The sequence below is a fragment of the Streptomyces sp. NPDC033229 genome, assembly GCF_055576875.1.
Genome location: NZ_JBVIQR010000019.1, coordinates 37,525 through 95,195 on the forward strand (window position 1 = coordinate 37,525; position 57,671 = coordinate 95,195).

The window sequence follows — 57,671 nt, forward strand, 5'->3', positions numbered from 1 at the left end:
AAGCAGAAGATCTATAGCCGAGCCACACCTCCCCCCCCCCCCCCCCCCCCCCCCCCCCCCCCCCCCCCCCCCCCCCCCCCCCCCCCCCCCCCACCGCCGCGTCGACCCTCAGGAGGCCGTCCAGGCGCGCCAGATGCCCACGCAGCCGCGCACCGTCAGCTGGTAGCGGTCGAAGTGCGTCTCGAGCTGGTCGCGAAGGTCCTCGTACGTGTCCTGCTCGTTGTGGAAGACGCCCTGCTTGTTCAGCCAGTCCATCATCCGGCGGCCGGCGAAGGTCACCGGGACGCCGGCCGACAGCACGGTGGCGCCGAAGACGACGCCCCCGGGGCGGACCGCGGCCCCGGCGTGCGCGAGGGCGATCCCCTTCTCCTTCAGGCTCCCCGGAACGCAGTGCAGCAGATAGCTCATCCCGACCGAGTCGAAGGACTTCTCCGGTACGGGCAGCGGTTCCAGGACGTTCGCGCGGACCGTGCGGACGTCGTAGCGCCGGAGGCGGTGTGCCGTGTGGGCGAGGGAGTTGGGGTTCAGGTCGGCGAGCGTGATCCGCGGGTCCGGCACCGGGAACTGCGCGTGGTCGAGGAGGTAACCGGTGCCCACCCCTATCTCCAGGTGTTCGGCGCCGACGCAGGTGTCGTACATCTGCCGGGAGGTCGCCGGCGGGCAACGCCAGCACAGGGGCGCGGTGCCGCGGAACACCGCGAGGTCGTAGAGGTTGAGGAACGACTTCGTGTACCCGGACTGTCCCTCGATGACGTCCTGGTCGAGGAGCTCGCTGCTGCTTGCACTACTGGTGTTCATCACATTCCTGTCGTGTCGGGACGTCGTGTCATCGGTGGAGGCCGTTGAGCCAGTCGTGTACGGAACGCAGTGCGGACTCACTGTGCTCACGGATGATCGAGAAGTGGGTTCCGGCCGTGTCGGCGGTGGTGTGCGGCAGGTGCCACTGCGACCGCCAGTCGTCCGGCGCCTGCTCGAAGGGCGGTTCCGAGGCCCGGACCAGCAGCGTCGGCGCGCTGATCCCTTCCGGGCGCCAGGCCTGGAACAGCCGGGCGTAGTGCGCCATGGCGGTGATGTGCGCGTCGTCCGCGGTCTCCTCCTTCAACGGGGCACCGGGCGACCCGGCCGCCCGGGCCCGGTCGATCTGGGCGTGCAGATGCGGCAGCATCGCGCTGCCCGGCCAGTGGCTGTCGAGGAGGACGACGGCGGCCGGGCCGGCGCCGCGCTCTTCGAGTACGGCCGCGGTGGCATGGGCGATCCAGCCGCCCGCCGAGTATCCGAGCAGGACGACCGGGTTGCCCTCGGCGCACTGTTCGACCCCGTCCGCCTGCAGGCGTGCCAGGGCGTCGACGGACGCGGGGAGCGGCTCCTGCCACGTGAAGCCGGGCGCGGGCAGGGCCCAGACGTCACGCTCGCCCCGGGACGCGGCGGCCAGCCGTGCGTACTGGTGCGCCCCCGAACCGCCGGCGAAGGTCGGGAAGCAGACCAGCCTCGCGGTGGCGGTGCCGCGCGAGAGGCGGACGTGCGGAACACGGAACCCCTCCTCGGGTGCGTCGAAGGTGGTCCGGAAGTCCGCGACGCGCCGCACCAGCTCCTGGAATTCGTCGGCCCGGCCCTGTGCGCTCGCGCGGGCGAAGAGCGGAGCCAGGGTGGACCGCACTCCGCCGGTGTCGTCGGGTCCCGCGTCTGCTTCGTCCGAGGTCCCCGCCGTCGCCCACCGGTCGACCAGATGCCGGGTCAGGGCGGTGACGGTCGGGTGCTGGAAGACGAGGCCCGGGGCGAGCCGGAAGCCGATGTCCGCCCCGATCCGGTTCCGCAGGTCCACCGCGGTCAGCGAGTCGAATCCCAGCTCGGGAAGGGGCGTCTCGTCGTCGACGGAGTCCCCGTCACCGAGCCTGAGCACCGCGGCGACGTGTCCGCGGACGAGGGTGGCGACGAGGCCCTCCCGCTCCTCCTCGGCCGCCCCGGCCAGCCGCCGCCGGAATTCCCGGCCCCGTTCGGCGCGCGTCGGATCGCTCTCGCCCCGGGGGCCGGAGCCGGTCGAGACCCCGGACAGCTCGGGCCAGTACCGCTGGTGCTGGAAGGCGTACGTGGGCAGCTCCACCAGGTCTGCGCCGCAGTCGGTGAGCATCCTCTCCCAGTCCACCGCGACGCCTCTGACGTGCAGTCGGGCCAGCGCGCCGAGCAGCGCGCCCGCCTCGGACCCCTTGTCGTCGGGATCCGGTACCAGGACGACGACGTCGTCCTCGGTCCCTTCCTCGGCGAGGTCGTACCGGTCGCACTCCCCCGGCTCCCCCGGTGCGTTCTCCGGGCCGACGCGGAGGAAGTCGCGCACCCCTTCGGCCATGAGCAGACGCATGCCGTCCGTGGGCGCGGCGGCCTCGGAAGCCGACCGGAACCAGTACTCCGGGGAGCGCAGCTCCTCGGGTGACACGGGGCGGCCCGTGCGGCTGGAGAGGAGGGGGATCGTCGGCGGATGGAACGTCAGCTCCTTGACGATCCGGCGGACGGCCTCGCCGGTCCCACCGTCGGGGCCATCGGGACCGTCGGGGCCTTCCGCGCCGACGGCGGCTTCCCGGCCGAGGGCGACGACGAGGGCCGCCGCGTCGGCCAGGGACAGCACGCCCGCGCAGTGCGCGGCGGCCGGCTCGCCGGTGAAGTCGCCGAGGAGGTGGCCGGGGGTGACTCCCCACTGCTCCAGCAGCCGGAACTGCGCCACTTGCCCGGCGAAGAGCGCGACCCGGGCGAGGACCGGGTCCGCCGGTCCCTCGCCGTCCCCGGACCACAGCTCTCCCCACACCTCCGCCAACGGCCGGTCCAGATGCGCGGCGAACGCGGCCCCGGCCTCGTCCGCGGCGGACGCGAAGTCCGGCACCCGGGAATAGAGCTCCCGTCCCGGGCCACCCGGTGCGCCGGGCCGACCGGAGAACAGGAACGCCACCCGCCGTCGGGCGCGGGAACCACCGCTGACCAGGCCCGGGCCGGTTTCCTCCGTCGCCAGCAGCGACAGCGCCGCCAGCGCGTCGTCCCGGTCCTGACCGAGGACCACCGCACGGTGTTCCAGCCCGGTCCGGACCGCCAACGAGCGTGCCACGTCGACGGGCCGGAGGTCGGGACGTTCCTCGACGAACCGGCGCAGCCGGTCGGCCTGCTCCCGCAGGGCCTTCGTCGTCCGGCCCGACAGCACCCACGGGACCGTGGGAAGCGTGGCGGTGGGGCGCGGGGACCCGGGAGCCGGTGTGATCGTCCCGGTCTCGTCCGGTGCCTGTTCCAGGACGACGTGGGCATTGGTGCCGCTGATCCCGAACGCCGAGACACCGGCCCGCCGCGCCCGGCCGGTGTCCGGCCACTGCCTGGCCTCGGTCAGCAGCTCCACCGCGCCCGAGGACCAGTCCACATGCGGTGTCGGGTCGTCGACGTGCAGGGTGGGCGGCAGGACACCCCGGTCCATCGCCATGACCATCTTGATCACACCGGCCACCCCGGCCGCGGCGGCGGTGTGGCCGATGTTGGACTTCAGCGACCCCAGCCACAGCGGGCTGTGCGCCGACCGGCCTTGGCCGTACGTGTCCAGCAGGGCCTCGGCCTCGATGGGGTCACCGAGCGTGGTGCCCGTGCCGTGCGCCTCGACGGCGTCCACATCGCGGGCGGTGAGACCGGCGGTGGCCAGGGCCCGCCGGATCACCCGCCGCTGCGCGAGCCCGTTGGGCGCGGAGAGGCCGTTGCTCGCGCCGTCCTGGTTGGTCGCGGTGCCGCGGACCAGGGCCAGGACCGGGTGTCCGTGGCGGCGGGCCTCCGACAGCGGTTCCACCAGGATCGCCCCGACGCCCTCGCCCCAGCCGGTGCCGTCGGCCGCCCCGGCGAACGCCTTGCAGCGTCCGTCCGGTGCCAGCCCGCCCTGCTGGCTGAACTCCACGAACGCCCCCGGGGTGGACAGGATGGTGGCTCCCGCCACCAGGGCGGCCGTGCAGTCGCCCTGCCGCAGGGCCTGCACGGCCAGGTGCAGGGCGACCAGGGACGACGAGCACGCGGTGTCGACCGTCACGGCCGGACCTTCGAGGCCGAACGTGTAGGCCAGCCGACCCGAGGCGACACTCGTCGAGGTCCCCGTCATCAGGTGGCCGGCGCTGTCCTCCGGGGCGGCGGTCAGCAGCGGCAGGTAGTCCTGGCCGGCGATGCCCACGAACACACCGGTCCGGCTGCCCCGGACCGTCTCCGGCGACATCCGCGCCCGCTCGAACACCTCCCATGCCACCTCGAGGAGGAGGCGCTGCTGCGGGTCCATCGCCAGTGCCTCCCGCGGGCTGATCCCGAACAGGAGGGGATCGAACTGGTCGGCGTCGCGCAGGAAGGCACCCCGGCGGACGTACGTCCGCCCCGGCCGGCCCGGCTCCGGGTCGTACAGGCCCTCGACGTCCCAGCCGCGGTTGGCCGGGAAGGACGAGGTCGCGTCCCGCCCCGAGGCGACGAGGTCCCACAGCTCCTCGGGGGAGGCGACGTCACCCGCGTACCGGCAGCCCATCGCGACGATCGCGATCGGCTCGTCGGCGACGGGCACCGCCCGCACCGGCTCCACGACGTGGTCCTGAGCGCCCGTCAGCCGGGTCAGCAGGAGCGCGGAGAGCTTTTCGGCGGTCGGGTGGTCGAAGGCCGCCGCCGGGGAGAGACGGACACCGGTGGCGGTGGCGAGCCGGTTGCGCAGCTCCATCGCCGTCATCGAGACAAAACCGAGGTCGGTGAAGGCCCTGGTGGGGTCGATGTCCGCCGAAGAGGCCAGGTTCAGCACCGCGGCGGCGTGCTCGCACACCGTCTCCAGTACCACCCGCCGCTGTTCGGGCGCGGGGAGTTCCGTCAGGCGCCGGCGGAACGGGTTGGACGCGCTGTCGTCGTCCTCGCGCGCCGCGGCGTCGGGGGCCGCGTCCAGCCAGTACCGCCGCCGCTGGAACGCGTGGGTCGGGAGGTCCACCAGCCGGGGGTGCCGTCCGAGTCGGGACGACCAGTCCACCCGCACACCGCGCACGTGGGCTTCCGCGACGGAGGTCAGGAAGCGCTGGAGGTGCCCTTCGTCACGCCGTAGCGAGGTCAGCACCACGCCTTCGGTGGCGGCGTCGTCCAGGATCTGCTCCACCGAGACCGCGAGCACCGGGTGCGGGCTCATCTCCACGTACGTGCGGTGTCCGGACGCGAGGAGCGCGCGCACGGTGGGGTCGAAGCGGACCGTCTCCCGCAGGTTCCGGTACCAGTAGGCGGCGTCGAGCCCGGAGGTGTCGGCCACGGCACCGGTGACGGTGGAGAAGAAGGGGATCCGGGCCGCCCGGGGCGTGATCCGCGCGAGCAGCGCGGCCAGTTCGGTCTCCAGCGTCTCGACCTGGGCCGAGTGGGAGGCATAGTCCACCGCGACGCGCAGCGCCCGTACCCCTTCGCCCTCGGCGACGGCCAGCAGCTCGTCCAGTGCCTCGGGGTCGCCCGAGACGACGACGGACGAGGGGCCGTTGACCGCGGCGACGGCGAGGCGGGGCTCCCACGCCGCGAGCCAGTCCCGTGCCCGGTCCACGGGGAGGGCGAGGAAGGCCATGCCACCGCGACCGGAGAGGCGTTTGGCCACGAGGCGGGACCGCAGTGCCACGATCCGGGCCCCGTGCTCGATGGACAGCGCGCCCGCGACACACGCGGCGGCGATCTCGCCCTGGGAGTGGCCCACCACGGCGCCGGGTTCGACGCCGTAGGACCGCCACAGCGCGGCCAGCGAGACCATCATGGCCCACAGCGCGGGCTGCACCACGTCGACGCGGTCCAGCGAGGCGGCGTCCTCGGCGCCGCAGACGACGTCGACGAGCGAGAAGTCGACATGGGGGTCCACCGCCGCGGCGCACTCGTTCAACCGGTCGCGGAAGACGGCCGAGTCGCGGTACAGCTCCGCGGCCATTCCCACCCATTGGGCTCCCTGGCCGGGGAACACGAACACCGGCTTCCCCGGGTCCGTCGCGATGCCCTGCACCACCTCGGGGGTGACGCGCCCCTCGGCCAGGGCGTCGAGGCCGGTGACGTAGCCGTCCAGGTCCCCGGCCAGCACGACGGCGCGGTGGTCGAACAGGGTCCGCGACGTCAGCAGGGAATGGCCGACGTCGGGCGGTGAGAGTTCCGGATGGTCGCGCACGTGGTCGCGCAGCCGGGCCGCCTGCTCCCGCAGTCCCCGGTCGGTCCGCGCGGAGACCGTCCACGGCACCGGTCCCGGCGCCCGGCGCCCCTCGCCGGTGGCACCGCTGATCCGTACCGGCCGGGCCGGCTCGGTGCCGGGGGCGGCCTCGGGGGAAGCCGACGTGTCCTGTTCGGCCTGTTCCGGCTGCTCCGCCTGTTCCAGGATCAGGTGGGCGTTGGTGCCGCTGATCCCGAACGACGACACGCCGGCCCGCCGCGGGCGGCCGGTCTCCGGCCAGTCGCGGTTGCCGGTCAGCAGCTCCACCGCGCCCGAGGACCAGTCCACGTGCGGGGTGGGTTCGTCGATGTGCAGGGTGGACGGCAGGACGCCGTTGCGCAGCGCCATGACCATCTTGATCACACCGGCGACGCCCGCGGCGGCCTGGGTGTGTCCGATGTTCGACTTCAGCGACCCCAGCCACAGCGGTTGTCCGGCCGGCCGGTCCTGGCCGTAGGTGGCCAGCAGCGCCTGGGCCTCGATGGGATCGCCCAGGGTGGTGCCGGTCCCGTGGGCCTCGACGGCGTCCACGTCGGACAGCGCGAGGCCCGCGTTCGCCAGGGCGGCGCGGATCACGCGCTGCTGCGCCGGGCCGTTCGGTGCGGTCAGTCCGTTGGACGCGCCGTCCTGGTTCACCGCGGAACCACGGATGACGGCCAGCACCGGATGCCCGTTGCGCCGTGCGTCGGACAGCCGCTCCAGCAGCACCAGACCGACGCCCTCGCCCCACCCGGTGCCGTCCGCCGCGGCCGCGAACGCCTTGCACCGGCCGTCCGCCGCCATCCCGCGCTGCCGGCTGAACTCGACGAACATGCCGGGTGTCGCCATCACCGCCGCGCCGCCGGCCAGGGCGAGGCCGCACTCACCGGCGCGCAGGGACTGCACGGCCTGGTGCAGTGCCACCAGGGACGAGGAACAGGCGGTGTCCACGGTGACCGCCGGGCCTTCGAGCCCGAAGGTGTAGGCCAGCCGTCCGGACATCACGCTTGCGAGGTAACCCGTCGAGTAGCCCTCGAAGTTCTCCCGGGCGCCGCGGACCAGGAACGCGTACTCCTGACTGCTGGTACCGACGAAGACACCGGTCCGGCTGCCGCGCAGGGACGACGGGGTGATGCCGGCGCGCTCGAAGGTCTCCCAGGAGACCTCCAGCAGCAGACGTTGCTGGGGGTCCAGGGCCAGGGCCTCACGCGGCCCCACTCCGAACAGCCCCGCGTCGAAGGAGGCCACGTCGGCGAGGAAACCGCCCTCCCGCGCGTAGGTCTTCCCGAGCCGGTCCGGGTCCGGGTCGTAGAGGCCGTCCACGTCCCAGCCGCGGTCCTCGGGGAAGGGCGCTATCGCGTCCTGTCCGGAGACGACCAGGCGCCACAGGTCCTCCGGCGACCGGACGCCTCCCGGTAGCGAACAGCCCATCGCCACCAGCGCGATCGGTTCTCCGGCGGCGTCCTCCAGCTCCCGCAGGCGCCCCCGCGTCTCGTGCAGGTCGGCGGTCACCCGCTTGAGGAGGTAGCGAATCTTGTCGTCGGTCACCATCTGAAACCACCTTGCCGAGAATCGACCGATGTCCGGTCAGGAGATGCCAAGTTCCTTGCCGATGAAGTCGATGAGTTCGTCGTCGTCCGCCGAGTCGAGCTCATCCGCGACGGTGGTCCCGCCGGTTCCGCTTGCCTGTGCGCGGGCTCCGTCGCCCCACGTCGTGGCGAGCGCGCGCAGCCGGGCCGCGACCCGCTCCCGCTCGGTGTCGTCCAGCTCCGTCGCGGCGAGGCCCGCCGCCCAGTCGTCGAGGCGGGCGAGGAAGGGATCGGCCGGCGTGCCCAGTTCGGCAAGGAGCACCTCTTCGATGTGGTCCGTCATCACGACCGGTGTCGGGTAGTCGAAGACCAGGGTGGCCGACAGGGTCAGTCCGGTCACGGAGGTGAGACGGTTGCGCAGCTCCACCGCGGTGAGCGAGTCGAACCCCAGGTCCTTGAACGAGCGCTGGGGGTCCACGGCCTCCGGCGTGGCGTGTCCGAGGACGACGGCCACCTGCCCGCACACCGACTCGAGTACCGCCTGGCGCCGTTCCTCGGGCGTGAGGAGGCCCACGCGTCCCCGCAGCGTGTCCGCCGTCGCGGGCGGTCCCGCGTCCGGCACGGGGACGTGGACCAGATCGCGCAGCAGCGCGGGGAGCGACCCGTCCTCGGCGGCGGGCCGCAGGGCCCTCGCGTCGAGCCGCATCGGCACGGACACCGCGCGGTCGGCGGCGAGGGCCGCGTCGAGCAGTGCCAGGCCGTCCTCGGTGGACAGCCCGACGACGGAACGACTCATGCGGTCCCGATCGGCCTGTGCCAGTTCTGCCGCCATCCCGCCGGTGCCGGTCCACGGCCCCCAGGCCAGGGAGGTGCCGGGAAGGCCGGTGCTCCGGCGGTTCCCGGCCAGCGCGTCGAGGAAGGCGTTGGCAGCCGCGTAGTTGGCCTGGCCGGCGGTGCCGAGGGTGCCCGCCGCGGAGGAGAAGACGACGAAGGCGGACAGTTCACGGTCCCGCGTCAGTTCGTGGAGGTTCCAGGCACCGTCGACCTTGGGCCGGAACACCGTGTCGAGACGCTCCGGCGTCATCGACTCCAGGACCCCGTCGTCCACCACGCCCGCCGCGTGCACCACGGCGCTCAAGGGGTGCTCGTCCGGTATCGAGGCCAGCAGTTCCGCCACAGCGGTCCGGTCGGCCACGTCGCACGCCACGGCCTTGACCGTCGTCGCGCCGGACGCGGTCAGCTCGGCCGTCAGCTCGGCCGCGCCGTCGGCGTCCGGTCCGCGGCGGCCGGCCAGGACGAGATGCCGGACCCCGTGGGTGCGGACCAGGTGGCGGGCCACCTCCGCGCCGATCGCCCCGGTGGCTCCGGTCAGCAGGACGGTGCCCGTGGCGTCCCACGCGGGGGCATGGTGAGGACGATCTTGCCGATGTGCCGGGCCTGGGCCAGGAAGCGGAAGGCGTCGGGTGCCTGCCGGACGTCCCACGACGTCACCGGGACCGGTCGCAACGCACCCTGTTCGAACAGCGCGAGGAGGTCGGCCAGCATCCGGGCGATGCGCTCGGGCCCGGCGTCCATCAGGTCGAACGCGCTGTAGGCGACCCCGTCGTAACCGGCCGCGACCTCGTCGGGCTCCCGGATGTCGGTCTTGCCCATCTCGACGAACCGACCGCCCGGCCGTACCAGCCTCAGCGACGCGTCGACCAGGTCCTTCGTCAGGGAGTTCAGTACGACGTCGACGCCGCGGCCGCCGCTCGTCGCGCGGAAGCGCTCCTCGAACCCGCTGTCGCGCGAGGAGGCGAGGTGCTCGTCGTCGACTCCCGCCGCGCGCACGGTGTCCCACTTGGCGGGGCTCGCCGTCGCGAACACCTCCGCCCCCAGATGCCGCGCGAGCTGCACGGCGGCCATGCCGACGCCGCCGGCCGCCGCGTGGACGAGCACCGTCTCGCCCGGCCGCACGCCGGCCAGGTCCACCAGGCCGTAGTAGGCCGTGAGGAACACGACCGGGACGGCGGCGGCCTGGGTGAAGGACCAGCCCCGGGGAATCGGGGCGAGCATGCGGTGGTCGGCGACCGCGACCGGACCGAGGCAGGCGGCGGCCAGTCCGAACACCCGGTCGCCGGGGGCGAGACCGGTCACGTCCGGCCCCACCTCGGTGACCACGCCCGCGACCTCGCCGCCCAGCGCCCGCCGGTCGGGCACCATGCCCAGGGCCATGACGACGTCCCGGAAGTTCAGCCCGGCCGCGCGCACCGCGACCCGCACCTGCCCGGGCGCCAGCGGTGCGGCCGCCTCCGGGGACGGGGCGAGGACCAGGTCGTCCACCGTGCCCCCGCCGGCCAGGTCCACCCGCCACTCCCGGACCCCCGGCGGGGGCACGAGAGTCCCCCGCGCCGCCCCGCGGGCCAGCCTCGGCACGAGAGGCCGCCCCGAGCGGAGGGCGAGCTGGGGTTCGCTCCCGGACACCGCCGCCGCGAGGGCGGCCGTCGAGTCGGGGTGCCCGTCCACATCGGCCAGCACCAGGCGCCCCGGGTGCTCCGACTGTGCGGAGCGCACCAGCCCCCAGAGCGTGGCGGCGGCCAGGTCGGTGCTCTCCTCCCCGGCGGCGACGGGCATGGCGCCCCGGGTCACGACCACCAGCCGCGAGGCGAGCAGTCGGGTGTCCGCGAGCCAGGTCCGGAGCACCTCCAGGACCTGCCCGCACAGGGCGCGCGCGTCGCCGGGGCCGTCACCGCGGCACACCAGGAACACCAGGTCCGGCACGGGCTCGCCGGCGTCGATCGCCGCGAGGAGCGCACCGGGGTCCGCGAACGCCGGGGCCGCGAGCCGGGCGGCCAGGTCGTCGTCCCCGAGCACGGCGCAGCGTGCGGCGGTGGCCGATGCCGCGGGGCAGGCCGTGGGCTCCGCCCAGTCGATGTGGAACAGCGCGTCATGGGTGGGTGCGGGACGGAGCCGGTCGGCGGCGACGGGACGGGTGATCAGCTCCCCGACCGAGGCCACCGGGGCGCCGCGTTCGTCCCACAGGGCGAGGGACACGGAGTCCGTGCCGGACGGGGTCAGCCGGGCGCGCAGTACCGGTGCGCCACTGCCGTGGAAGGACACCTCGCGCCACGCGAAGGGAACCCGCAGCGGCGGCTGCCCGGCGTCCTCCCCGTCGAGGAGGGCGGTGTGCAGCGCGGCGTCGAGCAGCGCCGGGTGGACGCCGTAGCGGGCCGCTCCGGCCCGTGCGTCCTCGGGAAGGGCCACCTCCGCGAACACCTCGGCGCCGAGCCGCCAGGCCCGGCGGAGCCCGCGGAACACCGGACCGTAGGCGAGGCCGGTGGCGGCCTGACGCTCGTAGAACCCGTCGAGCGCGACCGGGCGCGCCCCCGGGGGCGGCCACGCCTCGCCGTGGCCGACCGGGACGCCGGCGGCCTCCGGGGCGAGCACGCCGCGGGCGTGGCACGTCCAGGGTTCGTCCCCGTCGGCGCCGTCGGGCCGGGAGTACACGCCCACCGGGCGGTGGCCCTGCTCCCCCGCGGGCCCCACCCGCACCTGGAGGTGGACGGCGCCCCGGCCGGGCACGGCCAGCGGTGCCTCCTGGGTCAGTTCCACGAGCCGACGGCATCCGACCTCACCGCCGGCACGGACCGCCATCTCGACGACGGCGGTGCCCGGCACGAGTTCGGCGCCGAGCACGACGTGGTCCGCGAGCCATGCCTCGGTCCGCCGTGACAGCCGCCCGGTCAGGGCGATCCCCTGGGAGTCCGCGAGGTCCAGGGAGGCGCCGAGCAGCGGGTGCCCGAGCCCGGTGAGGCCCGCGGCGGTGACACCGGCGTCCGCGCCGGCCTGGCCCCAGGGGTAACTGCGGCGCTGGAAGGCGTAGGTGGGCAGGTCCACCCGGCGGGCACCGGCACCCGTGAAGAGCCGGGTCCAGTCGACCCGGACACCGTGGGCGAACGCCTCGGCCACGGCCGCGAGCACGGTGTCGGCCTCGGGCCGGCCGCGCCGCGCCACCGGGACGAGCACGGCGTTGGCGCTGTCGGGTTCCTCGGCGAGGCAGTCCTGGGCCATGGCCGTCAGCACCCCGGAGGGCCCCACCTCCAGGAGGGTGTTCACCCCTTCCGCCAGGAGGCGGCGCATCCCGTCGCGGAAGCGCACCGCCGTGCGGGCGTGGCGGACCCAGTACTCCGGCGAGCACAGCTGGTCCGTGGTCGCGATGTCCCCGGTGACGTTCGAGACGATCGGGATCCGGGGCGGGTGGAAGGTGAGGTGCTCCGCGACCCGGCCGAATTCCTCGAGCATCCCGTCCATCTGCGGGGAGTGGAAGGCGTGGCTCACCCGGAGCCGCTTCGTCCGTCGGCCTTCGCCCTCCCAGTGGGCGGCGCATTCCAGCACGGCGTGCTCGGCGCCGGAGACCACCACCGACTCCGGTCCGTTCACCGCGGCGACGGACAGCTCGTGCGCGCGTTCCTCCACCCACGGCCGGATCTCCGCCTCGGTCGCCCGCACCGAGACCATCGCCCCGGCGCCGGGCAGCTCCTGCATCAGCCGGCCGCGGGCGGCGACGAGGGCGCACGCGTCCTCCAGGGACACCACGCCGGCGACGTGCGCGGCCGTCAGTTCCCCGATCGAGTGGCCGAGCAGGAGGTCGGGGGTGAGCCCCCAGTGTTCGAGCAGGCGGAACAGGGCCACCTGGTAGGCGAACAGTCCGGCCTGGGTGTACGAGGTCTGCTCCAGGAGCTCGGCTTCGGGCGTTCCCTCGGCGGCGTACAGGACCTCCCGCAGCGGTCGGTCCAGACGCGGGTCCAGGTGCCCGCACACCGTCTCCAGCGCCTCGGCGAACACCGGATACGCGGCGGCCAGTTCACGTCCCATCCCCGCGCGTTGGCTGCCCTGGCCGGAGAAGAGGAACGCCGTCCGGCCGTCGGCCACCGCACCCCGCACGACGCCGGGAGCCGGGCGGCCTTCGGCCAGCGCCGTCAGTCCCGCGAGGAGACCGTCCCGGTCGGCCGCCCAGACCACGGCCCGCTGGTCGAGGGCCGCGCGGGAGGTCGCCAGCGACCAGCCGACGTCCACCGGCCGGAGCTCCGGGTGGGCCCGGGCCTCGGTCGCCAGCCGCTCCGCCTGGTCCCGCAGGGCCCCCTCGCCCCGAGCCGAGAGCACCCACGGCACCCGCTCGGGGGCGGTGACCGGGGCGGCCGGGCCATCCGGGTCGGCGTCCGCCCGGTCGTCCTGGGGTGCCTGCTCCAGGATCACGTGGGCGTTGGTCCCGCTGATCCCGAACGACGACACTCCTGCCCGGCGCGGGCGGCCGGTCTCGGGCCAGTCGCGGTTCTCGGTCAGCAGGCGGACCGCGCCGGCCTCCCAGTCCACGTGCGCGGAGGGCTCGTCGACATGCAGGGTCTTCGGGAGGGCCCCGTTCCGCACCGCCATGACCATCTTGATCAGTCCGGCGATGCCCGCCGCGCCCTGGGTGTGCCCCAGGTTCGACTTGATCGAGCCCAGCCACAGCGGCCGGTCCGCCGGCCGGTCCTGGCCGTAGGTCGCCAACAAGGCCTGGGCCTCGACCGGGTCGCCCAGCCCGGTCCCCGTGCCGTGCGCCTCCACGGCGTCGACCTGGTCCGCCGACAGGCGGGCGGCGGCCAGCGCCTGCCGGATCACGCGTTGCTGTGAGGGTCCGTTCGGTGCGGTCAGCCCGTTGGACGCGCCGTCCTGGTTCACCGCGGAACCACGGATGACGGCCAGCACCGGGTGCCCGTTGCGCCGTGCGTCGGACAGCCGCTCCAGCAGCACCAGCCCGGCGCCCTCGCCGAAGCCGGTGCCGTCCGCCGCGGCCGCGAACGCCTTGCAGCGGCCGTCCGGCGCCAGGCCGCGCTGGCGGCTGAACTCGGTGAAGACTCCCGGCGTCGTCATCACCGTGGCGCCACCGGCCAGGGCCATGTCGCACTCGCGCTGCCGCAGCGCCTGGACGGCCTGGTGCACCGCCACCAGGGACGCCGAACACGCGGTGTCCACGGTGACGGCGGGACCTTCGAGCCCGAACACATAGGCGAGGCGCCCCGACAGCACGCTCGCGGCGTTGCCCGTCATGTGGTAGCCCTCGGTGCCCTCGGTCACCCCGATGCCACCACTGCCGGCCACGAACAGCGACCCGACGAAGACCCCGACGGGCCGGCTCCGCAGGGAGCCGGGGTCCACCCCCGCCCGCTCGAACGTCTCCCACGCGGTCTCCAGCAGCAGCCGCTGCTGGGGGTCCATCGCGGCCGCCTCGCGGGGGCTGATCCCGAACAGGTCCGCGTCGAACTCCGCGGCCCGGTCGAGGAAGCCCCCTTCGAGGGTGTAGGTCCGACCGGGGCGGTCGGGGTCCGGGTCGAAGAGGTCCTCGGCGTCCCAGCCCCGGTCGGTGGGGAAGGCCGAGATCGCGTCGGTCCCGGTCGCCACCAGCCGCCACAGCTCCTCCGGCGACGACACCCCGCCGGGGTAATGACATCCCATCGACACGACCGCGATCGCCTCGCGGCCCGCCGCCTCCGCGGTACGGAGGCGCTCACGGGTCTCCAACAGCTCGGCGGTGAGGCGCTTGAGGTAGTCGAGCGTCTTGGTGTCATCGGTCATGTCGAACGTGCTGCCCTTCACAAGGAGATTCAGGACCTCTTGAGCTCACCGTCGACGGCGTGGGGACGTCGTGGTCCGCCGTCGACGCGGGTGCCGTCATCCGGCGGCGGGACCCCCGAAACGCAGCGGCAGGGTGTCGGGCCCGGCGACGCCGAGCGCGGTCCGCCAGCTGATCGGGCCGGTGAGCCGGGGCGGGTCCAGGCGGGCGGGCAGCACCGCGAGGGCCTCGGCGAGTTCGACGCGGGCCAGTGCCGTGCCCAGGCAGAAGTGCGGGCCGCCGCCGAACGCCAGGGTGGGTGCCTCGCGCTTGACGGTGATGTCGAAGGTGTCGCCGTCGGCGTACACCCGGGGGTCGCGCTGCGCCGAGTGCGCGCACATGAAGACGGGGGTTCCCGTGGGGATGCGCACGCCGTGGACGTCGAAGTCCTCGGCGGCGGTCCTGGTGGCCGTCACGGGCAGCGTGGGGCTCCAGCGCAGGACCTCCTCGACCGCCTGCGGGGCCAGCTCGGGCCGCTCCCGGAGCAGCATCCACTGCTCGGGGTGCTCGGCGAAGGCCACCATGGCGAGGGCCAGTTGGTCGTTCGTGGTCTCGTACCCGGCGACGAGCACGGTCGCGACCAGGGTGCGGACCTCGTAGTCGTCGAGGACGCCCTCCTGGTGGGCGCGCAGGATGTCGGAGGTCAGGTCGCTGCCCGGGTTCGCCCTGAGCTTCTCGATCGCGGCCTTGAGGTAGTCGAACATGCGGATGAGACCCTGCTCCACCTGGGTCAGCATGCTCCGGTCGTCGGAGAGCGCCAGTCCGAGGTTGGCGTCCATGGACAACCGGCCGACGGTGTCGTAGTCGTCCAGCGGGAAGCCGAGCAACTGGCACATGACCATCGCGGGCAGCGGGTGGGCGAACGCCTGCACGAAGTCGCACTCCTGCGAGGCGGAGAGCTGGTCGGCCAGTCGCTCCACGGTGGCCCGGACGAACGGCTGCGTCTCGATGATCCTGCGGGGGGTGAAGGGGTGGGTCGCCAGCCCGCGCAGCCGGCGGTGGTCCGCGCCGTCCAGGCTCTGCAGGAAGTCCCGCATGAAATCGCGCGCCGGGCCCTCGGGGGTCCCCACCATCTCCACGAGGCCCCGGAAGCCCGAGACCAGCCGCGGATCGCGGGCCAGGTCCTTGGCCTCGGCATACCGCAGGACCAGCAGCGCCAGCGGGGTACGGGCGACCCAGGAGCGTTCCCTGGCCTCGGCCACCTCGGGAGAGTCCCAGGCGAACCCCGGGTCGGTGAAGTCCAGAAACGGCAGATCCGACCAAGACGGCTCGGAGTGTGCGGTGGTCGACATGTTCGATCCTTCCCTCGGCTTACGGGCGCGCTGCCGCCCCGCATGCTGTTCAAAGAAACGTGACGCGGTCCTGTGACCCGCGTGATTCATGAGCGCGTGCTGCGTGAAGGGGCCGGCCGGTTACGGGGCATCGGCCTGCCCGCCCGGTCCAGCAGCCCGTGCGCCCGCACCAGTGCCTGTCCCTTGAGGAGCACTTCGTCGAACTCCTCGTGCGGGTCCGAGTCGAGGACGATGGCACCTCCGGCACCGATCACCGTGCCCGTGCCGGTGGTCACCGCGGTGCGGATCACGATGTTGAGGTCCGCGCCGCCGCTGAGCCCGAAGTAGCCGATGGTGCCCGAGTAGATGCCCCGGCCCTCCTGCTCCAGCCGGTCGATGATGGCCATCGTGCGGACCTTCGGGGCGCCCGTCATCGAGCCGCCGGGGAAGCACGCCCGGACGCAGGAGACCGGGTCCACGTCGTGCCGGAGGCGGCCGCGGATCGTGGTGACCAGCTGGTGCACCGTCGCGTACGACTCGGTCACCATGTAGGCGGGGACCTCGACCGAGCCCACCTCGCACACCCGGCCCAGGTCGTTGCGGAGCAGGTCGACGATCATGAGGTTCTCGGCCCTGGTCTTGGCCGACGCCGTCAGTGACCGGCGGAGCGCCTCGTCACTGGCCGGGTCCGTGCCCCGGGGCGCCGTCCCCTTGATCGGTTTGCTCTCCGCGATCCCGTCCCGGTCGATCCGCAGGAACCGTTCCGGGGAGGAACACACGACGCTGACGTCACCGTGGCGCAAGAAGGCACCGTAGGGAGCGGGGTTGAGGCGGCGGAGCAGGAGGTGGTAGCCGAGCGGGTCCGGCAGGGCGGGCAGCCGGATCCGGTTGGTCAGACAGATCTCGTAGCTCTCCCCGCTGTTCAGCTCGTCGAGACAGTCCCCGATGTCCTTGACGTACTCGGTGCGGGCACGGGCGAGGTCTCCCCCGTCCGCCGGTGCCGTGGCGGCGGCGTCGGGCGGGCCGGCCGGTGTGCAGGCCGGCAGGGAGCGTGCGCGCAGTGCCGTCTGCTCCACCCAGGCGCGGGCACCGTCCAGTGCGTCGGCCCCGGGCGCGCTCACGGCCACGACGTAGGTCTTCTCTTCGAGGTGGTCCACCGCGATCAGCCGGTCGGCGAAGGTCCACACGGCGTCCGGTGTCTCGGCCGTGTGGACGTTCGGGCTGCCGCACTCGGCCTTGAGCTCGTAGCCGAAGTAGCCGACGTATCCGCCGTTGAAGTCGAAGGGCAGGTCCGGTGTGCTGAGCCGGCGGGCCCGGAGCCGTTGTCGGAGCACGTCGAAAATGGTGCCGGGCTCGGCCCGCTCTCCGGTGGAGTCGCGGACCGCCACCGCGTTCTCCCCGGTCCGGTAGGTGAGGGTCTCGGCGAGGGGGCCACAGTCGTCACCGAGGAAGGAGAACCGGGCCGCGCCGGTGCCGGGCGCGCTGCTGTCGAGCCAGAAGCTGTTCGCGCTCGTGGAGTACAGGGTGGTGAACAGCGCCGCGGTGTCCACGGCCCGGTCGATGACCTCGACGACCGGCCGGAGTTCCGGGGCGGCGGGCGCGTTGTCCCGCGGCAGGGACCGGTGCGGCTGCTTCGACGGCGCGGGGGCGTAGTCGCCTCCGACGAGCTCCGCGAAGTTGCGGAGCAGTTGGGCCCCCCACTCGCTCGCGATGGACTCGGGGTGGAACTGCACTCCCCAGCGGGGCAGGGTGCGGTGCCGCAGCGCCATGACGGTGCCGTCCTCCGCCCAGGCGGTGGCCTGGAGGTCCTCCGGCAGGGGTTCGGTGACCCGCAGCGAGTGGTAGCGCACCGCGACGAAATTCTGCGGCAGTCCCTCGAACAGGTCGCGTCCGGCGTGCCGGACCTTCGCCAGGTGGCCGTGCCGGGGCGTGCCCTGCACCACGTGTGCGCCGTGGTGGTGGGCGATCGCCTGGTGCCCCAGGCACACCCCGAGGACCGGTACGTCCTCCCAGCGCTCCAGCACCTCCTGGCAGAAGCCGAGGTCGGCCGGTTGCTGGGGGCGGCCCGGGCCGGGCGAGATCACGACGCAGTCGAACATGGCCGGGTCCAGTTCCGGCCAGGACGGGTCGTCGTTGAGGAGGACCGTCGGTTCCTTGCCGTACACCTCGGCGAGGAGCTGGAAGAGGTTGTAGGTGTAGGAGTCGTAGTTGTCGATCAACAGCACACGCATCGAGCGCCTCCCTGTCGGGTGCGGGCGGGGTCGGCTACTCGCCGAGCTGGTCATCGATGAAGTCGAAGACTTCTTCCAGGGAGGCCGCCGAGCGGAGTTGCTCGATGGCCTCGTCCCCCCTGCCCGGCTCCGGGCCGAGGTCCGGTGCGACCGCGTCCGCCGCTGCCCCGCCCTCGGCATCCCGCGCCGACGGTGCGTCGGGCAGGAGGAGCGTGCGCAGATACCCGCGGAGCGCGTCGGGGGTGGGGTGGTCGAAGACCAGCGTGGCCGGCAGGCGCAGCCCCGTGGCGCCGTTGAGCCGGTTGCGCAATTGCAGGGCGCGCAGGGAGTCGAATCCGATCTCGACGAACGCGCGCCGCTCGCCGACGGTCCGCGGGTCGTCGTAGCCGAGGACGGCCGCGACGTGGCCGCGGACCAGGGTCAGCAGCTGGGCGTCCTGTTCGGCCTCCGGAAGGCGGGCGAGACGGTCGGCCAGGGAGTCGCCGCCGGGCTCGTCCTCGGTGCGGACGGTGGCGCGCCGGACCGGGGTGCGGGCGAGTCCGCGCAGCAGGGGCGGGATGTTCTCGGTGTCGCCGCCGCCGAGGGCCGCGGTGTCCAGGTGCAGGGGGAAGACGACGGGGGCGTCGGTGGCGCGTGCGAGGTCGAACAGGGCGAGGCCCTGGTCGTCGGAGAGCGGCCGGATGCCGGACCGGGCGATGCGTCGCAGGTCCGTCTCGCCCAGAGTGCCCGTCAGTCCCGACTTCGCTCCCCACAGCCCCCAGCCCATGGACACGCCCGGTGCGCCCGCGCCGCGGCGGTGCTCGACCAGCGCGTCGAGGAACGCGTTCGCCGCCGCGTATCCGCCTTGTCCGGCGTTCCCCAGCACACTCGACACCGAGGAGAAGACGAAGAGCGGCACATCGGATCCGGCCGTCAGCTCGTGCAGGTGCCAGGCCGCGTCCACCTTCGGACGCAGCACACGGTCGACACGCTCGGGCGTCAGCGAGCCCAGTACACCGTCGTCCAGTACGCCGGCCATGTGCACCACGGCCGTCAGCGGGTGTTCCGCCTCGATCGACGCCAACGCGCCTTCCAGTACCGCGCGGTCCGCCGCGTCTCCCGTGACGATCCGCAGCTCGGCGCCTTCGGCGCGCAGCTCGTCCACGAAGGAGGCCACGCCCTCACCGGAAGCCCCCGACCGGGACACGGCCACGATGTGCCGCACCCCGTGCGAGACCACCACATGCCGGACCAGCATCCGGCCCAGCACCCCGAGGCCGCCGGTCACCAGCACCGTGCCGTCGGCACGCCAGAGCGGAGCGCTGTGGGCGGCCACCGGTGCGACCCGCGCCAGGTGGGGGGTCAGGAAGGATCCGTCGCGCACCGCGACCCGGGCCTCGCCGCTGTCCACGGCCAGGGGGAGCGCGGGCAGGGACGTACCGAGCACGTCGAGGTCCACCAGGGTGATGCGGTCCGGGTTCTCGGACTGGGCCGAGGCCACCAGCCCCCACACCGCGGCGAGGGCGGGGTCGGGCACGGAACCGGGCGTGGGCGCGACCGCGCCCCGGGTGAGCACCACGAGGCGGGAGCCCGCCAGCCGGTCGTCGGCCAGCCAGTCCTGCACGGCGGTCAGCGTCCGGTGGACGGCTTGGTGGGCCGCGGTGGCCAGGTCGGTGTCCCCGGCCGTCGCCGGCTGTGCGAGGACGACGACGTCGGGCACGCCGCCGCCGGCGTCCAGGCTCGCCCGTAGGGTCGTGAGAGCGGTGTGGTGCTCGTAGCGGACGCTCCGCGGGGCGAGGGCGCGCTCCGCGTCGGCGGCTTCGGTGCCGATCCAGGCCCAGCGCGCCGCGTCGGTGGCGCGGGGTTCGGGCCGCGTCGCCGGCCGCCACTCCAGGCGGAGCAGCGAGGTGCCGGCCGAGGCGGCGGCCCGGTGGAGGGCCTCGGCGGTCACCGGGCGCATCCCGAGGGTCGCGATGGACAGGACGGGACGTCCGGTGGGGTCGGTGGCGGTGACGGACAGCGAGTCGGGTCCGGTGAAGCGGATCCGGGCCCGCAGCCGGTCGGCACCGGTGGCGTGCAGGGCGACGCCGCTCCAGGAGAACGGCAGCCGGGTCACGGCGTCGTCCGGCGCCGCGGCGGGCAGTCCGACGAACGCCGCGGCGTGCAGCGCCGCGTCGAACAGGGCGGGGTGCAGTCCGTAGGGGGTGGAGTCGCCGGCGCTCTCCGGGAGCTCGACCTCCACGTAGATGTCCCCGTCGAGGCGCCAGCAGCGCCGGAGCCCCTGGAAGGCGCCACCGTAGTGCAGTCCGCTCTTGGCCAACTGGCCGTAGCAGTCGTCGAGTTCGATTTCCTCGGCGCCGGTGGGCGGCCAGGAGGTCGGGAGGTCGTCGACGGGGTGGTCGCCGCGCGTCAGGGTGCCGTCGGCGTGCCGCGTCCACGGTTCGTCGACGCCCGCGTCGTTCGCCCGCGAGTGCAGGGTGACGCTGCGCCGTCCGGACTCGTCCGGCCCGCCGAGGGCCAGCTGGACACGGACCGTGTCCTGTTCGGGCAGGATCAGCGGAGCCTGAAGGACCAGCTCCTCCAGCACCTCGCAGCCCGTCAGTCCGCCGGCGTGCAGGGCCAGTTCCACGAGCGCCGCACCCGGGACGACGAGGACGTCGGCGACGCCGTGGTCGGCGAGCCAGGGGTGGGACCGCGCGGACAGGCTTCCGGTGAACAGCATCCCGCCGTCGGCCAGGGGGACGGCGGCACCCAGCAGGGGGTGGTCGACGCCGTCCAGGCCGGCCGCCGCCATGTCCGCCTGCGGCGGGGCCGCGTCCTCCAGCCAGTAGCGGCGCCGCTGGAAGGCGTAGGTGGGCAGGTCCACCGGGCGGGGGGCGGTGTGGTCGAACGCCTGCGACCAGTCGACGGCGATGCCGTGTACATGGGCCTCGCCGACCGCGGTCAGCAGCCGTGCCATGCCGCCCTCGTTCCGCCGCAGCGATTCGAGGGTCAGGACGCCGTCGGTGTCCACGTCGTCGGCGGTCTCCTGGATGCCGACGGTGAGCACGGGGTGCGGGCTCATCTCGGCGAAGCCGCTGTGGCCGTCGGCGAGCAGACGGCGGACGGTGCGGTCGAACTGGACGGTCTCGCGGAGGTTGGTCACCCAGTACTCGGCGTCGAGGACCGTGGTGTCGATGGGCTCGCCGGACACCGTCGAGTAGAACGGCACGCTCGCCTGCCGCGGCTGGATCCCGGACAGCTCCGCCAGCAGGGTCTCGCGGATCTCCTCGACCTGCGCCGAGTGCGAGGCGTAGTCCACCGGTATTCGCCGGGTGCGCACACCGTCGGCGGTGAACGCCGCCATGGCCTCCTCCAGCGCCACGGGGTCACCGGAGATGACGACGGACCGCGGTCCGTTGACCGCCGCGACCGACACGGCGCCGCCCCACGGCTGGATGCTCACCCGCACCTGGTCGACGGGGGCGGCGACCGAGACCATCCCGCCCCGCCCCGACAGCACCCGGATGGCCCGGCTGCGCACGGCCACGATGCGGGCCGCGTCGTCCAGGGAGAGCGCGCCGGCGACGTGGGCCGCCGCCATCTCGCCCTGCGAGTGCCCGATGACCGCGGAGGGCTCCACCCCGAAGGACCGCCACAGCGCGGCGAGGGAGACCATCACGGCGAACAGCGCCGGCTGCACGACGTCGACACGGTCCAGGGACGGCGCGCCGGACTTGCCCTGCAGGGCCTTCGTCAGCGACCAGTCCGTGTGCGGGGCGAGGCTCTCGGCGCAGGCTTCGATCGACTCCCGGAACACCCGCGAGGTGTTCATGAGTTCGGCCGCCATCCCCGGCCACTGGGATCCCTGGCCCGGGAACACGAAGGCGAGGCGGTCACGGGTGGTGGCGGAGCCCGCCGCCACGTGCTCGTCGGCGTCGCCGGGGTCGCCGTCGGCGAGGCCGGCCAGGCGCGCCATGGCCTCGGCCCGGTCTCCGGCCACCACGACGGCCCGGTCGGGCAGCGCCGCCCGCGTGGTCGCCAAGGAGTAGGCGACGTCCGCGTCCGGTGTCTCGGGGTGGGCCTCCAGGAACTCCCGGATCCGCCGGGCCTGGGCCCGCAGACCCGCCGCTCCGCGCCCCGAGACCAGCCACGGCAGGGGACGGGCGTCGCCGTCCTCGTCGGACACCGGCTCTGCCTCGGGCCGCGGTTCGGGCTCCGGATCCGCCTGCTCCAGGATGAAGTGGGAGTTCGTCCCGCCCACTCCGAACGAGGAGACGCCCGCCCGGCGCGGCCGGTCGATCTCCGGCCAGGGCCTGGCCTCGGTCAGCAGCCGCACCGCACCGGAGGACCAGTCCACCATGGGGGTCGGCTCGCTGATGTGCAGGCTGCGCGGCAGCGTCCCGTGCCGGAGGGCCATCACCATCTTGATCACACCGGACACGCCGGCCGCGGCCTGGGTGTGGCCGATGTTGGACTTCAGCGATCCCAGCCACAGCGGCCGGTCCGCCGGCCGGTCCCGGCCGTAGGTGGCCAGCAGCGCCTGGGCCTCGATCGGGTCGCCCAGCCGGGTGCCGGCTCCGTGGGCGTCCACGACGTCCACGTCCGCCGTGGACAGGCCCGCGTTGGCGAGCGCCTGACGGATCACCGCTTGCTGGGCCGGGCCGTTCGGCGCTGTCAGACCGTTGGACGCGCCGTCCTGGTTGACGGCCGATCCCCGTAGCACGGCCAGCACGCGGTGGCCGTTGCGCCGCGCGTCGGACAGCCGCTCCAGCGCCAGTACGCCGACGCCCTCCGACCAGCTGCTGCCGGGCCGCGTCCGCCGAGAACGACCGGGCCCGTCCGTCCGGTGCCAGACCGCGCTGGCGGCTGAACTCGACGTAGCCCCAGGGCGTGGACATCACGGTGGCGCCACCGGCCAGGGCGAGCGTGCACTCGCCCTTGCGCAGCGACTCGGCCGCGAGGTGGATCGCCACGAGGGAGGACGAACAGGCGGTGTCGACGGTGACCGCGGGGCCTTCGAAGCCGAAGGTGTAGGCGAGGCGGCCCGAGGCCACGCTGGGCATGCTGCCCACGACGCGGTAGCCCTCGGCGCTCGGCGGTACCTGCCGGATCCGGGCTCCGTACTCGCTGTACATGAGGCCGACGAACACACCGGTCCGGCTGCCGCGCAGCGTGGTCGGGTCGAGCCGGGCCCCTTCGATCGCCTCCCACGCGGTCTCCAGCAGCAGCCGGTGCTGGGGGTCGATCGTCACCGCCTCGCCCGGGCTGATCGCGAAGAAGTCCGCGTCGAAGTCGGCCGCGTCGTAGAGGAAACCGGCGTGCCGGGTGACGGTCGTGCCCAGGTGGTCGGGGTCCGGGTGGTACTCGACGTCCCAGCCCCGGTCTTCGGGGAACTCGGAGATCGCGTCCGTCTCCGAGCGCACGAGCTCCCACAGGTCGTCCGGTGAGCGCACTCCGCCGGGCAGTCGGCAGCCCATGCCGACGATCGCGATCGGCTCGTCCACGGCCGCGCCGCCCGGACCGGTGGTGGGCTCAGGAGCGGCACCCCCGCCGGCCAGCAGGCCGCTGATGTGCCCGGCGAGCGCGTGGGGCGTCGGGTAGTCGAAGACGACGGTCGCGGGGAGCGCGATGCCCGTCTCCTCGGCATCCCGCAGTGCCGTCGCATCGTCGCCGACCGCTCTTGATGGTTTCTTGAACACAACTTGGCTGCGGCCGATCGAGGCTTTCTGGATGAGGACCGGGAGTGCCAATATGGGCGACTGACGCGATGGCGCGGCCTCGGGCGACCGGAGCGTCCGCCGCGCACGGGGCGCGCAACGCCCCCGTCGACTCGCCCCCTCTCCCGGTACTCCCGTCGGAGGACACTGATGTTCGTTCCGCTCACCCTGGCCGACTTCCTCGATCGCGCCGAGGCGACCGCCGCCGACCGCACCTCGCTGGTCGACGAACCGCACCAACCGGCCGCCGCGGTGCCCACCGCCACGTACGGCGAGACGTCGCGGCGTGTCCGGGCCTGGCAGGCCGGCCTGGACGCCCTGGGGATCGGCGAGGGCGAGCGGGTCGCCGTCGTCACCGCCAACTCGGCCCGGCTGCTGGAGCTGCTCTACGCGGTGCCGGCGAGCGGCCGGATCTGCGTGCCGGTGAACTACCGGCTCACGCCCGAGGAGATCTCCTACATCCTGCGCCAGTGCGACGCCTCGGTCGTGTTCGTCGATCCCGACGTCGAGGCGGTGCTGGGCTCGGTCGACGTGCCGAAGCGGTTCGTCCTCGGCGAGCAGACCGAAACGGAGGTCATGCGCTTCGACGTCACCCCCCGCCCCTGGTCACGACCGGACGAGAACGCGGTCGCGACCATCAACTACACCTCGGGCACCTCCGCCCGCCCCAAGGGCGTCGCGCTGACCCACCGCAGCATCTGGCTCAACGCGATGACCTTCGGCGTCCACGCCCGGATATGGGAGGGGGACGTCTACCTCCACACCCTGCCCACGTTCCACTGCAACGGCTGGGGCGTACCGTTCCTCCTCGCCGGGCTGGGCGCGAAACAGGTGCTGCTGCGCCGGATCGACGGCGCGGAGATCCTGCGCCGGGTCGAGGAGCACGGGGTGACTCTCGCCTTCGGCGCTCCCGCCGTATGGGACTCGGTGATCCGGGCGGCGCGGAGCTGGCCCGGAGAGATCCCCGGGCGCGGGCGGATGCGCGTGGTCTGCGCGGGCGCCCCCGTCAGCGAGCGGCTGGTCTCCCAGGTGGAGAACGAACTGGGCTGGGAGTTCCTCCAGGTCTACGGCCTGACGGAGACGACACTGCTCACCTTCAACCGGCGACTGCCGGACGCCCCGGGGCCCGGGGGGCTGACGAGGGCGGGCGCACCCGCCCTGGGCGTGCGGCTCGGGACCGGGCCGCGGGGCGAGGTGCTGGCACGCTCGAACATGGTGCTGGACAGCTACTGGCGGGACGAGCAGGCCGACGCGGCCGCGGTGCGGGACGGCTGGTTCCACACCGGCGATGTGGGTTCCTTCGACGACGAGGGTCACCTGGTGCTGTCCGACCGGGTGAAGGACGTCATCGTCACGGGCGGGGAGAGCGTGTCCTCGGTGGAGGTGGAGGACTGTCTCCTGGGCCATCCCGCGGTCGCCGAGGTGGCCGTCATCGGCGTGCCGGACGAGCGGTGGGGCGAGACCGTCAAGGCTCTGGTCGTGCCCGCCGCCGGGGTCCGCGCCACCGAAGAGGAGATCATCTCCTACTGCAAACAGCGGCTGGCCCGGTACAAGGCACCCACCTCGGTGGACTTCCGGGACGTCCTGCCCCGCACCAGTAACGGCAAGGTCCAGAAGGGCCGGCTCAGGGAGCCCTATTGGGCCGGCCACGACCGGCGGATCCACTGAGGGCGGTCCCGTGCCCGCGGCCGGACGACCGGCGACGCGACGTGGCGGCGTTCCCGACGGGCGCCGTCAGCGTTGCAGACAGGTGGGCGCCGTCAGTGTTGCAGGCAGACGAGCGCCGTCAGCGTTGCAGACAGGCTTGCCCGACGGACTCGTCACGCAGGATCCGGGCGAACAACGCCCGCAGCTCCCGGCCGGGATCCACTCCCAGTTCCTGGGCCACGGTCCTGCGGATGCGGTTGTACACCGCCACCGCCTCCGCCTGGCGGTCCACCTCGCACAGGGCGACCATCAGCAGCCACCCCAACCGTTCGCGGGTGGGAAACTTCGCGCTGAGCGCGGCCAGCTCGGCGACGGCGGTGACATAGTCCTGCCCCCAGGCCAACTCGGCTTCCCACAGGGCCTCCAACGTCGCGAGGCGCAGTTCCTCCAGCCGCGCCGCCTCGCATACGGCGGGCTCGTAGTCACCGAGGTCGGCGTAGGGCGAACCGCGCCACAGGTCCAGGGAGTCCCTGAGGATCCGGCTCGCCTCCGGGTAACGGGCCTTCCGCAGAAGCTGTCGCCCTTCGCGCAGCAGGCACTCGAAGCGGCGGGCGTCCACCCGCTCCGCCTCGACGGCCAGCAGATACCCTTGCGGCTCCCGCCGCAGGATCCGGTTCCGCCCCCAGGGCGGACAGCCCGGCTCCAGTTGACGGCGGAGGTGGGAAACGTAGCTGTGGAGACTGGCGACCGCGTTGCGCCCGCCGGCCATATGGCCTCGGTGAGCCGGTCCGTTCCCACCACCTGCCCGGGGGCCAGCAACAGCGCCGACAGCACGGCGCGCTGCCGGGCCGGTCCCAGCGGGAGGGGCCCCTCGGCCGACGACACCGACAGGGGTCCGAGAATGTTGAAGGATAAGTCGGCCGGCAAATTCACAACGGATTTCACAAGGGTCACGTACTCTCCTGAAACGCTGGTTGTCAATGGCCACGGGTTTGCCCCGCGATGAACGGCCCGTTTGATGCGAGGGTGCGAAAGGTTCGCGGCCGCGTCAGGTACCGGGAGGACGATCACGGGCCGCCGCCCGTGTTACCGATACATTGCATATGAGCCATTTGTAGATCATGGCGGGATGCTTGCACACCACTTTCTATCCGTCCAGCGCCCCACAGCGGACTAGCAAAACCCCCAGCAGCGGCACCACTCGCTATAGGCCAAGCCGCCCGCATGGCGGGCCACCACCATGTTTGATGTCTTGATTCCCGCATTGACCTCGGTATTTCCTTCGCGCGCGGAATGCCGCGCACCGCCCACGACAAGGAATGGGGCCCTGAAGAGCGCGCGCATCTCGGCCATTCACGCAGACGACGAGAGCGCCCCGATCCGCTCGGTCAGACGTAGTCCTCCAGCCGGGCCAGGGCCATGCCCTGCTCCGTGACCTTCCGCAGAACCAGCCTGAGCATGTCCGTCATGCTCCCGCCCCACTGCCGGGGGCCGTTGAAGTGGGTCAGGATGATGTCGCCGGGGTGGAGCTTCCGGTCCGCCCTGCGGTACTCCAGCCGGTTCGGGAACGCCTCCTCGCTCCACAGGGGAGCGACACGGACACCGCATTCACGGGCGATCTCCAGCGTGTCGCGGTCGAATTCGCCGAACGGCGGGCGGAAGAGGGCCGGGCGGACGCCGAACTCACGCTGGACGATGTCCTGCTGTCCGCAGATCTCCGCGCGTTGCTCCTCGGGCTCCAGCCGGGTCAGCTGCGGATGGGTGAGCGTGTGGTTGTGGATGGCGTGCCCGCGCGCGTGCAGATCGCGGTAGTAGCCGTAGTCGTCCCGGATGGCGGAGTCGGTGACGAAGGCGCTGAAGGGCACCCCGAGTTCGCTCGCCATCGCCGCGAACTGCGGGTCCTTCTCCGTACCGTCGTCGATCGTCAGGAAGACGACCTTGTCGGTCGTGGGTATCCGGGTGATGGCGGGGATCAGGCCCGGCCCGCGGAAGAATCCGCTCGGGGTCTCCAGTGCCGGTTTGACCGTGGGCGGTGACGGTGCGGCCAGCGGCGGCCGGGCCAGTCCCCACTTCGCCGCGGCGACCGCCCGCTGCTGGGGGGTCAGCAGCCCACCCGCGTCGGCCGCCAGTCCCCCGGGGCTGCCGTCCTCGGATACGAGGGTACGCAGATCGATCGTGGAGCAGACGGCTCCCGCCACTATCAGAAGCAGCACGGTCACCAGCCGCGAGGGGCGGCGCCGTGGCTTCCCCCGGCTCGCGGGTGGGGGTGATATGCGGTCCATATTCTCGGATCCTGACACCACACCAGTGCCCCTGCCTCCCAGGGCACCCATCAGGACGACTCCCCCGGCACCGCGGGCGCGCCGGCCCGCGAAAGCCCACGCGACCCGCGTTTCCCTCCTCCTCGCGAAGTGGTATGACCCAGGCATGGCCGCCCAAGGATGCCGAAAGCCCGCCAGAACAGCGTTCCTCACCCGGGCACTCGCCGGGCTCATCGGACTCGTGGGCCTCGTCGGGCTCGTGGGGCCCGGCCACGCCGCCCCGGCGGCGGACCGCACCGGGGCGGCTGACCCCGCCGTCGTGGTCACGACGAACGGTCCGGTGCGCGGCACGGTCACCGACCGGGGCCGGTCCTTCCTCGGGGTTCCGTTCGCGGCCCCGCCGGTCGGGCGGCTGCGGTGGCGGCCTCCGGCCCCACCCGCGGCGTGGGCGGAGGTACGGGACGCGACCCGCTACGCCGAGGGCTGCGCCCGACGGCCGAGACCGCTGCTCGGCGATGCCAGCACGACGAACGAGGACTGCCTCCATCTGAACGTGTTCACCCCGCCCGAAGGCGGTACGGGCAAGCCGGTCCTGGTGTGGTTCCACGGGGGTTCGTTCGTCTCCGGATCGGCGGCGGCCTACGACGCCGCCGATCTCGCGCGGGCCGGGGACATGGTGGTGGTCACCGCGAACTACCGGCTGGGGCCCTTCGGCTATCTCGCCCACCCCGCGCTGACCGCCGAGTCCCCGGCGGCGGGCTCGGGGAACTACGGGCTCCTGGACCAGGGGGCGGCGCTGCGCTGGGCCGGGGAGAACGCCGCCGCGTTCGGCGGCGACCGGGCGAGGGTCACGGTGGCGGGCCAGTCCGCCGGGGGCCTCAGCGTCTGCGCCCATCTGGTGTCCCCGCGGTCGCGCGGGCTGTTCGCACGGGCCGTCGTCCAGAGCGCCCCGTGCGCGCTGCGCATCCGTGACGCCGCGGCCGCCGAGTCCGCCGGGCGGACCTTCGCGGCGGGGGCCGGCTGCCCGGGAGCGACCGCCCCGGTCCCGGCGTGCCTGCGCGGGAAGCCCGTCACCGACATCCTCGCCGCGCCGGACGCGGGCAGTCCCACCGCGTGGTCCCCGGTCTCCGGCACCCCGGTGCTTCCCACCGCGCCGGCCGATGCCATCGCGGCGGGTGACCACGCCGAGGTGCCGGTGCTGATCGGCGACACCCTCGACGAGGGCACGATCACCTCGGCGGTCCTGGAGTCGGAGGGCACCGAGCTGAACGCCGTCTCCTACCCCGTCCTGCTCGCCGCCCTCTTCGGCGTCGACGCCGCCCGTGTCGCCGCGCGCTATCCGGCCACGGCGTACGGCGGCGACCACCGGCTCGCCTTCGCGGCGGTCTTCCGCGACGCCGTCTTCGCGTGCCCGACCCGGGCGACCGCCCGCTGGTTCGCCGCCGCGGCACCGGGCCGCACGTTCGCCTACGAGTTCGCCGACCGCACCGCGCCCAACCTCTACACGCTGCACCCCGACTTCCCGCTGGGTGCCTACCACGGCGCCGAGATCCCGTACCTCTTCACCTACCGCCGGGGCGGCGTGGAACTCGACCCGGCCCAGCGCCGCCTGTCCGAGGCGATGACGTCGTACTGGAGCCGTTTCGCCGCCACCGGCGAGCCGGGCGGCGGGGCGGCACCGCCCTGGCGCGCGACCACCGCCGCCTCCTACCGGCCGCTTTCGCTCGCCCCCGACGCCATCGCGCCGCGCCGTGACTTCGGCTCCGCCCACCAGTGCGACTTCTGGGACGGGCTCCCCCGGCCCGCCGCACGCCCGGTGCCGTGACGGGACCGGGGAATCGCACCGCGGCCCGTGCGTCGGCCGGGCGGGAGCGTCACGGCAGCGCGCGTTCGCCCGAGCGAGTGATATATCGCTGCCCGGTGACGGCGAACGGCGGCCCTCACCCACCGGACGCGCGACGATGCCCGGGCGGGGCCTTTCGGGACGGGCCCCGCTCCGACCGTTCCCCTTGCGTGGAGGTGCCGTGTACACCACCGAGCTAGCCGCCAAGACCCTCGAACCCACCGCCGTGGAAGACCAGTTGGCCGAGGACTACGCCAGCGTCCTCGACGTCGTCTCCCGCCTCGAGCAGGCTCTGCGGGACGGCGCGTGGCGCGGCGTCCGCGACGAACTCGACCAGCTCGTCAGCGCCGCCGAGGACATGTGGTCCACCCTGTCCGACCCCGACCTCGATCAGGGCGAGGACCCGTTGGACGTCGGCCGTCCGTTCATGACACCGACGGCGGACGCCGCGACGGTGCGCCAGCTGATCGCCGTGTACGCCCAGCCGCACCCGGTCGGCCGGATGCTCTACCCGACGAGCCTCATCGCCGACCCGCAGCTGCGCGGCGCGGTGGAGAACGAGAGCGCGCAGGGCTCCCGGCAGACAGTGGCGGATCAGGAGGAAGCGGCCCCGCGGCTCCTGGAACCGGCCGCCTCCCCGGTCTGACCTGCGGGCAGGTTCCTGCGGTGGGCTCTTCGCAGCGACCTGTCCGGCAGGACCCCCGGTTGACCGCCGGCGGGTCCGACGGGGCTGCGCGGCAGCCGGACCCGCCCCCTCGGCCGTCCCTGCCGACGGGGCTCCACCGGTGTCCGTATCGGCGGGACACCCCTCGAGGGAATGGCGCGCCGTAGCCGCCGCCCGTTCGGAAGGCGAGGTGTGACACCGTCGGTCGGCGGATCCTGAACATGCGACCGGCACATGTCAAGCCAACTCGTGTAGGGCCCTCGGCGGCGCACCATCCGTTCCACCAGCCCCGGAAGCCATATCCCCCCTCGTGCGGTTGGCCGGTCCTGATCGGTGGGTGCAGACGGGCGGGGCGTTCCTTCTTACGCTCACCGGCCATGAGCAGATCCGTGCTGAGCCGACTCAGCCTCTCCGCGACACTTGCCCTGGTCATCGGCCTTGCCGGCCTGAGCCAGTCGGCCACCGCCGCCGAAACCCCGGCCCTGACCGTCACCGCCGACAAGCAGTCGGCGACGCCGGGTTCGTCGGTCACGCTGACCATGACGTTCACCAACGTGCAGACCACCGACGTGCAGTTCGTCTACCAGACGATCCACCCGACCTACGACACCACCAAGGGCGGGCTGAAGTACGCGTTCACCTCCTGCACCGAGGAGGGCAAGCCGTGTGACGCCACCCGGCCGCTGAACTACACCGTGCCGATCGCGCCGGGCGCCACCCGCACCGTCAAGCTGACGTACCAGGTCGCCGCCGACTCGACCTGTGGCACCAACAAGGCGATCGGCTTCTACTCGTACCTCTACTACGAGTTCGCGGCGGGACAGAGCACGAAGGACGGGATATTCCCGACCGGGCTCACGAACGTGCCGTGCGCGACGAACCCCACCCCGGCAGGGGCCGGCCACCAGTGATCCGGTAGGTCGCCGCCGGGTCGGAGACGACCCGGCCGGCTGCCGGGCCGAAGACCTACGGCAGGTCGAAGGGGTCGAAAGCGTGACCGTGCCAGATGCGCCGGGACCGCTCCTGTGGGTAGGGCGCCGTGCGCACCTCCGCGTCGAGCAGCCGGGTCAGCCGCCGGTCCGCTCCGTGGAGCGGCCACCCGGGGTCGCCGTCCCGGGCGAACGCCGCCCAGGAACCCCGGATCTCCTCCGCGAGACCGAGCGCCTCGGCGGGTGGTTCCCCCTCGCCGATCAGTAGCCGGCCCGCCGGGCTGTCGAAGGTACCGAAGAGCAACGGTACGTCGACGGCGTGGCTCGCGCCGAGGGCGCCGCCCAGCGCCGGTGAGGGCCAGCACAGTTCGTACAGATGGGACCTGCCGCCCGCGGCCGTGTGCGCCTCGGCCAGGTACAGCGAGGGCATCCGGAAGAGCATGTCCGAGTACACCAGCTCGAACAGCTCCTCCGCACCGGCGTCCGGGTAGGCGGTGCGGTACGCGCGCTCCGCGTCGGGCCCGGGGCCGAGGGTCCGCAGGGCGGCCGTAGCGTCCTCCTCGGTGATCTTCCCTGAGCGTCCGCTCGTGACCAGGAAGAGCCGGAACTCGTCACGGGTATGGCCGGTCAGCAGGGCGACATCGCTCGCACGGCCGTCCGCGAGCGCCCGCCAGGGCACGTCCGGCAGCACCTCGCCGTCCACCACCGGCGCGAACGGGGCTCCCACGCTCGCGACGCGGCCCCACCGTTCGGCGTGCGAGGGGAGTTCACTCATGAGCACGTCGACCTCATCGGCCAGCCGCTGCGGGTCGACGGCCGAGAGCGCGCCCGCGGTGGGTTGCGTGCCGAGCCGGGCGGCCAGCGCCGCCGCGATGTCCTCCGCGAGGGCGGGGGTGCAGTAGAGCCACGGGACGCTCTGCGCGATCGCCCGCCCGAAGAGACCCGCGGCCGACGGCATGGCCAGCAGCGTCGCGATCGACCCGGCCCCGGCCGACTGCCCGCAGACGGTGACCCGGTCGGCGTCGCCCCCGAAGCCGGCGATGTTCTCCCGCACCCAGCGCAGGGCCGCGATCTGGTCGAGCAGACCACGGTTGGCCGGGGCTCCGGAGAGCTGGGCGAAGCCTTCCGCACCCACCCGGTAGTTGAACGTCACGATGACCAGCCCCGTGCGGGCGAGCAGCGCGGCGTCGTACAGCGGATCGCTGGAGGTGCCGGAGAGATAGGCACCGCCCTGGAACCACACCAGCACCGGCAGCCGGGCCGCGCCCGGGTCCGGGGACCATACGTTGACGGTCAGCCAGTCCGTGCCGGTCGCGTTCCCGGGTGGCCGGGCCGGGCCGGCCTGGGGCGGCGGCGGGCCGAACTCCGCGGCTTCCCGCACCCCGTCCCAGGGGCGCGGCGGCCGCGGTGCGGCGAAGCGCAGGGCGCCGATCGGGGGCCGCGCGAAGGGGATGCCGCGGAAGACGGCGAGGTCGTCCGCCCACCGTCCGCGTACCGGGCCACTGACGGTAGGCACCTCGGGTCCTTTGTCGCTCATCGGCAGCTCCCCGTGAGAACGGCTGTACGAGGCCACGGCCCCGCCCGGCTGTCCACGGTACAAGCCCGCGGGGCGGCGCGGTCGCGAGGGGTGCCGGAAGCGTGCCCGCGCACACGAACTTACGCTCCGTCAATATCCATCTGTTTCAGGCCCGTTCGTCATACAGGCAACATCCCGCTGCGGTCGGCACCACATCGCCTTCCTTCACCTCCGGCCTGTGTTGACCGCCCACCGGCGCGTCAACGCTCTTACGGAAAGGACTCCCCAGGAGCCGTCGGCCGTCAGCTTCGTGATGCACGCCGCCCCTCTTCTGTGAAGTCACATGCGTTCTTGCGAGATTTATGGGGAAGCTAACAGCCAACAGCGGCACCCTTAGGCTTCCGCGCAGCGGACACACGAAGGCACCCGCAGTGGTCCGGCAGAGAGAGGACGAATACGTGGCAGCCACATTCGGTACGCACGACGGCATCGAGACGACCCTCGAGTTGTTGCGAACAGAGCTTCCCCAACTGGAGAAGCACCAGCAGACCCTGGAGACGGACCTGGCAGTGGTCACCGAGCGGCTGGAGTCGGTCCGGCTGGCCCTGCGCAGTCTCGAGGCTCTGGCACCCGCCCCCCTGGCGCGGGTGGCGACGGCGGTGCCTTCGGCGCCTTCCGGCTCCCCCGATTCCGTCGGGGAACAGGGCTCCGAGGCCGCACAGACCCCCGCGCCCGTCACCCCGCCGCGGCAGGCCACGGAGGAGAAGCCGCAGGCCACACGCGGAAAGAAGGCCACCGGCGAGGCGAAGTCGGCCGCGGGCAAGGCGACCGGCGGGCGCAAGCGCACGGCGTCCACCGCCGAGGGCAAGGTGCCGCGCCCGCGCGTGGCGAAGAAGACCGTCGCCGCGAAGAAGCAGCCGGCGAAGAAGACCGCCGTGGTGAAGAAGGAGGCCAAGGCCGCCGCGCCGAAGGACGTTTCGGCCGGTGCGGGGAAGGCCACGCAGGAGACGCCGGCGGAGCAGCCGAAGAAGCGGGCCAGTGGGCTGACCAAGGATGTCGTGGCTCATCTGGCCAAGGCCGGAGCCCCGGTCAAGGCCCGTGAAGTCAACCTGGCGCTCGGCCGCGATGACACCAATGGCAGCATCAACGCCGTACGCACCTCACTCGAACGGCTGGTGAAGGCGGGCCAGGCACACCGTCCCGGCCGTGGTTTGTACCAGGCGACGACCGGCTGACGGTGACGCGCCGAGGCCCGGGCCGACGCTAGGACGTGTCCGACGAGTCTTCGGCTGCGGGCCGTCGTTGCCGCCTGCGGCGGCGAGCGCCCTGCGGGCGCGTCCTCAATCGCCGGACGGGCTGCATTTGCAGCCCGTCCGGCGATTGAGGACACCGTCGCGCAGCGACGGTGCGCCCCTAGGACTTGGGGCCGGGAAAGCGGGCCGGGCCGGGCTTCGGGCCCGGGAACGCGGCCTTCGGCCCCGGGAAGCGGCGGTCCTCGGCGGAGCCTCTTCGGTGCCTGGCCCACGGCACCGCGCACAGGGCCGCGAGGGCGGCGAGGACGCCGAGCGTCTTCATGACGGGAAAGGTGAAACCAACACGTGCAGACATCGGTTCGTTCCTTGGTTGTCGTGCGTCGTCCGCGACGGCCCGTCCCCCGAGTACGGGCCGTCCTGTCACCGACGACTCTCGCGCTCCCGTTGTCCCGGGCACATGGGGAGGCGGTCCCGACTAGGGCCTGGTCCCGGCTCGCCGGCCGGTGGGGCTGCGGGGGAACACGGCCCGTACGACGGTGCCGTCGGCTGTGCTCGTCAGCGTGAACCGGCCGCCGAGCTCCTCGGAGCGCTCCGCCATCGACCGCAGTCCGACGCCTTGGTCACGCTCGTGCTCGGGGATTCCGACGCCGTCGTCGCGGATCTCCATGGTGACGGCCTCGGACGTCACCCCCACCGAGGCGTGGGCGTGGCCGGCCCGGGAATGCCGTACGACGTTGTTGAGGGCCTCGGCGGCGATACGGTAGACCGCGACCTCCACGGCGGCCGGGAGCTTGGGGAAGGGATCGGGTTCGAGGGCGACGGTGATGCGCAGCCGCCGTCCGGCGAGGTGCTCGCCCAGCTGCCGCAGGGCGCGGGGAAGGTCGGCGCCGTCGAGGGCGGCGGGCGCCAGGCCGTCGGTGATGTGCCGCAGTTCCTCGATCGCCCGCCCGATGCCCGCCGATACGGCCCGCAGCGGCTCCGAGGCCCGCAGTTCGGTCCGTATGGCCGAGTGGACGGCGTCGACCTGCAGCCGCAGTCCGGAGAGTGCCGGGCCGAGGCCGTCGTGGAGGTCGTGCCGCAGCCGTCTGCGTTCCTCTTCGCGCGCCATGACGATTTTCTCGCGGCTGGTCTGGAGGTCCTTGTACAGCCGCAACGAGGCGATCGCCGGGGCGCCTTGATCGGCGAGGATCTGTACGGCCTCGCGGTCCTGATCGTCGAGGACGAGCTCTCCGGGGCGGGCCGGCACGAGCAGATACCCGATGTCGTCGCCTTGGTGGACGAGGTGGAAGACCTCGCTTTCCGGGCCGGTCTCGCCGAGTCGCGCCAGCTCGCGCGGCCCGCCCCGGGTGACGACCACGAGCCGGGCGCCGGGCAGCTTCAGGGTGTGGACCACGGTGTCGCACAGCAGCCGGGGCGCGTCGTCGGGGTGGGGCGCCGTGCCCAGTCGGTCGGCCAGCTCACGGACCGCCTGATACGGCTGGGCGCGTTCGCCGTAGTAGTAGTGCTCGGCCACCCGGGTGGCCCAGCGGGCGGTGGGGCGCAGCAGGGCGCCCACGATCAGGGCGAGCAGGGCCAGCAGTTGTGCCTCGGCGGTCAGGGATCCCGGCGAGAGGTAAGAGAGGAAGGCGCCGCCCGCGGCGTAGGCCAGGAACATCACGAAGGTCAGCAGGAGGGCGGTCAGCACGCGGCGGGCGGCCCGGTCGAGGGCCCAGGTGCGGTCCCGGACGTGGACATAGCCGAGGGCCACGGGCCACAGGACGGCCGGGACGTAGAAGGCGGCGAGCTTGAACTCGTAGGCGATGTCGGCGTGGAGATGGAGGTAGCCCGCGGCGACCCACAGGAGGTAGGGCACGACGAGGATCCAGTAGGCGCGGCGGCCCTTCGGGGTGCGGCGCCAACGGACCGCCATGATGCCCAGGCCCACGGCGAGCATCAGTGAGGGGACCCAGGCGTCGGCGGTCCCCATCCAGGGGGTGAGCCACCCCTCGACGCGCGCCCAGCCGCCGTGGTCCAGCGGGGTGGGCCGGTTGTACCAGGTGGAGCCGGGCAGGGCGAACTCGTAGTACTGCTGGAGAACGCTCCAGACACTGACGAGCACCACGCACGGCATGCCCCAGTGCCGGGGCAGGCGTCCGTCGGGCAGCCAGAGCGGCATGCCGTAGACGACGACACCGAAGAGGGAGAACGCGATCATCTGGACGACGATCACGGCGGTGTAGGTCACCGAGTCGACGTGGGCCAGGACGGCCAGGACGGAGATCGCCTGCCCCAGGGCCAGGACGCAGCCGGAGACGAGCAGGAGCCGGCCCACCGCCCGGCCGGAGCGGCGGGCGACGAAGGCCATGCCGTTCAGGGCCAGTCCGAGCCCGACGAGGACGTTGACGGAGGCGTAGCCGGTGCGGACGTCCCTCAGCCGGGGGTGGCCGAGGTGGGTCAGCGTCACGACGGCCCACACGATCCCGGACAGCATGGTGAGCACGCTCACCGCGTAGGCGGGCAGCATGCCGGGGCCCGAGCTCGGCTTCTTCCGCGTCGTGTGGTCCGTGGGCATCCGGGCCCTCCTCGCCGCGTGGGGCGCTGACCTTCGATCCTTGTGTGCGCGTGGTCCCGGGCGCATGGGGCCGGTGTCCCGTTCCGGCCCCGGGGCGCGGTAGGCGGGCAGCCCGGTCAGTCGTCGTCGCCCAGGCCCACGTCCCTGGCCCTGGCGACGGCTTCGGCACGGGAGGTGACCTGGAGTTTCTCGAAGACGTGCGTGACGTGGTTGCGCACGGTCTTCTCCGAGAGCACCAGTTCGCGGGCGATGTGCCGGTTGTCGAGGCCCCGCGCGATCAGTTCGAGCACCTCGGACTCACGGGAGGTGAGGGCGGGGAAGAGCATTTCCGCGTCGCGGCGCCGGCTGCCGGAGAGCAGTTCGGTGAGATGGCCGGCGATGTCCGAGCCGAAGACGGCGCCGCCCGCGGCGACGGTGCGCACCGCGTGCTGGACCTCGTCGGCGCCCGCCCCCTTCACCAGATAGCCGCGGGCCCCCGCCTGGAGGGCGGCGAGCAGACTGCCGTCGTCGTCGGACATGGTGAGCATCAGGACGGGCAGCTGGGGGTGGAGTTCGGCGAGCTGACGTGTGGCTTCGATGCCGGAGGCGTCCGGCAGGGAGAGGTCCATGACGACGACGTCGGGACGGTGCTGTGCCACGGCGTCCGGTACTTCGCCGACGGTCTCGGCCTCGGCGACGACGACGGCCCCGCCGGCGATCTCCAGGGCGACCTTGAGCCCCGCGCGAAAGAGTGGATGATCATCGACGATCAGAACGCGGGGCACAGATCTGTCTTCTTCACTCACGAATCGACGCTATCAGCTCCTTTTGGCCGCCCATATCCTTTTCGCCTGCGTCACGATCGTCTCGCACTCGTACGGCCGCGCCGTCACACCCTCCTCGGCTGTGTCACACCTCTTCGGCTCCCAGTCGGCGTCGTATCGCCCGCACCAGCTCGTTCACACCCGGGTCCCTGAGGAGCCCGTAGTGGTCGGCTTCGAGGTCGACGAACCTCGGGGCGGCCGACGCGTACCCGCTGCTGTTCTCGATGAACGAGTAGTCGTCGCCGTCGGCCTTGAAGACCGTCACCGGGGCGTCGATCGTCCGCTCGGTCAACTCGTCGAAGCTGTACTTGAATTCATAGGTGCGGCGCACGACGTCGACGATCCGCTTGATCAGCGCCCGGTCGAGGTCCGCGAACCGGTCACCGATGAAGGAGAGGAAGCTCTCCTCGTCCTCGGTGGCCCGCAGGCAGTCCTCGAGCGCCGGGCCGGTGGCGCGGCCCGCGAAGACCGAGAAGAGGATCGCCACGAACGCCTTGTTGCGGTAGGTGGGCTCACCGCCGTGCGCGGACTCGTACTCCGCGCGGAATTTCGGTGACCCCGGCGCTATCAGGAAGAGGTTCTCCACCCGGTCACCGGCCTGTTCGAGCCGGTAGGCGGTCTCGAAGGCAACCCGCGCGCCGAAGGAATAGCCCCACAGCGTGTAGGGGCCCTCCGGCTGGATCCGCTTGACGGCCGTGACGTCCGCCGCCGCCATCTCCTTGATGGTGGGGTACGGGGTCTCGCCCTCGTTGATGCCGTGCGCCTGGACTCCGTAGAAGGGCCGGTCGATGTCCACGGCCGCGGCCAGCGGCCTGAGGTTCATCGCGTAGCCGCCGAGGCCGGGCCAGCAGTGGACGGGGGGCCTGGTGCCCTCGCCCCACAGCCGCACCAGGCGCGAGGAGGCCACCGAGGACACGGCGGCCGCGTCGTCGACCCGCCGGGCGAGCTCCTCGACGGTCGGATGTTCGAACAGGATCTGCAACGGCAGCGCGCTCCCGAACTCCTTGTTGAGTTTGTTGATGAGCGCGACCGCTGTCAGCGAGTTCCCTCCGGACGCGAAGAAGTCGTCCCGTACGGAGACCACGTCCCGCTTCATGACCTGCCGCCAGATACGGCTGATCCGCTCCTCGGTCCTCGTCCGCGGCGCGACGAAGGGGCGTTCGGCGGTCTCCGCGTTCACCTTCTCCGACGCGGCCAACGCCTTGGCGTCGATCTTCCCGTTGGCGGTGAGCGGCAGCCGGTCCATGACGACGACCCTGTTCGGCAGCATGTAGTCGGGAAGGAAATTGACCAGATCGTCCTTGATGAGCTCCGCCGGCCCCTTCATATGGACGATGTCCTCCTTCATGCCTTCACTGCGCGTCTGCTCCTCGCTCACCCGGCCGCCGACGAAGAAGTAGGACGCCCCCGTGTCCAGCCCCAGACCGGTCAGGATGGCTTCCATACGCTTCGCCGACGGCAGATCGTCGCCGCTCCTGGAGCTGTACCCCGAGGACATGAAGCCGAGGCCGAGGTCGTTCATCTGCAGACGCTGGAGCTTCCTGCCGAGATCGATGTAGCCGCGCCAGCCCCGGCGGTCCCTGTTGACGACGGTGATGCCGAGGGCCGACCGCTCGTGGACCCGCTGGTTGATGGCGATGACGTGCTTCTTCAGGACGATCTCGTCCGAGATCCGCTCCAGGTCGCCGTCGCGGTACCGGTACAGCCCCGTCGGCATGTCGGACACCTTGCCGGGGTGGGTCTGGATGTAGATCTCCAGGGAATCCTCGCCGGGCCGCGTGGCGTCGTGGGGAACCACCTCGAACGTGCCCAGGCAGTAGTCCTCCTCGGCGCAGTCGAGACCGTCCTTCACGGCGGGGGTGCGGCCCAGGGCCCTGACGTCCAGGCCGTACGCGGGGAGGACCTCCTCGAACAGACCGATCATGTGGCCGGTCTCGATTTCGAGGACCTCTTGGATGTTGTTCTTGTAGACCGGCTCGATCGCCGACTTCTTCCCCACGAAATGGAGCTTGACCCGCGCCGTTTCCTCACCGGTCGTTTCGCGCATCAGCACCAGCCGGTGGTGCACGGGGTGGTAGTAGTAGCACCCCGGCCGCACGCCGCCCACCCCGTTCAGTTCGATGTACAGCTGGGTGGCGTACAGCGAACCGGGGGACGCGTAGCCGTACTTCGGCAGCAGCCGCTCCGCGCTCAGGTACTGGCCGAACCAGCGCAGGATCTCGCCCCATTCGGCGAGGGTCAGACTGTCCGGCTCCCGGGGGGCCGCAGCCGTGCCGCCACCGCGCAGAAGGCGCAGGATGTCGGCCTTCCGGACGTCACCGCCCTCGAAGAAGCGGTAGGTCTTGCGGGCGAACACCCGGCGCCGCTGGTCGGGCGTCGGTACCGCGCCGGGCAGATCGACCGTCGTCCTGCCACGGAGTTCCGCCTCGTCCCGGCAGCCGCCGTTCGCCAGCTGGGCCTTCACCTGCAGTCTGCTCGCCTTCGACTGGTGGTGGGCGCCGTGCCGCCCCTGGTCCATGAGCGCCGCTTCCTTCGGGCTGAGCTCGACGCAGGCGATCAGATTCTGGAATCCGGTGCGGGGGTCGTCCTTGACGACGACCGCGGCGTTTTTGACCCAGTCGTGGTTCTCGATCGCCAGCCTGATCTCGTCCAGCTCGACCCGGAAACCCCGCAGCTTGACCTGGTTGTCCGCCCGGCCCGCGAACTGGACCGTGCCGTCGGCGTTCCAGCACGCCAGATCGCCGGTCCGGTACAGCCTGGCCCCCGGGTCGTCGGTGGTGAACGGGTCGTCGATGAACCTGTCCGCGGTCAGCTCCGGCCGGTACAGATAGCCGCGTGCGAGCTGGGCGCCGCCGATGTACAGCTCACCGGTCTCCCCCGCGGCCACCGGGGCCCGGTGGGCGTCGAGAATGCGGTAGTGCGTGTGGTGCACGGGGGTGCCGATCGAGATCATGTACGAGCCGCCGTCGACGGAATCCCGGTCGACGGTGAAGGCCGAGGTGTTGATGGTGCATTCGGTCGGCCCGTACAGATTGACCAGCTCGCACTTCGGGAACGTCTCGAGGCAGAGCCGGGCGAGGTTCTTGGACAGGGCCTCGCCACCGCTGAAGATCCGGGTGAGCGAGGTGAGCCGCGCGAACCCGTCGGTGTCCAGCAGTGCCTGGAGCAGCGTCGGCACGCATTGGAGCGTCGTCACCCGGTGTCTGCCGATGGCCTCGATCAGCCCCTCGGGGTCCCGGTACACGCCGGGGCGGCCCATGACGACCCTGCTGCCGCAGCTCGGGGCCAAAATCTCCCACTGCGCCGCGTCGAAACTCATCGGGGTCTTCTGCAGGACGACCGCGTCCCGGTCCAGGTCGCAGACGGCCTTCATCCAACGCATCTGATTGACGATGGCGCGGTGTTCGATCATCACTCCCTTCGGTTTGCCCGTGCTGCCCGAGGTGTAGATGACGTACGCCAGGTCGTACGGGCGCGGGCCGGTGGCGAGGGCGCGGCGCGCGGCCGCGGCCGCGGGTGATCCCGCGAACTCCAGCACGTCCGGCGGGGTGACGATCGTCGTGCCCTTCGGCGCCAGCTCCGCCAGCCTGGGTGCGAGCTTTTCCTGGGTGACGATGACATCGACCCGGGCGTCTTCGATCATGTACCGCAGCCGTGCCTCGGGGTACTCCGGTGACAGCGGCAGATAGGCGGCTCCGGCGAACAGGATTCCCCAGGCGCCCGCCATCAGTTCGATCGACGGCTCGACGAATATCCCCACCCGGTCGTCGGGGGCGACGCCGAGATGTCGCAGGTATGCCGCGAGGTCCGCGCTTCTCTCCGCGAGCTCGCGATAGGTCAGGCTGTCCCCCTCGTCGACGACCACGGCCGTCCGGTGGGGGTGCGCCTCCACCGCCTCCTGGAAGAGGCCGGTGAGGCACTGGTTACGGGATGTCTGTGTGGTGGGCACGACCGTCTCCTCGGGTGGGGTGCCGCGGGGGCACCGAATCGGGATGACCTTCGTGATCCACCCTGGGTGTCCCGATGTCCCGGACACATGAGAGGACGGTCGCGCGGCGGTCCCACGTCCCGTCACGGGCGACCGGGACCGACGGCCTCCGCCAGGTCCCGGCCGGCCGGCCCGTGCGCGGCCGGGGAGCCCTCGGTTGCGGTACCGGCGGCCTCGGCGGCCCCGGTCGCATGCGACGCCCCCGCGCCCCGGCCGACGATCGCGTCGAGCCCCGCGCGCAGGAGGTCCTCGCCGACCTCGGCGGCCAGGTGACCGCCCACGATGTGCGGCTCCCCCGGCCGGTCGAGGAGCACCAGCGCCGGGCGGACCGGTGAGGCGGCGCCGCGCGGGGACGGCATCCCCGGGGCCTGGCCCCGGCGCAGCGCCACCAGGACGTCGTCGGCGGTGACCGTGGCGGGCAGCTCCATGGGGACGCCCCACCGGGCCACCAGCTCCCGGTGCGCCCGCTCGCCGTCCTCGTCCAGCAGCCCCGAGAGCCTGGCCACGCGGGCGGCGACGAGCATGCCCAGCGCTGTGGCCTCGCCGTGCCGCGGTGCGTCGGCGCCGAGCCCCCGCAGCGCGTCCGCCACGGTGCGCCCGTAGTGGAAGGCCATGGCGGGACCCCGCTCCAGCGGGTCGTAGGGCAGCAGGGTGGCTCGCACTTCCAGGCACAGGGCGATGAACGACGCCAGGGTGCCCAGGTCGTACCGGGCGTCGGGGCGCAGCCGGTCGGCCACCCGGTCGTGGAAGGCCGGGCTGACGGCCAGGACGTTCCTGACGAGCGCGCCCAGTCCGGAGCGGATGGCGTCGGGGGTGAGCGTCGTCAGGAAGTCCAGCTGGACGCGGACGAGGACCGGCGCGGGGCGGGGGCCGGTGGGGCCGACGAGCGACAGCGCCGAGTCCGTCATCGCCCGCAGGGTGGTCGGCAGATACACCAGGCGGGGCCGGCCCCCGGTGCGGGCGGCCAGTCGGCCGGCGGCGTCGATGACGCGGGTGCCGCCCAGGGCGACAATCACCGAGCCGGGTGTGAGGGCCGCGCAGTCGGGCACGTCCTGGCCGGTCAGCCACCGCACGCAGGTGGGTGCGGCCGTGCCGAGGTGGTGCAGGACGCGGGTGATGTGTTCCCGGGGCAGGGTGCGCTCGGTCACGAGCACGAAGGCGGCGGGGGCCGGCTCGGCCGCGATCCGTGCCAGTTCGGACCAGGAGTCGTCCCCGTGGCGCACCTGGACCGGGAAACCCACGGAACCGGCGACGAGGTACCTGTCGAGGGCGAGCGGTGAAGCGAGGACAGACATGAGGGGCTCGTTCGTTGAGCTGAGTCGGATGGTCACCCCCTCACGATCAGCGGCTCGACGGCCCAGGGGCATGAGGCCGCGGCCCCGTCCGTGCCCCGCCCGCGCCCTGGGGGCGGGGTGCGGCGGGCGGGCCCCGGTGGGGGCCCGCCCGCCGGCGCTCAGGAGGTCGCGGCGCCCATGTAGTCGGCCCAGATCCGGGGCGGGAAGACGTTGCCCCGCTCGGAGTTCTCGCCGCCGACGTCCGACATGGGCAGCAGTTGCGGATGGCTCGGCTTGGTGCGGAACATGGCCACGGCGGTGGACAGCTCTTTGGTGTATCCGACGAACCACGCGGACTTCAGCCGGTCCTGGTCGCCGGTGCGGCCCGCCGCGAAGGGGCCGATGCTCCTGGCGGTGTTCGCGTCGAGGTCGCCGGCGCTCTTGGCACCGGCCTGGCGCAGCACGTCGGAGACGTCGTTCGCCACGTCCTCGTCGAGCGCGCGCTGTGCCGGCGCCTGCTGGAAGCCCTCGACCGGCTTGCCGTCCTTGAGCAGCCTGGTCACGGAGTACGGGTCGTTCTGCAGGCCCTGATTGGCGAAGGTGCCATAGGCCACTGCCATCCGGATGGCACTCGGCGTGGAGGTACCGATGGGGAAGGTGCGCTCCAGCGGCGCCATGCTGTCCTTCAGCAGGCCGGTGCGGACGGCGGTGTCCCGTACCTGCTCCAGCCCCACATCGCGGCCGAGCTGGACGAACGTGGCGTTGCCCCCGGTGACCGAGGCCTGGCGCAGGGTGGGATGTGCCTCGTCGGGCCCTTCCAGGCCCGGGGTCCCGGGGCCGGGCGGCTGGGTGGGCCGGGCGGCCGGGAAGACGTCCGAGGACTGCTGCAGGGTGCCGTCCTTGCCGTAGTAGCTGTCGAGGGAGACGTCCTGCCGGCCGCCGTCGCCCGATCCGGCGCGCGCGCCGTCCTTGAGGGCGGCGGCGAGGACGAACGGCTTGAACGCGGATCCGACGGGCACGCCGGAGGTGTCGGCGTTGTTGGTGAAGTGCTTGGTGGCGTCGGGGCCGCCGTAGAGGGCGACGACGGCACCGTCCGAGGGCCGGACCGACGCGGCGCCGACCTGCACATCGGTGTCGGAGCCGCGCTTCCCGGGGTCGATGTCGCGCTTCAGGACGCCCTCCACCGACTTCTGCAGCTGCCGTGTCCTCTTCTTGTCGAAGGTGGTGTGGATGCGGTAGCCACCGTGGCCGAGATCCTGGTCGGTGAGCCGGGTGCGCTGCTTGATGTTCTTGTTGGCGACGTCGACGAGATAGCCGATCTGGCCGCCCAGGCTGGTGGAGGTGGACTGCTTGCGCGGTTCGGGGAAGGTCCGGTACTTGTTCCGCTCCGACCGGTCCATGAGCCCGGCCCGGACCTGCCGGTCGAGGATCCACTTCCAACGGTCCTCGGCGCGCTCGTGGTTCTTCTCCCCGAGCGCGGGGTCGTATTGCTCGGCTCCCTTCAACAGCGCTGCGAGCAGGGCGCTCTGGCTGGGGTTCAGCTTCTTGGCCGGGATGCCGTAGTAGGCCTGGGAGGCGGCCTCGACGCCGTACGCCCCGCGGCCGAACCAGCTGGTGTTGAGGTAGCCCTGGAGGATCTCGTCCTTGCTCTTCTTCCGGTCCACCTTCAGCGAGATGACGAACTCCTTGACCTTCCGCGTGATCGTCTGCTCCTGCGAGAGGTAGGTGTTCTTCACATATTGCTGGGTGATGGTGGAACCGCCCTGGGTCTCCTTGCCCTGCGCGGTGCTGAAGAAGGCACGCAGGATGCCCTTGAAGGACACACCGGAGTCGCTGTAGAAGCTCTCGTTCTCCGCCGCGATCACCGCGTTCTGGGCGGACTTCGGGACGTCCGTGAGCCGGACGATGTTGCGGTTGACCGCTCCCAGGCTCACCATCTGCGTGCCGTCGGCCCAGTAGTAGGTATTGGCCTCCTGACGGGCCGCCGCGTTCTCGTCGGGGATGTCCACGGTGACGTAGACGTACGCGAACAGCGCGCACAGACAGGCGAGGCAGAGCGTGAAGGTACCGAGGAGCTGACGCCACGACGGAAGCCAACGCCGGAAGCCTTGTCTGCCGCGACGCGGGTAGTCGATGAACCGCCGCCTGTGTGTGCCCGCGGCCTTACGGCGGCGCAGGCGTGGCTTGTACCGGTCTATGCCCATGGTCCTCTCGCTCCTCGACGAGGCAGCCCTTTGCCTTGAATCGGTTCGTCCTGTGCCGTGAATCGGTTCGTCGTCGACTCAGACGATCACGAGCCCTACCCGGTTGGCCTGCTTGTATGAGCGTTTGATGACAACCGGCGAGGAACGGCCCGGCACCGAAGGTTCATCGGGCGGTCCGGGGGCGGCGAGGTGGGCGTCGTCGGTCCGCCACGACGCCTTTGTGGGTGCCCGCTAGGGGCACCCACAAAGGCGCGTGACGGCACGGTCCGGGAGCGGGAGCCCTACGGCTCGGGGTGCCAGGCCGGGCCGTCCGGGTTCGGGCGGACCCGTCCGAACACCACGTCGGCGAAGTGGACCCCGAAGCCGATCGTGTCCGGCCGTGCGAGCTCGGCCACCAGGCGACGGCGGTGGACGGCGGACTCCACCGGGTCGTGGTCGGGGCCGGCCGACCAGTCGGGGTGGTCGATCTGCACCGAGGTGTGCATCGCGTCGCCGAACGCGATGAGGCGCAGACCGCCCGAGGTGATCGTGTAGGCCGTGTGCCCGGGGGTGTGACCGGGTGTCAGGAGCACCCGGACCCCGGGGAAGATCTCCTCGTCGTCGACGACGGTACGGACCTGGGGCTCCAGCGTGGTCAGCATCTCCTGCGTCACCCCGTGGCCGGCGTTGGGGCGGCGCTGCGCCCACTCGGGCTCCGAGAACAGATACTCCGCGCCGGCGAAGGCGATCCGGTCCGTCCCCGGAACGGGGAGGCAGGCCCAGCCGAGGTGGTCGGTGTGCAGGTGGGTGAACGCCACTGCCTCGATGTCCTCCGGCGCGCGGCCGAGGACGGCGAGATGGTCGAGCAGTTCACCGCCGTGGATGGCGCCGATGAACGGGTGCTCGGGATCCGCCGGCCAGGCCTGGGGCCCGAAGCCCGCGTCGATCAGCAGGGCCCGCTCGCCGTGCTCGACGAGCAGCCCGCCGATGCTCGCCACCAGATTGCCGGAGGCGTCGAGGTACTCGGGGTGGGCCGCCCAGTACTCCTCGGTGGAGTCCGCCAGCCAGCCGAGCGGTTTGAGCTCGACCGCCCCGTCCGGGACGTAGCTGATCTTCAGCTCGCCCAGCCTGAACGACCGGATCCCCGACACCCGGCTCAACCGCCGGTGGCTTTCCGGCTCACCCTGCGAGGCGTCGGTTATACGGGCGGATGCGGGACGCGTCATGACCGCGGTCTCCTTCTCGTGACGGGCGCCGCTGCGGGCGGCGCTGTACAAGAAACTTACAACTAGAATCATTCAAGTTGCAATGATGAAAGCTTGATGCAACTGGGTAGAATGACGGGCATGACCAATGACCTCGTGCCCGGGGACCCAATGGTCGGTGCAGAGCCGCGCGCCGCCGCAGAGCGGGAGTTGTGCGGGCTGGTGGGCGGACTGGCCCGGCAGCTCGAGTCGCATGTGCGGGAGCGCGCGGCGCAACTGGGACTGACCGCCCCCCAGGCGACCGCCCTGCGTGAGCTGACCGGCCCGATGACCATGCGTGAACTCGCCGACCGAATGAGCTGTGAGCCCTCCAATGCCACCTTCGTCGTCGACCGGCTGGAGAAATTGGCCCTGGTCGAACGCCGCCCCCACCCCACGGACCGCCGCGCCAAGCAGCTCGCCCTGACCGGCGAAGGCACCGCCCTGCGCAACCGGCTTCTGGAACTGCTGACCCATCACTCCCCGCTGGCCGCCCTCAGCCCGCAGGAACAGCGCACCTTCCACGCCCTGCTGCTCCGGACGAGAAAGAGGTAGCGGGTGGGGCGGCGAACTCCGGCCGGTCACACCGACCAGTCACACCGACCGTGCCGTGAGCGGGCCCTGCCGGGCCCGCTTCCCGCTGCCGGGCCGGCGGCGTTGATCCGGCGTTGATCGAAGGTTGACGGGCCGCTCCTAGAGTCCGGCGTAACCGGTCCGGGCAGCGGCTCAGACGGCCGCGATACCGCCCGGGACACCGGACACCGGCAATGAGGAGGAGTTCCCATGGAGAACCTGTTCGATCTGGATGTGGAAGAGATCGCCGTGCCGTCCTTCGACGAGACCGGGGCCGCGGACGCGCTCGGTTTTGTCTCGTTCCCCACCCCGATCACCGGTCGGGTCTGCAACCCCGACACGGGCTGTATCTGCTAGTCGGCCCCACCACGCGTGGGTGGGGTGCCGGGTCGCCCCCGGCACCGGCACCCCACCCACGCCGGGGAGCGAGGGTGTGCGAGGCGGCGAAGGGAAGACGATGGTGTTGCGGGTGCCGGGCAGGGACAACGGGGACGGAGCCGCGGGGTTCGCCTGCGCCGATACCGTCCTTCTCCGGGCGGCCGTCCGTCCTCCGGGCGCCGTGGCGGTGAGCCCGGAGCCAGGGGATCTCGCCCGGCTGCGGCAGGCCGCGGCCGACGATCTGTTCCGTGAGGCCATCGCCCTGGCCAGTCCGTCGCTGGCCCGAATCCTCGACAAGGCCGCGGCGGGGCAAGCCCTGTCACCCAAGGAGACACGCCGGGCGGCCCGCGCGGTGACGCGCTATCAGCTGCGGATGAGCGGCCGGGCCACCCCCTTCGGCATCATGGCCGGAGTGACCGCCGCCGGTTTCGGTCCCGTCCCCGAGGCACGATGGGGCTCGGCACACACCAAGGCAGCCCGGGCGGACATGGGCTGGCTCTTCGACGTCGTCACCCGCCTGGAACGCGACCCCACCGTCCTGGCCCTCCTCCACGTCACCGCCAATGATGTCTGCACGGTCCGCGGTGACCGGCTCGTCCTGCCCTTCGTCCCGGCACAGGGCCAGGGCGAGGACCCGCAGCGGAGCGGCACCGGAACCCAGGAGGTGTCGGTACGTCACACCGAGCCCGTGCGCCGCGCCTTCGAGTTGGCCGCGACCCCCGTCGCCTGGCCGGACCTGGTCAAACTGCTGGGCGAGGACCATCCGGACGTGGCCACGGACACCGTGGCACGGATGGCCGCCGAGCTCGTCCGCCTCGGCCTGCTGCTCACCGGACTGCGGCCGCCGCTGGACGACGGCGACCCGGTGGAGCACGTCCTCGGCCTGCTGGCCGGGCACAGCGGTGCCCTGTCGCCCGACAGCCGCCGGGTCGTCGACGAGCTGATCGACATCCGGAGCGGGCTGGCGGCCTACGCCGCCGCGCCCGTCGGCCGGGGCGGCCCGGCCCTGACGGCCGTGACGGACCGCATGCGCGCGCTTCGGCCCGCCGAACGTCCGGTGCAGGTCGATCTGGCGCTGGACGCCGACGTCCGCCTGCCCGACGTCGTACGGGCGGAGGCGGAACGCGCGGCGCGGGCGCTGGTGTCCTTGTCCACGGGCCGGCCGGGGCCCCGGCACTTCCGCGACTACCACGCGAGGTTCCTGGAGCGGTACGGCACGGGCCGGTCGGTTCCGCTGCTGGAACTGCTCGATCCCGCACGCGGGCTGGGCGTCCCCGACGGGTACGGCGCCACCCACGCGCCCGACGGCCGTTCGGGCGGCGGGAGCGAGGAGGGGGCGGCCGCGCGCGACCGGCTGCTGCTGGCCTGGGCCCAGGAGGCGGCCATGGCGACACAGCGCGAGATCCTGCTGGACGACGAGCTGCTGGCCGAGCTGCGCGGAGCCGGTGCCGGGCCCGCCGCGGAGGACGACCCCGGCCCGCCGCCGTCGTTCGACCTGCTGACCGAGGTGCTGGCGGACTCCCTGACGGCCATGGCCGAGGGCGAGTTCCGGCTGGTCGTGGGCGGGGTGTCCGGGGTCGCGGGGGCGGTCGCCGGGCGGTTCGCCCATGTGCTGGGCGAGGCCGCCGAGGATTTCGGCCGCGTCGTACGGGCCACTCCCACCCGCAATCCGGCCGCCGTCCGCGCCCAGTTGGGCTTCTCGCCACGCACCGGCAAGGCCGCGAACGTCTCCAAGGTCCCCGGGTGGCTCGACCACACCATCACCGTGTCCGCGTTCACCGACCGCGGCTCCCCGCAGGCCCTGGGCCTCGCGGACCTGGCCGTGGTGGCGGAACCCCGGCGGCTGGCCCTGGTGTCGACCGCGCTGGGACGCGAGGTCGTCCCCACGCTGCCGACCATGGTGCTGCCACCGGGCAACGCCCCCGACGTCGCCCGTTTCCTGGAGGAGATCCAGCGCGGCGGCGAGGCCGCGTGGCCGGGGTGGGACTGGGGCACGGCCGCCGCCCTGCCCTTCCTGCCCCGCGTGCGCTACGGCCGGACCGTCCTGGCGCCGGCCCGCTGGCGGCCCGCGGATCCCGCGCTCGGGGCGCCCACCACACCACCCGGCACCTGGCGGCGGCGGTTCGCCGCCTGGCGCGCCAGGGCGGGAGTGCCCGACGAGGTCGCCTCCGTGTACGCCGACCACCGCATCGCCCTCGATCTGAAGGACCCGGGGCACCTGGAGTTGTTGCGGCACGAGTGGCAGCGCCGCCCGGGAGCGTTCCTCCAGGAACTGCCCGGAGCGGGTGCGTACGGCCACGGCTGGTCCGGGGGCCGGCCCACCGAGGTCGCCTTTCCGCTCGTACGGACCACCCCCGGCACGGCCCGGCCGCCGGCCATCGGCACGGTCCGTCCGCACCCGGTCCACGGCCCGGGTTCGCGGTGGCTCTACGCCAAGCTGTACTGCGCCGCGGAACACCAGGACACCCTGCTCGCCCGGCGGCTCCCCGGCCTGCTGAGCCGGTTGCCGAAGGGCGTGGACCGCTGGCACTTCCTCCGCTACAGCGACCCCGCACCCCATCTGCGGCTGCGCTTCCACGGCACCCCGGAGGTCCTCGGCGGCAGGCTGCTGCCCCTCCTCGGGCCGTGGGCCGATGAGTTGCGGCGACAGGGATGGTGCGCGCGCATGGTGCTCGACGCCTACGAACCCGAGTGGGAGCGCTACGGCGGGCCCGAGGCGATGGCGGACGCCGAGGCGGCCTTCGACGCGGACAGCCGGGCGTGCCTGGAGCAGGTGGCCCTGCTCCGTGAGGGCGCCCTGGACATCGACCCCCGGCTGCTGGCCGCGGCCAATTACGTGGACCTGGCCCACCGCTTCTTCCCCGGCACCGAAGGCCCCGGCCACCGCGAGGCGGCGTACCGGCTGGCAGCCGACGCGGGCCCGCTCGGGCACCGGGCGGCGCCGACCGCCCTGCGGCAGGAGGCACGGCGGCTCATCGATCCGGACGGCCGGTGGACGGAGCTGGCCCGGCGGCCGGGCGGGGCTCAGGTGCTGCGCGCCTGGGAACGTCGCGGCCCGGCCGTCGCCGCGTACGGGGCCCGGCTGCGCGATCTCGGCGAGGCGGCGTGGGCCGAGGGCGGCACGGTCCTGACGTCCCTGTTGCACATGCATCACAACCGGCTCGTGGGAACGGCCCGCGGTGCCGAGGAGGAGTCGCTCGCCCTGGCGCACCTGGCGGTGCGGGCGCACATCGGCCGGGAGCGGGCGCGGGCATGAGCACACGGGACAGGGCGGCGGCCCTCTCCGCCGACATCGCCGAGCGGCTCGCCGATCCGGCCCGCGTCCGGGCGCTGCTGCCGGCGTCGGAGGACGCGTCGCGGGCGCTCACCTTGAGCGACGGCGCGCCTGGCATCGCGCTGTTGCACCTGGAGCGCGGGCGGGTGGCGGACGGCGCCCTGGGCACCGCGCACCGGTGGCTGGCCGACGCGGTCGCCCTGGCCAAGAACGCGTCGGGTGCCACCCCTCCTTCGGCTCCGGGGCTGTATCTGGGCATTCCCGCGCTGTCCTTCGCCATGTGCCGCGCCGAGCTGGTCTCCGGGCGTCCGGTTCCGGCGGCCGCGCGGCTCGCCGGGCACGTCCGGGCGTTCGCCCGGGGGCTCGCCGCCTGGGAACGGCGGCGCCGCCCGCACGGCGGGGAGTGCGTGAGCGTCGGGACGTACGACGTCATCTCGGGGCTGGCGGGCCTGGGCGCGCATCTGCTCGACGGTCGGCAGGACGGTGTCGAGGGCAATGGCGAGGCACTGGCCGAGGTCCTGACGGCGCTGACGGGGCTGGCCGTGCCGCTGCGGCTCGACGGGCGTTCGCTGCCGGGCTGGTGGACCGCCCAGCACTCCTCCGGTTACGCGCCGACGGCCCCGGAGACCGGCCACGCCAATGTCGGCCTGGCGCACGGCGCCCCCGGGCCGCTGGCCCTGCTGGCCCTGGCCTGGCGGCAGGGAGTGGTCGTGCCCGGGCAGGAGCGGGCCATCCGGGTGCTCGCCGAGTGGCTGATGGACATCGAGCGGCGGGACGAGGAGGGCGGCTGGTGGCCCCGCACGCTGGTCCTGGCTCCCGGCGGTGCGGTGACCGCCAACGAGAGCGCACCGGGCCGGGCGTCGTGGTGCTACGGGACCGTGGGGATCGCCAGGGCGCTGTATCTGGCGGGGAGCGCGCTGGACGTGCCCGAGTGGCGCCGCGCCGCGCTCACCGCCTGGCACGCGGCGCTCACGCGCGCCCGTCACACCGAGGGCGGGCCGGTGGGGGCGGGGTTGACGGACGCGGGGCTCTGCCATGGCTGGGCGGGTGTGCTGCAGGCCACCTGGCGCATGGCGGACGACACGGGGGACCCGGGACTGCGCGCGTGGCTGCCCTGGATCGCCGACCGCGTCCTGGATCTGGCGGCCACCGACCAACCCTTCGGCCTGCGGCCCCCGCTGCCGGATGCCGGCACGGTCAGCGACCCGGCGGGTTTCCTCACCGGCGCGGCGGGCGCGGCACTCGCGCTGCACACCTTCGCCACCGACACCGCGCCGGCGACCCGTTGGGACCGGGCGTTGCTGCTGGCGTGAGCCGGGCGGACGGGGGCATGGGACGATCGGCGGGTGAACACGATCTGGGCCACGGTGCGCCGGACGCGCCGCCTCGGGCGAGCGGCCGCGCCGGTCGCCGTGACCGCTCTTCTGGCCGCCTGCACCGCCTCTCCCCCCGCCGCCCCGACGACGGACGCGGCCCCTCCCACGCCGTGCGTCGAGATCCAGGCGGGTCCCGTCGACGGTGCCATGGGACTGCGTTCGCTGACCCTGGAGATGGTCAACTGCGGTACGCGGCCCTACACCGTGAAGGGCTCTCCGACGGTTCGCGTCCTGGACGGCGACCGCAAGCGGATCGACGTCACGGTCACCGAGGGGTCCTCCTCCGTCGCCACCACCGGCGACGCGACCCCGAGGGCCGTGACGCTGCGGCCCGGCGAGAAGGCCGTGGCGGGGCTGCTGTGGCGGAACACCGTGACGGATGCGACGGTGACCGCCGTGCGCGCCACGTACCTTCAGGTGGCCCCGGCCGACGGGGAGCCCTGGCAGACGGTGAAGCCGGACTCCGGCATCGACCTGGGCACCACCGGCAAGGTCGGTGTCAGTCCGTGGAAGCTGCCGTCCCGGAAGTGAGCCGGGGCCGCGCGTCACGCTTCCTCCGCATGACGAGCGCATGACTGGCGCATGACGGGCCGTCGGGAGATGTCGTAGCGGCCCGCCGGGCCTGTGGGGGCGGGGAGTTGACGCGTCGTCCGCGGGATGTGTGATCCAGATCATCGCCCCGGTGTCGGGGGAAGCGGGCCGGTCGCCATCGTGCGCATGGCATGATCATGCGGATCATTACCGGCGGGTACACAACGCGCCCGCAGCCGTGTGACGCAATCCGCAGGTGTCGATTCCCTGCGGCCTGCCCCCACCTCACGCTCCGAGGATCCCATTTTGCGCAAGACCCACAGAAGTATCGCTTTACTGCCCGCTCTCGCCGCCGCCTCCCTGCTCGTCGCCGGGTGTTCGGCCGCCTCCCCCTCCCCCGCCGCGGTCGGCGGCGACGCGGAGCCGAAGGGGGGCGCCTCCCCGGCGGCGGCTCCCGCCCCGCAGCTCGCCGTCCAGGCGGCGCCGGCCCACGCGGCCGGCGCCCCGAGCGCCGTGGCCCGTCCCTCCGGCGGCGGCCGTCAGGCGCAGAAGTCCTCACTGAAGATCGCCTCGTTCGACCGCAAGAGCGGACGGGCCGTCATCTCCGGTGGGTCGGACGCGCCGAAGAAGCCCACAGCGGGACACACCTCGCCGCCCCATGCGGCACCCCCGAAGTCGGCCGTGGCCGTCGGTGACGTCATCGCGAGCGCGCCCGCCCCCGGGGCGCCCGACGGCGTGCTCGCCAAGGTCACCGAGGTGCTGGGGAAGACCGGGCAGGGCACCGAGGTCAACACGGCCCCGGCGACGCTCGGTGCCCTGCTGGGCGACGCCAAGGCCGACGGCAAGGTGCCCGTCGACCCGGCCGCCATGAAGGTCGAGCCGCTGCTCAAGGGCACGAAGGTCTCCTGGGCGAAGACGGGCGACGTCCGGTTCGGCCCCAAGGGCGGCAAGGTGCCGCTGGGCAGCCTGCGGATCGACGTCGGAGCCTCGGTCCCCACGGCCAAGGGCGCCCCGGTGTCCGCCGAGGCGTCGGTGGCGGGCTTCGTCCAGCTGGCTCCCGAGGTCGACTTCTCCTACAACGGCGGCGGGTTCGGCTCCGCGGGTACGCCCGGCACCGCGTCTCTCGGGCTCTCCGGCGACTGGTCCTCCCAGTGGGAGCTGAAGGGGCAGGCGGCCGGGTCCACCAAGGACGGCAAGCCGCTGCGGCTGCCGTTCGCGAAGCTGCACGCCGCCCCCGTCATCCAGGTGGGTCCGGTGCCGGTCGTCGTGAACGTCGACTTCACCTGCTACCTCCAGGTGGACGGTGACGGCCGGATCGGCGTCGACGTCAAGCAGAGCGTCAAGGGCGACTTCCGGGTCGGCGGCGACTACACCCGGGGCAAGGGCTGGAGCCCCGTCTCGACGTCCGACCTGAAGGCGACCCCGGTGGTCGCGACGGCGACCGCCGCGGGTCAGGTGAAGGCCACGCTCGGCGCCGAGGCGGCCGTCGGGCTGTACGGCATGGCGGGTGTCAACGCCGAACTGGCCCCGTACCTGCGGGCCGAGGCCGAGGGCAGCGCCACCGGTGCGAGCGACGGCACCGCCTCCGCCACCGGTCGGTGGGCGGCGTTCGGCGGGTTCGACCTGTCGGGCGCGCTCCAGGCTCAGCTGCGGGTATTCGGCACGCCGATCTTCGAGAAGCGCATTCCCCTCGGTTCGCTGCACCGGGAGTGGAAGCTCGGAGGCGGCCAGGGATCGGTGTCCACGGCACCACGGGCCAAGGGGCACTGAGCCCCGGGGCCACCCCGTCCATCGGGCCGGGTGCCCGGGAGGAGTTCGACTCCTCCCGGGTGCCCGGCCCGTGGGCGTCGCGGGGCTCCATGGGGAGGTGGCCGCCGCGCCGTCACCAGGGCCCGAAGGGCACGAGGTCGGGGCCGACGCTGTGCCAGTCGTCACCGCCCTCATGGACGCGGTGGAAGAGGTGTCCGCAGTACCAGACCACCACGTCCTGCCCGTCGGTGTTCTCACCGTTCACATACGCGTCGAGCCCGTCGGCGTGGGCCCCGCCCTGCCTGCCGTAGCGGTCCTCGCTCGCGCGGTGGCGCAGCAGCCACAGGTCCGAGGAGGAGAAGGCGTCGGCGACGCCGTCGTTCGCGCCGGGAAGCAGGTGGTAGCCGCGCCCGCTGTCGCGGTCGAGGACGGCCCAACTGCGTCGGGAGGGCACGTTCTTGACCCTTTTGGTCTCGGTGCGGAAGGGGTGCCAGCCGGCTCCCCACCCCTCGTCGGCGGTGTAGTCGTTGTATTCCAGCAGCAGGTCGCGCCGGTTGTCGTCGATGTCGAAGTCGAACCGCCAGTAGGTGTGATGGCGGTGGTCGTAGTGGCACTGGAGTCCCGCGCTGAAGAGCCGTGGCATCACCACGCCGTGCTCCCAGAAGGTCCAGCGGTGCGTCAGCCGGTAGGCGCCGATGGTGTGGTACGACTCCACGCTCAGGGCGCGCCGCCCGGCGCCGGTGTAGGAGTAGACGCACACCCGGCTGCGGGGGCAACGAGCGGTGGGGTGGGCGTTGTTGTAGTTGAGGGGGTCCTTGAACGGGCCGCAGGGCCCGTGGTACTGCACCCGCAGCGAGGGCAGGCTCGCCTTCGAGAACACCCGGTGCCCCCGGTACGCGGCGGCCAGGATCACGATGCCCTCTTCGTCGGGCGCGTCCGCCAGCCGCCAGTCGAAGACCCACAGCGGGTTCGCGGCACCGGGCCACACGACGTGCCCCGTCTCACTCATCGCCGTCACCTCCCGCGCCGAGCACCCGCTCCTCGCCGAGGTCCACCACGACCCGGACCCGGGGCAGCCGCTCGTCCGGCAGGCCGAACCCCACATAGGCCCGGCGGTGGCCGTGGTGCTCGTCGCCCTCGGCGACGTCGCTGGTGAGCAGCACCATGGGGACGCAGTCGGGAGTGGCCCGCCGGGCGACCTCGGGGTGGGTACGGGCGAGCGTCACCGCACGCTCGATCTCGGCGTCCGACAGGCCGGGTTGGGCGGAGCTCTCCACCAGGCCGGCAACCGTGGGCGGCGCGCCGTCGTCGAGGGTGATCTCCAGCGTCCGCCCGCCCGTGTAGTCGTAGGCGAGGACGAGGATCGCGGGGGTGGTCCGGTCCTTGTCGTCGGCGAGGGCACTGGCGCCGAGGAGGGCGTACCGGCGGCCGTCCAGCGCGGCGCGCACCCGGTCGTCCGTCGTCAGCGCGGGCGCGACCCGGCTCAGCAGTTCCTCGCTCGTGGGGGCGGTCGCGCGGTCGCACCCGACGGGCTCGGCGGGGCCCGGCTCCGGGCCGGGGCCGGGGATGTCGCGGATCGCGGGTTCCACGGTGGCGGGGAACTCCGGCAGTCGAGGTCGGTCCGGTGGGGGTTCGAGACGGATATCTGGCATGGAACACCCTTCCCTCCCGGCTCCCGCTCCCGCAGCCGGGCGCGGAGCACCCCGATATGAATTCCCCGCGCACGCATCTCGTCACCGGGTGTGCCGGGCGGGGCGAGGTGTGGTCGCCCGGCCGGGCTCCGGCGCGCGCCGGAGGGCGCGCGGACCGGGGTGCGCGGGTGTCCCGGGACGGAAGAGGGCACCTGTTCTCCGCGGCCGGCCCCGCCGCGCCCAGGATGGCCGCCACCCTGTCGTCGCGCGCCATGGGACGCCGAAAGCGGCTTCGCCGGACCGCCGTCGGGGTCCGCCGAAGCCGCCTTCGGGCCGTTCGATCCTGCCGCTCAGCCCTGCCTGTTGTCGACGACGGCACGCAGCTTGCCGCTCGTCGCCGTACGGGCGAAGTCGGCGCCGTCGGCCGTCTCCACGATGAGGTCGAGCAGCCGGTCGTCGACGGCCGAGCGCAGTTCCTCGTAGCCCGCCAGGAAAGCCGTCCGCAGCTCCCGCGGCTCCGCCGTGTCCGTGGCCTCGACGCGGACGGTGAGCTGTTCGCGGGCCTCGGTGCGGGCGAGCAGCACCTGGAGTTCGCCGCGGTAGCCGCAGTCCTGCTCGGCGATGGCCACGAAGCGGCGGTAGTTGAGGAAGTACGCCGCCACGCGCATCACGTCGCCGCCCCGGCCGAGCAGTTCGAAGCGCGGCGACTTGTTGCCGCAGGCGCAGGGGCCGGGGAGGGCGCGGCCGAGGTCGCCGATGACGTACCGGCCGAGGTTCTGGCCGCGCCGGGCATGGGTGCTGAACACCAGTCGGCCGGTCTCACCGGGCGGCACGGGCCGGTCGGCCTCGGTCTCGATTATCTCCATCGTGTGCAGGTCGGCGTGCAGGTGGTGGACGCCGCCGGTGGACTCGGTGCACTGGTAGCCGAGCGGGCCGAGGTCGGTGGATCCGTAGGTGATGGAGCGGACCGTCTCGATGCCGAAGTCCTCGGTCAGGACGCGGCGCTGCTCGGCGGTGAAGTGCTCCCCGCCGTAGAAGATCTTGCGGATGCCGCCGTACGAGCGCAGCAGGTCCGCCTGCTCGTGGAGGAGCTGCCAGAGGTAGGACGGCATGCCGAAGAGCGTGTCCGCCCCGTGGGCGACCAGTGCCTCGGCGGTGACGCGGTGGTCGGGGCCGGCCGCCATCGGCAGTTGGGTGCCGCCCAGCCGCTCCAGGATGGAGAAGAAGCTGATGAAGCCGCCGTACATGCCGCCGCAGTAGAAGAGGTTGGCGGTGCGGTCGCGCGCCGGGTCGTAACCCGCGGCGAGCAGGCCGCGGGCGGCGGCGCGCATCTGCGTGTCGTAGTCGTCGTAGGTGAACAGGGACAGGGCGGGCTTGCCGGTGCTGCCGCCGCTGCGGAAGTACAGCTCGGCGTCACGCCGGTCGACGCTGTCGTTGAGCTCCTGGACGGCCGCCTTGTCGAGCAGCGGTCCGGTGGGCGGCGGGAAGGAGACCGGCCGGGTCAGGTCGTCGAGGCAGGCCGTGGTGGCGAAGCGCTCGTCGGCCTGGACGGCCACGCGGCGGCTGTAGCGCTGGAGGGCGTAGACACCGTCGTGCGGCTCGCCGGAGTAGCCGCCGAGCATCCGGCCGAGCGGCGTGACGCGGGTGGCCCCGGCGGCCAGGGCGAGACGGGACAGCTCCGCGATATCGGTGCGGTCACCGGCGATGCCGGCGGTCTGCAGATAGCGGCGCATGGGACGCAGGGTGCCGAGGAGGTTCTTGCGCGGCAGGGGCTTGACCCACACGCTGCGGTGCAGCGGGGAGGCGGTGAGGGCCGGCCGGATGTCGGCCATGACACGCCAGGAGCCGTCGGGGGCGGCGATGACGCGGGTCAGGTCCAGGTGCTCCTCGAGGCGGGCGATGAGCTCGGTGGTGGTGAGCTCGGCCTCCTCCGCGGGGCTCGTCGCGGTGTCGCGCTCGGCGGGCGGCATGCCGCCGAGGACGGCGGCGAAGCGCTCGGCGAAGGCGAAGACCTCGTCCTGGTCCTCGGTGTCGAGGTAGACGACCTGCGGGCTGGAGCACGCCTGCTGTTCGTGCAGGCAGACGTCCGTCGCCAGGGCGGCCAGGGCGGCCGGGTCCTGCCAGGCGTCCCGGGTGAGGTAGGCGAAGGAGATCTTGTGGCCCCACTCCACCAGGCGGCAGCCGGGCGGCACATGGGCCGCCACGCCCTCGACGGCGCTCTCGCCGCCCCACACGGCCACGGCGTCGGCGGGGGCGCACATCATGCCCAGCCAGTCCTGCCGGGAGGAGGAGAAGCGCAGCACGATGACGCGCTCGGCGATGGCGCCCGTGGGGTCCAGGGCGGCGAGTTCGGCGAGCAGGTGCTGGGCGAGGAGGGTGTCGGCGCTGCTGGTCTTGAGGACGTTGACGTTTCCGGCGAGGAGGCCTTCGACGAGGCTGAGCGGCGCGACGGTGGCGGCGTTGCCGGGGGCGATGTGCGCGACGAGACCGA

30 protein-coding genes and 2 pseudogenes (1 of these 32 running past the window's edge) are annotated in these 57,671 nt (G+C 72.9%); 11 read left to right on the forward strand and 21 right to left on the reverse strand.

What is annotated here, in order from left to right:
- Nucleotides 1-108: 108 nt before the first annotated feature.
- The 8 genes and pseudogenes from ACZ53N_RS18520 to ACZ53N_RS18555 all read right to left on the reverse strand — a co-directional run.
- Entirely contained in the window at nucleotides 109-798 is a 690-nt protein-coding gene (locus tag ACZ53N_RS18520) for a class I SAM-dependent methyltransferase (protein WP_469141893.1), read from the reverse strand.
- 58 nt (nucleotides 799-856) lie between these two features.
- Nucleotides 857-7,720, reverse strand: a pseudogene (locus tag ACZ53N_RS18525) (type I polyketide synthase); the annotation flags it as partial.
- Nucleotides 7,721-7,759: 39 nt separating this feature from the next.
- Nucleotides 7,760-9,028: a type I polyketide synthase gene (locus ACZ53N_RS18530; RefSeq protein WP_469141947.1), complete on the reverse strand. Its 1,269-nt coding sequence runs from the start codon at nucleotides 9,026-9,028 to the stop codon at nucleotides 7,760-7,762.
- Nucleotides 9,029-9,069: 41 nt separating this feature from the next.
- Nucleotides 9,070-14,316 carry a beta-ketoacyl synthase N-terminal-like domain-containing protein gene (locus ACZ53N_RS18535; protein ID WP_469141894.1) on the reverse strand — a complete coding sequence of 1,749 codons (5,247 nt, stop codon included), beginning with the start codon at nucleotides 14,314-14,316 and terminating at the stop codon, nucleotides 9,070-9,072.
- A gap of 75 nt (nucleotides 14,317-14,391) precedes the next feature.
- Nucleotides 14,392-15,624, reverse strand: coding sequence for a cytochrome P450 (locus tag ACZ53N_RS18540; RefSeq protein ID WP_469141895.1), 1,233 nt, complete (start codon nucleotides 15,622-15,624; stop codon nucleotides 14,392-14,394).
- An 86-nt stretch (nucleotides 15,625-15,710) separates the two neighbouring features.
- Nucleotides 15,711-17,834 carry an aminodeoxychorismate synthase component I gene (gene pabB, locus ACZ53N_RS18545; RefSeq protein ID WP_469141896.1) on the reverse strand — a complete coding sequence of 708 codons (2,124 nt, stop codon included), beginning with the start codon at nucleotides 17,832-17,834 and terminating at the stop codon, nucleotides 15,711-15,713.
- A 34-nt stretch (nucleotides 17,835-17,868) separates the two neighbouring features.
- Nucleotides 17,869-19,773, reverse strand: a complete 1,905-nt coding sequence (locus ACZ53N_RS18550; RefSeq protein WP_469141948.1) for a type I polyketide synthase — start codon at nucleotides 19,771-19,773, stop codon at nucleotides 17,869-17,871.
- A gap of 33 nt (nucleotides 19,774-19,806) precedes the next feature.
- A pseudogene (locus tag ACZ53N_RS18555) lies at nucleotides 19,807-23,494 on the reverse strand (type I polyketide synthase); the annotation flags it as partial.
- Between the two features lie 168 nt (nucleotides 23,495-23,662).
- On the opposite strand from ACZ53N_RS18555, the gene ACZ53N_RS18560 reads away from it, so the two are divergent.
- On the forward strand, nucleotides 23,663-25,180 hold the full coding sequence (locus tag ACZ53N_RS18560; RefSeq protein ID WP_469141897.1) for an AMP-binding protein: 1,518 nt from the start codon (nucleotides 23,663-23,665) through the stop codon (nucleotides 25,178-25,180).
- Between the two features lie 118 nt (nucleotides 25,181-25,298).
- Here the strand turns inward: ACZ53N_RS18560 and ACZ53N_RS18565 are convergent, their stop codons facing one another.
- Nucleotides 25,299-25,928 (reverse strand): AfsR/SARP family transcriptional regulator, encoded by a 630-nt coding sequence (locus ACZ53N_RS18565; protein WP_469141898.1) that lies wholly within the window; start codon nucleotides 25,926-25,928, stop codon nucleotides 25,299-25,301.
- Between the two features lie 619 nt (nucleotides 25,929-26,547).
- Nucleotides 26,548-27,441: a polysaccharide deacetylase family protein gene (locus ACZ53N_RS18570; RefSeq protein ID WP_469141899.1), complete on the reverse strand. Its 894-nt coding sequence runs from the start codon at nucleotides 27,439-27,441 to the stop codon at nucleotides 26,548-26,550.
- A 145-nt stretch (nucleotides 27,442-27,586) separates the two neighbouring features.
- Here ACZ53N_RS18570 and ACZ53N_RS18575 point away from each other — a divergent pair, with 145 nt between their 5' ends.
- The 3 genes from ACZ53N_RS18575 to ACZ53N_RS18585 all read left to right on the forward strand — a co-directional run bounded on the left by ACZ53N_RS18575 (nucleotide 27,587) and on the right by ACZ53N_RS18585 (nucleotide 30,838).
- Nucleotides 27,587-29,245 carry a carboxylesterase/lipase family protein gene (locus tag ACZ53N_RS18575; protein WP_469141900.1) on the forward strand — a complete coding sequence of 553 codons (1,659 nt, stop codon included), beginning with the start codon at nucleotides 27,587-27,589 and terminating at the stop codon, nucleotides 29,243-29,245.
- Between the two features lie 199 nt (nucleotides 29,246-29,444).
- Nucleotides 29,445-29,909 carry a hypothetical protein gene (locus ACZ53N_RS18580; RefSeq protein WP_469141901.1) on the forward strand — a complete coding sequence of 155 codons (465 nt, stop codon included), beginning with the start codon at nucleotides 29,445-29,447 and terminating at the stop codon, nucleotides 29,907-29,909.
- Nucleotides 29,910-30,304: 395 nt separating this feature from the next.
- Nucleotides 30,305-30,838, forward strand: a complete 534-nt coding sequence (locus tag ACZ53N_RS18585; protein WP_469141902.1) for a hypothetical protein — start codon at nucleotides 30,305-30,307, stop codon at nucleotides 30,836-30,838.
- A gap of 55 nt (nucleotides 30,839-30,893) precedes the next feature.
- Here ACZ53N_RS18585 and ACZ53N_RS18590 read toward each other — a convergent pair whose 3' ends face one another.
- Nucleotides 30,894-32,393, reverse strand: a complete 1,500-nt coding sequence (locus ACZ53N_RS18590) for a carboxylesterase/lipase family protein (protein WP_469141903.1) — start codon at nucleotides 32,391-32,393, stop codon at nucleotides 30,894-30,896.
- 437 nt (nucleotides 32,394-32,830) lie between these two features.
- Between ACZ53N_RS18590 and ACZ53N_RS18595 the strand changes: the two genes are divergently transcribed.
- On the forward strand, nucleotides 32,831-33,607 hold the full coding sequence (locus ACZ53N_RS18595; RefSeq protein ID WP_469141904.1) for a hypothetical protein: 777 nt from the start codon (nucleotides 32,831-32,833) through the stop codon (nucleotides 33,605-33,607).
- Between the two features lie 178 nt (nucleotides 33,608-33,785).
- Here ACZ53N_RS18595 and ACZ53N_RS18600 read toward each other — a convergent pair whose 3' ends face one another.
- From ACZ53N_RS18600 to ACZ53N_RS18630, 7 genes are all read right to left on the reverse strand, one after another.
- A complete protein-coding gene (locus ACZ53N_RS18600) occupies nucleotides 33,786-33,980 on the reverse strand; it encodes a hypothetical protein (RefSeq protein WP_469141905.1) in 195 nt (64 codons plus the stop codon).
- A 120-nt stretch (nucleotides 33,981-34,100) separates the two neighbouring features.
- Nucleotides 34,101-36,176, reverse strand: a complete 2,076-nt coding sequence (locus ACZ53N_RS18605; RefSeq protein WP_469141906.1) for a sensor histidine kinase — start codon at nucleotides 36,174-36,176, stop codon at nucleotides 34,101-34,103.
- 116 nt (nucleotides 36,177-36,292) lie between these two features.
- The gene (locus ACZ53N_RS18610) at nucleotides 36,293-36,961 is read right to left on the reverse strand and encodes a response regulator transcription factor (RefSeq protein ID WP_469141907.1); all 669 of its coding nucleotides are present in this window, start codon (nucleotides 36,959-36,961) and stop codon (nucleotides 36,293-36,295) included.
- 103 nt (nucleotides 36,962-37,064) lie between these two features.
- A complete protein-coding gene (locus ACZ53N_RS18615; RefSeq protein WP_469141908.1) occupies nucleotides 37,065-40,928 on the reverse strand; it encodes an amino acid adenylation domain-containing protein in 3,864 nt (1,287 codons plus the stop codon).
- 122 nt (nucleotides 40,929-41,050) lie between these two features.
- Nucleotides 41,051-42,262, reverse strand: coding sequence for a 3-dehydroquinate synthase family protein (locus ACZ53N_RS18620; RefSeq protein ID WP_469141909.1), 1,212 nt, complete (start codon nucleotides 42,260-42,262; stop codon nucleotides 41,051-41,053).
- A 158-nt stretch (nucleotides 42,263-42,420) separates the two neighbouring features.
- Nucleotides 42,421-44,445 carry a transglycosylase domain-containing protein gene (locus tag ACZ53N_RS18625; RefSeq protein ID WP_469141910.1) on the reverse strand — a complete coding sequence of 675 codons (2,025 nt, stop codon included), beginning with the start codon at nucleotides 44,443-44,445 and terminating at the stop codon, nucleotides 42,421-42,423.
- A gap of 281 nt (nucleotides 44,446-44,726) precedes the next feature.
- Nucleotides 44,727-45,650, reverse strand: coding sequence for an MBL fold metallo-hydrolase (locus ACZ53N_RS18630; RefSeq protein WP_469141911.1), 924 nt, complete (start codon nucleotides 45,648-45,650; stop codon nucleotides 44,727-44,729).
- Between the two features lie 120 nt (nucleotides 45,651-45,770).
- Between ACZ53N_RS18630 and ACZ53N_RS18635 the strand changes: the two genes are divergently transcribed.
- The 6 genes from ACZ53N_RS18635 to ACZ53N_RS18660 all read left to right on the forward strand — a co-directional run bounded on the left by ACZ53N_RS18635 (nucleotide 45,771) and on the right by ACZ53N_RS18660 (nucleotide 53,570).
- Entirely contained in the window at nucleotides 45,771-46,223 is a 453-nt protein-coding gene (locus ACZ53N_RS18635) for a MarR family winged helix-turn-helix transcriptional regulator (protein WP_469141912.1), read from the forward strand.
- Nucleotides 46,224-46,451: 228 nt separating this feature from the next.
- On the forward strand, nucleotides 46,452-46,598 hold the full coding sequence (locus ACZ53N_RS18640) for a hypothetical protein (RefSeq protein WP_184731863.1): 147 nt from the start codon (nucleotides 46,452-46,454) through the stop codon (nucleotides 46,596-46,598).
- Nucleotides 46,599-46,674: 76 nt separating this feature from the next.
- Nucleotides 46,675-49,875 carry a lantibiotic dehydratase gene (locus ACZ53N_RS18645; protein WP_469141913.1) on the forward strand — a complete coding sequence of 1,067 codons (3,201 nt, stop codon included), beginning with the start codon at nucleotides 46,675-46,677 and terminating at the stop codon, nucleotides 49,873-49,875.
- A complete protein-coding gene (locus ACZ53N_RS18650; RefSeq protein ID WP_469141914.1) occupies nucleotides 49,872-51,206 on the forward strand; it encodes a lanthionine synthetase C family protein in 1,335 nt (444 codons plus the stop codon). The genes ACZ53N_RS18645 and ACZ53N_RS18650 overlap by 4 nt, the downstream gene beginning before the upstream one ends.
- Nucleotides 51,207-51,239: 33 nt before the next feature.
- A complete protein-coding gene (locus tag ACZ53N_RS18655; RefSeq protein ID WP_469141915.1) occupies nucleotides 51,240-51,800 on the forward strand; it encodes a DUF4232 domain-containing protein in 561 nt (186 codons plus the stop codon).
- Between the two features lie 306 nt (nucleotides 51,801-52,106).
- Complete coding sequence (locus ACZ53N_RS18660) at nucleotides 52,107-53,570, forward strand: hypothetical protein (RefSeq protein ID WP_469141916.1); 1,464 nt, start codon at nucleotides 52,107-52,109, stop codon at nucleotides 53,568-53,570.
- A 112-nt stretch (nucleotides 53,571-53,682) separates the two neighbouring features.
- Here the strand turns inward: ACZ53N_RS18660 and ACZ53N_RS18665 are convergent, their stop codons facing one another.
- From ACZ53N_RS18665 to ACZ53N_RS18675, 3 genes are all read right to left on the reverse strand, one after another.
- A complete protein-coding gene (locus ACZ53N_RS18665; RefSeq protein WP_469141917.1) occupies nucleotides 53,683-54,558 on the reverse strand; it encodes a hypothetical protein in 876 nt (291 codons plus the stop codon).
- Nucleotides 54,551-55,201, reverse strand: coding sequence for a hypothetical protein (locus ACZ53N_RS18670; protein WP_469141918.1), 651 nt, complete (start codon nucleotides 55,199-55,201; stop codon nucleotides 54,551-54,553). The genes ACZ53N_RS18665 and ACZ53N_RS18670 overlap by 8 nt, the downstream gene beginning before the upstream one ends.
- 329 nt (nucleotides 55,202-55,530) lie before the next feature.
- Nucleotides 55,531-57,671, reverse strand: the 3' portion of a protein-coding gene (locus ACZ53N_RS18675; protein ID WP_469141919.1) for an acyl-CoA reductase. It continues 367 nt past the right edge of the window; the window shows 2,141 of its 2,508 coding nt (coding positions 368-2,508); its start codon lies off the right edge, out of view; it ends in the stop codon at nucleotides 55,531-55,533.

Coding starts and splice junctions, on each gene's coding strand:
- ACZ53N_RS18520 (WP_469141893.1), bottom strand. CDS start 798: ATGAACACCAGTAGTGCAAGCAGCAGCGAGCTCCTCGACCAGGACGTC.
- ACZ53N_RS18540 (WP_469141895.1), bottom strand. CDS start 15,624: ATGTCGACCACCGCACACTCCGAGCCGTCTTGGTCGGATCTGCCGTTT.
- pabB (WP_469141896.1), bottom strand. CDS start 17,834: ATGCGTGTGCTGTTGATCGACAACTACGACTCCTACACCTACAACCTC.
- ACZ53N_RS18550 (WP_469141948.1), bottom strand. CDS start 19,773: ATGCGCCCGGTGACCGCCGAGGCCCTCCACCGGGCCGCCGCCTCGGCC.
- ACZ53N_RS18560 (WP_469141897.1), top strand. CDS start 23,663: ATGTTCGTTCCGCTCACCCTGGCCGACTTCCTCGATCGCGCCGAGGCG.
- ACZ53N_RS18565 (WP_469141898.1), bottom strand. CDS start 25,928: ATGGCCGGCGGGCGCAACGCGGTCGCCAGTCTCCACAGCTACGTTTCC.
- ACZ53N_RS18570 (WP_469141899.1), bottom strand. CDS start 27,441: ATGGACCGCATATCACCCCCACCCGCGAGCCGGGGGAAGCCACGGCGC.
- ACZ53N_RS18575 (WP_469141900.1), top strand. CDS start 27,587: ATGGCCGCCCAAGGATGCCGAAAGCCCGCCAGAACAGCGTTCCTCACC.
- ACZ53N_RS18585 (WP_469141902.1), top strand. CDS start 30,305: ATGAGCAGATCCGTGCTGAGCCGACTCAGCCTCTCCGCGACACTTGCC.
- ACZ53N_RS18590 (WP_469141903.1), bottom strand. CDS start 32,393: ATGAGCGACAAAGGACCCGAGGTGCCTACCGTCAGTGGCCCGGTACGC.
- ACZ53N_RS18600 (WP_469141905.1), bottom strand. CDS start 33,980: ATGTCTGCACGTGTTGGTTTCACCTTTCCCGTCATGAAGACGCTCGGC.
- ACZ53N_RS18605 (WP_469141906.1), bottom strand. CDS start 36,176: ATGCCCACGGACCACACGACGCGGAAGAAGCCGAGCTCGGGCCCCGGC.
- ACZ53N_RS18620 (WP_469141909.1), bottom strand. CDS start 42,262: ATGTCTGTCCTCGCTTCACCGCTCGCCCTCGACAGGTACCTCGTCGCC.
- ACZ53N_RS18625 (WP_469141910.1), bottom strand. CDS start 44,445: ATGGGCATAGACCGGTACAAGCCACGCCTGCGCCGCCGTAAGGCCGCG.
- ACZ53N_RS18630 (WP_469141911.1), bottom strand. CDS start 45,650: ATGACGCGTCCCGCATCCGCCCGTATAACCGACGCCTCGCAGGGTGAG.
- ACZ53N_RS18635 (WP_469141912.1), top strand. CDS start 45,771: ATGACCAATGACCTCGTGCCCGGGGACCCAATGGTCGGTGCAGAGCCG.
- ACZ53N_RS18640 (WP_184731863.1), top strand. CDS start 46,452: ATGGAGAACCTGTTCGATCTGGATGTGGAAGAGATCGCCGTGCCGTCC.
- ACZ53N_RS18650 (WP_469141914.1), top strand. CDS start 49,872: ATGAGCACACGGGACAGGGCGGCGGCCCTCTCCGCCGACATCGCCGAG.
- ACZ53N_RS18665 (WP_469141917.1), bottom strand. CDS start 54,558: ATGAGTGAGACGGGGCACGTCGTGTGGCCCGGTGCCGCGAACCCGCTG.
- ACZ53N_RS18670 (WP_469141918.1), bottom strand. CDS start 55,201: ATGCCAGATATCCGTCTCGAACCCCCACCGGACCGACCTCGACTGCCG.